A 54,672-nucleotide genomic window follows, 5' to 3' on the forward strand; every position below is an offset into this window, starting at 1 on the left:
ATGGCAAAGACGACCGGGGCCAGCAGGTCCGAAACCCGAAGCCAATCCAGCGACGTGATACATGTGCCCGAGCCGAAGCTGCACCAGCGCGCACATGAACTGCAGCCGTACGGCCATGTCGTAAAGCTGCCAATCGCGTTGTCCCAAACCGCGTGCGAAACGAGCATAGAGTTGTTGAATCAGATCCTGGCCGACACTATGACGCTGCGCGACATGTACAAGAAGCATCATTGGCAGGTCGTTGGGCCTACGTTCCAGTCGTTGCATCTTCTATATGACGAGCATTACGATAAGCAGGTCGAACTCGTCGACACGCTAGCAGAGCGGATTCAACTGCTCGGTGGGGTCAGCATCGCCATGGCTGCCGATGTGGCGGAAATGACCATGGTCCCGCGTCCGCCACGCGGACGCGAAGAGGTGCCGGTACAGCTTTCGCGTCTGTTGGAGGCGCATGAGATCGTCATTGTGGCCGCTCGCAGTGCAGCCAGAAAGGCCAACGAGTTGGGCGACTTTGGCACCAATGACGTGCTGGTCAGTGACGTATTGCGCACTAACGAATTGCAGGTCTGGTTCCTCGCGGAGCACCTGATCGACGCGTCTCTGGCGGTCACAGCATGACGTTGACACTGCGATACGCGATGGCGATCGGCAGATAGCTTGCCGGGCTGTTTGCGGCAACGGCCGAGCGAAACGCAAGATGGGTTCTGGCGCAGGCTCAGGGCGTTGACGGTGGCTTCTGGACGAGCCCGGCCATACTCAAGTGCCGCGGCGAGCCGTCCCGGCAGCTTTCTGGATTTAACGGACATCCCCGCCTCCCCCGTCCGGTAGGCCGTTGAGCATGACATGAATCTGCGGGTGTACTGGCCCAGCGCCTACGTTAGCGTGAGCCCGGCCTGGCGACCTCGATTGATCGGGCTGGCGAGTTCCTTTCAAGCGATAGGAAAACCGTTTCACAGTCCCTCGGCCGACTACCGTCAGACGCGGGACGCGGGTGGCCCCGGATACTCTCCGCTCCAGCTGGCACCGCCTTCAATCAAGGCTTCTCGTCTGCCAGTTATTCCGCCCCTTCGCGCCCGGTATGCCGGGCAGTCCCTTGCTCAGCCAGCGCTCGCGTCGCCAACAGGCCCAAAGTGTGCATCTCCTTTTCAACGTCCGAGGTCCACGGACGGCCATAGTTAAGCCGGATATGACGGCGAAATTCGCGGCTGCATGAAAAGATTGCACCAGGTGCTATCGCGATTTCGTGCGCTTCCGCCATCTCGAACAACTGCACTGTCTCGACTCCTTCTGGAAGCTCCACCCATAGAAAGAATCCGCCCGGCGGCCGGACCACTAATGTCCCCTGGGGGAAGTACCTGACGACGGCGGCCACCATCCGGGTCTGAAGGTACGCCAGTTCGCGACGCAATTTGCGTAGAAGGCGGTCGTAGTCCCCATGCTCATCTGCAGCTTCTGAACCCGAATCGGAGTTGATAGGTTGCCCAATCTCCACGTCCTCACTACGTATTGCGTCTGTCTTGAACTGAGGCCCCTTCCCTCCACCGGCATTACACCAGCTTCATCGGTATTACGGGCCTCTCCGTCACCCCAAGGCGCCCGGCCTGTCCCTCACGGGCGTCCGGTTGCTCATCCCTGAACACGCCAGGGGGCTTCCCGTGTTGCGTGCGCTTTCCTTGTGTACATGCTGTCGCCACTACCCCGGCGCGGCGACTGGCGGCACTGCTTCGCTCATCCGTCCAGTCGTATCAGCCTTCCCCGAAAGGGTCGCCGGGTCGGCCTGGGCATCGGCATTTTCGAGGCTTGCTCAGCGGTCACTCACGTTACGGCCTGCACACTCGCGTTGTCACCAATTCGTGACACGCTTACCCGAAGGCTTCAGCCATTTCGTTACCTCCATGACTGCTCCGGTTGCTTCCGGCTGGAGCGGTTGCCGGACGGGACTTACACCCGCTGGAAAGCGCCGCCTTTTCACGGCGCACACCCACAACTGCCGCTCGGGCTCCTAACGCCGCAAAGACAGCTTTCGGGGTGCAACGGACGCTTGCCTCGCCGAGCCGATTAAGACGTTCTCACGTACACTTTGCTCGAATATCGCGTGTTTCGGGGGAAAACGGACCACGCCGAATTGCATTGCCACTGACAGCGTTTTGGCAGCTTCGTTGGGTCGTCCTTTGCGACGGAACATTGCACGACATCCGGCGACGGCGACCTAACATGGGATAAACATTTGAAGACAGCCCGTCATGAAACGCTACGAGGCTCTCGCCAACTCGATCGCTGATGGCATCCGGTCGGGGCAGATTCCGATCGGCTCCCGGCTGCCGTCGCTCCGGCAGATCATCGCGCAGCGCGGTGTCAGTCAGTCGACGGTTTTCCGCGCGTACTATCTGCTCGAAGAGTGGGGGCTGATCCGCGCAGAAGAGCGCGCGGGCTACTTCGTGACGCCCGGTGCGGCGGTTAAACAGGTGCCGTCGCATCACGACATGCCGCTTGCCGATTCAACGAAGGTCGACATCAGCGATCTGGTGTTTTCCGTGCTCGATGCCGCGAAGCATCCGAACGTCGTGCCGCTCGGTTCGGCTTTCCCGTCACCACTGTTGTTCCCTTCAGCTCGCCTGCTCAAATCGCTGACCCGAGGCACGCGCGCGCTCAGCCCATGGAGCACGGTCGTGGATCTGCCGCCCGGCAACGACCATCTTCGCCGCCAGATCGCGCTGCGCTATGTGGCCACCGGCGTGTCGATCCCCCCCGAGGAGATCGTCGTTACCAACGGCGCGCTGGAGGCGCTGAATCTGTGTCTGATGGCCGTCACGCGTCCGGGCGACGTCGTTGCGGTCGAGTCGCCGGGCTTCTACGCGGCCTTGCAGGCGATTGAGCGGCTCGATCTGCGCGCGGTCGAGATTCCGGTCCATCCGGTCACAGGCCTCGACCTCGACGCGCTCGCCGCTGCGCTCGACAAGCATCCGATTCGCGCATGCTGGTTCATGACCAATTTCCAGAATCCGACCGGCGTCACCCTTTCCGACGAAAAGAAGAAGTCACTCGTTGACATGCTTGCAGCGCGCGACGTACCGCTGATCGAGGACGACGTTTATCAGGAGCTGCACTTCAGCCGTGATCGGCCACTACCTGCGAAAGCCTTCGATGGCAACGGACTGGTCATGCACTGCAGTTCGTTTTCGAAGACGCTTGCACCGGGTTATCGTATCGGATGGACGTCCGCTGGACGCTTCGCAGATCGCGTGCAGCGGCTCAAACTGATGACGACGCTCTCGGCCAGCACTCCTGCGCAGGCGGGCATTGCGGACTACCTGGAGCACGGCGGGTTCGACCGGCATCTGCGCAAGCTGCACGCTGCGATGCAGACGCAACGTGCAGCCATGGAGGCGGCTTTGCGGCGTTACCTGCCGCGTGAGGTCCGATGGGTGACGCCCTCGGGCGGTTACTTCCTATGGCTGCAATTGCCGGACGCGGTCGATGCAATGGCGCTGCACCGGCTCGCGATCGGCCGTGGTATCAGCATCGCGCCTGGTCCGATCTTTTCCGCCAAGCACGCATTTCAGAATTGCGTCCGGATCAACTTTGGGCATCCTTGGAGCGTCAAGATTGATGGAGCCATACGTGCCCTTGCCGAGATTCTCGAGGACCCGGCGGTGCACGCGTCAATCTGATTTAAGTTCAGTGCGACCGTGATGAGCCCGTTGCTGTTAAGCCATACACGCAAATAGCAGCCGGGTTGCGCGGCCAATGCAGCGAACCGTGAATCAGAAGCCCTGCATTGCGCTCGTCGAGTCCGCGACCAGGTGCACAAAGCCGAATATGATTGCGCCGATGGCCACTGCCAAGAACACGGCCACGAACGGCAGCAGCACAAAGTTCACGTTGGCGAAGTCCGCCTCATGCGACGCACGCTTGCGCACGCCGAAGAAGCTGGAAAGAACGATGCGGACGAGTCGGAGGAATTGCATGGCGCTGCTCCTGTTGGTTTGGAATGCATCCATCATCCAGCCACCCAGGAATCGGAAACAGCAGCAGATTCGTTCAATGCGTGGTAAGCACGGGCCGCAATTCGTCGCGGCCCACTGTGGAAGACAAACGTCCGCTATCGAGGGGCGGAGCAGCCGTTTGAGTGTCTGCGCGGGCAAGCGTGCAGAGGGCCGGTGATCGCCGCACGGAGACTTTCGTTAGTGGGCAACGGTCCAACCTGAGTGTGTGCCACCGAGCCTCGGCCTGATGTTGTTCATGACTTGCGCTGCTCAGGCCGCCATCCGATGTTCGTAGTACGGTCTATGGCGGTCGTCCAGAATCGCGTACTGTGCCGCGAGATTGTGTGGCTCGGGATTGAGCCACGCGTCAATATGCTCCGGCTTGATGGGAATGATGCAGCGATCATGGCCCGCGGCAGCAATCTCCGGCGGCGGCTCATCGGTGATAGCTGCGAAGGAGAGCAGATCAGGCTGGCCGGGGCTTTGCCAACGTGACCACAGGCAGGCGACGAGCATGTCCTGAGCGGGCTGCGGCTTGAACTCCAGGACCACGTTTTCCTCCAGTTCGCCGTCAGCGAGCTCACGCCCTTCGAGGCGATGCCGTTTCACGTTTTCATAGAAGGCATTCGCGACGATAAGACCGTGCGAATACCCAAAAAGTCCCTTCCAGAAGCCTTCGAGGTTGTCAAATCTGGCGTTGTAAGTCCCGGGATATTTCTTGTCGTAGAACGCAGGCTTGCCAGCCGGGCGACAGTGATATCGCATTGGCTTGATGACGCGCTTGCCGCCTTCCATGATCATCACCGGAGCATAGTTACCGGGGAAAATTCGCGAATCGCGGTCTTTCGGCTCGGTGCGCCGGAGATCGTCAAGCCCGCGCAGCGTCGACTCGATCTTGCTGGTTGCGATCCGTTTGCTTTCGGTGGCCGCCTTCGTCGTTTTGCCCTGAAGGGTGCGTTCCGCGTCGGCGAGTCGCGCGCGCTGTTTGAACAATTCCTGCTCGAGCCTGGTCGCCTGCTCGCCGTTGAACCGGTCGATCGCTTCCTTGATCCGTCGTTCCTCGTCGGTCTGGGGAACCGAGAACGCGGCGTCCATCGCTTTCGGAATTTTCACGTTGCTGCCCTCGGCGCGCTCCCAGTACAGCTGCGCGAACTCCCGGATGCTCATGTGCGCGCCAAACATTCTGACGTACTTGCGGTAGTCCGCCTGGATCTGGGCTGAATAGCACATGGTTGCTCTCCCTGAAGAAAGTTGCGCCAATATGGTACGCCGGTTCCTAATGGAAGTTTCGCGTCGACGTGACGAGCGTGCCCAGTAGGTGTGACATGTCTACCAGCCGCTGTGCAATCAGGTGTCGTACTTCCCCCTGGCATTGCCACGTACCATAGACGGCTAGCAGTGACGCACCCAGCGCTTCCTGCCGCTGTTTTTCAAGCAAACCCGGCCACACGATCACGTTCACGTTACCGGTCTCGTCTTCGAGCGTCACGAACATCACACCCTTGGCCGTGCCCGGACGCTGACGCACGGTGACGAGCCCGCAGCCACGGGCGAGTCGTCCATCGCGATAGGTGCGCAGCGTCGACGCCGGCATCAGCCTGTTCGCGAGGAGTTGCGGCCTGAGTAGTTCAAGTGGGTGCCGGCCAAGCGTCAGGCCCACTGAGCGGTAGTCAGCAACGATGTCGTTGGCCTCAGTGGGCGCACCGAGGGCTGGAGTCTCATCCTGAACGGCCGCTGTCGCGAGCATGTCCTTGTCTGGTACCGCTGCAACGGATTGCCACAGCGCTTCACGGCGATTGCCGGCGAGGGAGGTGAGCGCGTTGGCATCGGCCAGTACATGAAGATCCTTGCGGTCCAGTTGCGCGCGGCGTGCAAGATCGTTGACGCTTTCGAACGGCCGAACCGCGCGTGCATTCTCGATGCGTTCCGCCGTGCCGTCTTTCATGCCTCGCAGTAGCGACATACCGAGCCGGACGGCAGGTCTTCCGGCGCCTTGCAGATTTACCAGTGCGGAGTCCCAGCCACTGATTGTCACGTCGACGGGCAGGACTTTGACACCGTGACGTTGCGCGTCCTGCACCAATTGTGATGGTGAGTAAAAGCCCATCGGCTGTGAATTCAGCATGGCTGCCAGAAACGCCTCCGGCTCGTGGCACTTCAACCAGCTGCTTGCGTACACGAGCAACGCAAAACTGGCCGCGTGACTCTCCGGAAAACCGTATTCACCGAAGCCTTTGATCTGTTCGAAAATGGATTCGGCGAAGGCGAGGGTATAGCCGCGCTCCTGCATGCCATGAACGATCCGGTCGTAATATTTTTCCAGTCCGCCTTTACGTTTCCAGGCGGCCATCGCGCGGCGCAGCTGGTCGGCTTCGCCGGCGGTAAAACCGGCCGCCAGAATCGCGACCTGCATGACCTGCTCCTGAAAGATCGGAACGCCGAGGGTTCGTCCCAGTGCGGTCTTCAGCGCGTCGCTCGGGTACGAGACCGGCTCGAATCCCTGGCGTCGCTGCAGGTAGGGATGCACGGCGCCGCCCTGAATCGGACCTGGGCGGACGATCGCCACCTCGATCACGAGGTCATAGAAAGTCCGGGGCTGCATCCGCGGCAGCATGCTCATCTGGGCCCGGGATTCGATCTGGAAAACACCAACCGTGTCTGCAGCCGAAATCATCTCGTAGGTCTGCGGATCCTCGGCAGGTATGTCCTGCATTTCGAAACGCTCGCCGCGCTGCTCCGACACAATATCAAGCGCGCGCCGGATGGCCGAGAGCATGCCGAGTGCAAGGACGTCGATTTTCAGCAGACCGAGCGCTTCGAGGTCGTCCTTGTCCCACTCGATGACAGACCGGTCCTCCATTGCAGCATTCTCGACAGGCACGAGACGCGTCAGCTTGCCGCGACTGATGACAAAGCCACCCGAATGCTGGGAGAGATGCCGCGGGAAGCCAAGCAACTGCGATGCGAGTTTCGCCCACGCCTGAATCAGCGGCTTTTCCGGGTCAAGGCCCGATTCCCTGAATCGCGCAAGCAGATCCTGACTCGTATCAAACCAGTGATGCGACTTTGCGACGACGTCAACGATCTGGGGATCAACGCCAAGCGCCTTCCCCGTTTCGCGCAGCGCACCGCGCGGTCGATAGGTTGAGACTGCCGCCGCAATTGCTGCGCGGTCGCGGCCGTACTTGCGATAGATGTACTGGATGACTTCTTCGCGGCGCTGATGTTCAAAGTCGACATCGATATCCGGCGGCTCGCCACGCTCCTTCGAGATGAAGCGCTCAAAAAGCATGTTGCCGCGAGCCGGGTCCACCTCGGTTACGCCGAGGCAATAGCAGACGGCAGAGTTAGCCGCGGAGCCGCGCCCCTGGCAGAGGATGCTCTGGCTACGTGCAAAGCGCACGATGTCGTACACCGTGAGGAAGTAAGGTTCGTACTGGAGGTCCGCTATCAGTTCAAGCTCATGCTCAATCTGTTCCTGCACCTTGTGCGGAATACCCGACGGAAAGCGTCGTTGTGCGCCGATGTACGTTTCCTGCCGCAGATAGGCGGCAGGGGTGAAGCCGGTCGGAACGAGTTCGTCCGGATACTCGTAACGCAGTTCATCCAGCGAAAAAGCGCAGCGGCTTGCAATATCGACGGTTGCGGCAAGTGCGTCGTCGGGGTACAGGTTAGCGAGCCGCAGTCTGGAACGCAGGTGCTGCTCGGCATTCTGTGTCAGGTCATAGCCGCACTCATGCACAGGTCTGCGAACGCGGATCGCGGTCATGGTGTCCTGCAGCGGCTTTCGCGAGCGCACGTGCATGACGACGTTGCCCAGCGCGACAACCGGGACGTCCTGATTCCGCGCGACAAACTCAACCGAACCCCGATGGATGTCATCCATCGCACGCTGGTGCAGCACAAGTCCCACCCAGGCGCGGCCCGTGAACGTATCATCGAGCCATTCGACCTGTGCTGCCAGCACGTCTTCTTTCGCCGGAAAGTCGGGTACCAGAATGGCGAGGCAGTCGGGCAGGCCGCGCAGGTGCCGGTTTTCCCTGTCGGGCCGCGACAGGTCCTGCGGCGTCAGGCGGTATTCGCCCTTCGGAGCGCGTGTACGGGCCAGCGTAATCAGCTCGGACAGGTTGCCGTATCCCTCGCGGTTTCTGGCGAGGAGAATCAGCCCGAACGCGGGTGATCCGTCAGCGTTCACCAGACGGAAGTAGGATCCCACGATAAACGGCAGCTTTGCCTGCTTCGCTGCAACGTGTGCGCGCACGACGCCAGCCAGCGAGCACTCGTCGGTGACGGCCAGCGCTGAATAGCCCAGTTGCTCCGCGCGCTCAACCAGTTCTTCCGCATGGGAGGCACCGTGCAGAAAAGTGAAATTGGAAAAGCAGAACAGCTCGGCATACGCCGGCAGGGTGGAAAACGTGGAGTCCATGACATGTCATCCGAACAGGCCATGCAGGAACCACCGTTGGTCTTCTTCTGCGTCCCGACTGCTGACGCGCTCGCGGTATATCCAGAAGCAGCTCTGGTCTTCGCCCTGGGCGACGAAATAATCGCGCGTCACCAGTTCGCCATCAAACCACCCGGCCTCGATGCGTTCGCCTGGCGACACCATGCGCAGAGGTGAACCGTAAAACGGCCGGTGTTTGCGCATGAGCAGACGCACTGGCTTTTCCAGAAGCCATGTGGGTCGCGGAAATCCTTCGGGCAGCACGGTGCTTTTCGACGCACTTGCGACAGGCACCCATCGATTGGCAATTTCAGGTCGGTAATCCGCGGTTGGCGCAGGCCGGAGTACGTTTTCTTCGCCGAGTCGAGCAACCAGCAATTCGACAAGACGGGTGTGGTCTTCGGCTGTGCCGCCGGGTTCCGGAAATAGCGTGTCCGATGCCGGCACTGCAGATTGCACATTGGACGCATCGAGCCGTAACGCAATGACCGGTGCAGTCAGCTCAATCCGTCCAAGGCGCTCCCTGATGAGCCGAACGAGGTGGTCCTCACGCCACGTTGGCTCGCCGAGCGCGATCCCGATCGGGGTCGGCTCAATTGCCTGCCGTCCGCGCTCGTGCTCCAGCAGGAGGGTCGCGCCTGTCAGGGCCAGCTGTTTTGCGCACAGCCAGCCACATAGCTGGACGACGAGACGATGCGCGCCAAAGAGCGCTGCTTCCGCATGCTCGATGCGGTCGGGCATTTCAATGCGGGCGGAGAACGTCGGGGGCAGTTCCAGCCAGTCAAAGAGTTCGGGCGCCGTGCCAAAGGCCCGGTCCAGCGAATCAAGGAGGTGTTCGCCGCAACGGCGCTGCAGACCAGCACGCGGCAACCGTCGTACATCGGCGATCGTTTCGCAGCCCAGTCCCGCGAACCAGTCAGCGAACGGTCGAACCTCCGGCACCGACAGCAATGGCAATGCGGACAGTTGCCGCTCAAGCGATTCCATCTTGAGTACACGCCGGTTCCGGTGTTTCGCGAGCAGCCATGCACCTTGACCTGTGGGCGCGGCACTTATTCGCGCGGTCAGTCCAATTGCGTCGAGTATCGCTTTGGCCTGACGGCACACTGCAAGCAGACCGCCGAACAGACGCAGGCTCGCACCGATGTCGACAACCACGACCGCCTCGTCGAGCATGGCGACATCTGGCGAGAACCTCATGAGCGCGATCGCCACTTCCCGCTGCACTCCATATTCACGGCCCGGCTCGCGTTCGTACATCTCCACTCCCGGAGTGAGCGTCAGCACACCGCCGCGTTTCATGCCAACCCGCACGCCCGCAGACCTGGCTACCCCGTCTGCGATGAGCACCTTGTCCCTGTCCAGGACCACGCAGCCATGTGCGGGCTCAGGCAGCCACTTTGGTCGGAAGACCTCGAGTTGCAACCGGGGCAAGTGGACGGCGAGAAATACGCGCATGGTGCGAAAACAGGACAGGGGTTGGTTGAAGTGGGATGGACAGAGGTTCCGCGCGTGCTGGACCTCGTCGCTTCGCAATATCGACGGTCAGACCGTCGCGTTCTGGCCTGAGCGCCAGTCGTAAAACGGCAGGGGACGCATCCTGCGCCGCCGCCAGGGGACGAACCATGAAAAAAAGCGTCTCCGAAGACTGCGCGGCCAGATGTAGCCGCCGCAATGAAGCCGTCTGGACGTACTGCGTCCAGAACAGGAGTGCACCGCAGCTTCCGGCACGCAGGATCTGCTCGGCTGACCACAATGCGTCGGCCGTCTTTGCGGCGCGAATCTGCAGCAGCTGTTCCGGAGAAAGACCGATGTACTCGAGACCGAGGCCGTTCGGAACATGCGGCGGCTGAACCATCGCAACGGGCCGTTTGCCCAGTGCGCTGAGCGCAGGGCGAAGCAACCGCATCTCTCCCACGCCGGCCTGCTGGACCAGCAAGTCGATGAGCGCGCCGATCGGCCACCCGCCGCCGGGCAGCTCTGCTGAAAGCGCCGCGTAGCCGGTATCGACTGTCCTGCCACGACCGCGCGCAAGCTGCGACGCCCGCCACAGGGACGGGTGTATTGCTTCCGGAATGGGGGACGGGACAGTCATTGAATTGCGGAAATACCTGTATGAATGTACAGTATCCTACACGGAAATTCGTAGCGTTGAATGGACACTTTTTCGGGAGAAGCTTCATGGACATGCGAGCTCGCAAACCCGTCAGCCATCCGATGCCAGAAATTGCGGCGTTTGTCGCCGACATGAAGTCTGCGTTTGGCGAACAGGAAATCGATGAAGCCATTCGTCGCGGCCGAGCCGGCGAGTTGACGTTCTTTGCATGCGAAAATGGCCGCTCGGTGGGTACCGCTAGTCCGGTGGAAACGGATGTCTGGCGTGTTGACGGTACCGTGCGCGACCGCCACTACTGTGACGGTTGCGACGGGTCGTGCGTCGGAGGGGATGTATCCTGCAGCGACAGATTGAATCGCATCGCCAAGGAGAAACGATAGTGAAACTGGTTGGATGCGGATTGCTTTTCGTGGCGTGTGCTTCGCACGCGTTTGCAGGTGAGCGCTACATAGAAATCTGGAATCCGCCCGAAGCTCGAGGTGGATTGCTTCAGGGGGCGGGCGTGCCGAAGTCGCTTACACACAAGCGGCGTGTACCCCATTTGTTAAAAACACGGGCGCACCGCACGCCGACCACCGCCACCAGGCTCGCCGTGAAGGCGGGCGCTGCCGGTGCAGGTACGCGACGCGTTACGCCTGACGTATCGGAAATCCCCCGTCTGATCACACCCGAGGGAAATGTACTGCGTGTTGATGCTCGCGACTCGTATGTTGAGGTTGTGCGCTGATGGAATCGGGAAGCTACAACGGATATCGCATCTTCGGTCACGCCATACTTCAGCAGGAGGACATCCTTTCACCTGCGCGATATGCGGGTAGCGGAACCATCACCCGCGACACAAAGATGGTTGAAGCCTCCGGGGTACTCGGTGTTTTTGATACGGAAGAAGAGGCTCAGTTCGCCGGACTTGGCTGGGCACGTGCGTGGGTCGATAGCCACGGCTAGTACCTCGCTCGCGTCGGTCCGCGGCAACCTATGCAGGGGCGAAATCAGTTCTCCAACATCGGCGATGTGCGTGAAGCTAGTTCTCTAAAACACAGTGCACCACGCGCGGCTGCTTATGCTCCAGGGCCAGCAGGTCGATGCGCAGTCACAGTTGACCCCGTTTGCACCCGAAGGCAAAGCGTATGTCAGTCGTGCGCGCCTTTTTTGCGGAGATACTCTTTCGGGGCCTGACGTCCCGCAAACCGCGTGGCCAGTTGACTTTAAAACGTCTTCATCATGCAAACGGCACTCGCCGGACAGAGTTGCGCAAACTGCGTACTCGCCTGCAATCGAGTGGATGCGCTGCTCCGATTCACTGTTACATATCCGGCCCGCGGGAAAAAATCCGCAGCCGTCGTTGTAAGCAACCACAACTCCGATATGCCGGACGCGCGCGCCAGGTTTTCCGCGTGGGCCAGCAGGCGACCTCCCAGCCCCGCATTGCGCGAAGTTTGAACAACCGCCAATGACCGCAACAGCGCATCCGTTCCAACCCGCTCAAGACCCACACTGCCAACAATCCTGCCGCTGACGTCTTCCGCCACCAGGAAGTCGACGAGCAAGGCTGCATCCACGTCGTCGACCGGCAGTTCGTTTTCTGCGAGCAATGCTTTGATGACATCGAGGTCATCACTTCGTGCGGCACGTATCTTCATGGCGAATGTATCAGTGCTGGACTATGACAAAGGAAGTATCAGGCTACGCTGGTCGCCGCGTGTCGGCTAACCCGAACAGCCACAAAGAACGCGGCCGCTGAGAGTATCGAGACGATGAACACCGTCCATTCGACGGCCACGTATCCGTGCGTGAAGCTCCAGATGCTGGCGGCGGCAATCGGCGCAATTCCCTTCGCGACATTTGATGGGAAGGAAAGCATACCGCTGACTGCGCCATATCCTTCAGTCCACATCAGGTCCTGGACAATTGTGCCTCGCAGGATTGTCATCATCCCGTTTGCAGCGCCATAGCAAAGCGCAAACAACCAGAGCAGCACGGCCGCGTGCCCAGCGCTTATCAGGACAATGGTCGACAGCGGGAAAAGCGTCACGACGATGATGCCCACGGTGCTGACGTGGACAGTCCGGCCGAACGTGAACCACACCGCACGAGCGGCGACCTGAGCTGGACCGATGAGCGCCATGGTTGTGACCAGCACGGCGTTCGACACACCACGCTCAACCATGAGCGGCACCAGATGGAATGTGAGCGCCGCGAACGTCGCGTAGTAGGCTGTGAAGCACATGGCGAGCGCCCAGAAAACTGGGGAACGGAGCGCGCGACGTGTGGCTGCGTCGTTGGCCAGCTTTACTGAACCACTTGTTTGCCGGGAGCCCGGGTCAGCGCGCGAGGAGCGGATTGCCAGCACATGGACAGGCAGACAGATAATCAGGTTCAATGCCGCAAGCACAACAAGCGATGTGCGCCACCCGACCGAGCCGACAAGTAACTGGGTCAGCGGTATGAAGACCGTGCTGGCAAATCCTGCGACCAGCGTGATGAGTGTGATTTTGGTGCGGAAGCTTCGCGGATAACGATGTGTCACAACGGCGAAGACCGGGTCGTAGAACGTGGCCGCCATTGAGATGCCGAGACCTATCCACGCGACGAAGAGCGCCGTCAGCGACTGCGCGTCGGCCCAGAGCAGCAGCATCGCCGCCGCGATTACCGAGCCGACGGCCATCACCCGGCGCCCGAGTCCGTGGTCAATCCAGCGGCCGATGGGATACGCAGCAAATCCCGAAACCAGGAGCCCAACGGAAAGCGCGGCGTTCGTGGCTGTCCGGCTCCACCCCATGGACTGTTCCATCGGCACTACCAGCAGGGAGAACGAGTAGTAGACGGAGCCCCATGAGACCAGCTGCGCCAGCGCCAGGGCCCATGTAACCAGTCGGTCCTGGCTGTCTGCCGGCGCGTTGTCTCCGCTGGCGTTCTCGGTTCGACTCGACATCGTGCTCAATTTGTTCAGCCTCTCAACTTGCTCAGGTTGGGGACCATGCCGGTGCGAAACGCGTCGCAACAGAAGAAAGTCGCCGAGGCGAGCCTCTGCGCCAAAGCGACGGCAAGGCGCTCGGCCTCAGGACCTATCCGGGGCATGGCGATCAGGCTCGGCGCTTCGTTGACGGTACCTAAAAAGCCGATGCCCTCCCGATTGCAAAAATGCTCAACACGTCGCGAGACAAATTTCACGCGTACCCGTCGGAGCATTGCCGCCATTCCGCTTTTCTGACCCTGCGTTGTCAATGCGACGAAGAATTTCAAACCCTCGTCGGCCAGGCGATTGCGGACTCGCATCAGGGGCGTTTCCCAGTCGCATGGTGGACGCCAACTGCCGAGCGCTTCCGCATTCATCACCAGCACCGCGGCAGAGGAGCCCCCCGCGGCGAGGAAGCGCGCGATCGCAAGGTTCTCGTCGGCGGCGGCCGTGAGCGCAATGGCCGACGCCACGTAACCGGTTTCCCGCTGAAATGCCGACGATAGGCCGGCTGCTAGTGCCGAGCGCCTGGACGCAGACTCAGTACCCCCATCCTTCGGTTCTTGTTGGCAAACATCTGCGCGCTCATGTGCGGCCAACAGAATGAGTCCCTGCGCGGAGCCGCATTGCCACCCTCCCGACGCCGGCAGGAGCCATTCAGACGAAACCCGGTCATCGCCGCTCATGGCATCTCTCCAAAGATTTCACATTTCCAGAATACCGGAAATGTTGTAGAATGCAAGTAACGCGTGAGGGTTGGTGCTCGTTGGGCGGAGCAAAGCCGCTTGAATGCACCCAACGCCTCCATATACTTGGAAGCATCAAATTGCAGGGTAATGAAATGACAGTTCACGCAATCAAGGGCGACCAGACATTCCCGGCCGCCAAACCAGATTTTTTCGACACTGACATCGCCGCGCGTCTTGGAATGGAAAGCCAGCAGCCAGTGCGGATACTGTTGCTCTACGGCTCGCTTCGTGAGCGTTCGTACTCACGTCTGCTCGTTGAAGAAGCCGCTCGCCTGCTGCAGACGTTCGGCGCTGAAACGCGGATTTTTGACCCGCGTGGTCTGCCGCATGCCGATGATGTTGATGTGAAGAACCATCCGAAAGTGAAAGAGCTGCTCGAGCTGTCCCTTTGGTCGGAAGGACACGTCTGGTGTAGCCCGGAGCGCCACGGCACCATCACCGGTCTGATAAAGACGCAGATTGACCATCTGCCGCTGGTCAGCGGCGGTATCCGGCCGACGCAGGGGCGCACGCTTGCCGTCATGCAAGTGAGTGGCGGCTCGCAGTCGTTCAACTCAGTCAATCAACTCCGTCAGCTCGGACGATGGATGCGCATGTTCACCATCCCCAACCAGTCGTCTGTTGCCAAAGCTTTTGAAGAATTCGAAGAGAACGGCCGGATGAAGCCGTCGTCTTACTACGACCGACTGGTTGACGTGATGGAAGAACTCGTGAAGTTCACGCTGCTGCTTCGCGGTCGTGCCGACTATCTCGTCGACCGGTACAGCGAACGTGTGAAGGAAGACCGTCCGCTCGACCCGGCGACCGACCTAGCCTCCCAGGCAATCGCTGACCATTCCCGCAAAGAAGCGCAGGCGACCAACCAATAAGAGGCACTTCATGGCAACCCTGGATTCGAAGCTTGCAGTCAAGGCGCTTGCAGCGCTCGCGCACGAAACACGTCTCGCGGTCTTCCGTCTTCTGGTGACGGCTGGACGCTCGGGTATGAGTCCAGGCGCCATTGCCGAAAAGCTGGGGCTCCCGGCGCCCACGCTGTCATTTCACCTGAAGGAGCTCGCCCACGCAGAGCTCATTGAAGGCAAAAGTCAGGGGCGGTTCATCATCTACTGCGCCAGCTATGACCACATGCAGACGCTCATGGATTTCCTGATGGAAAACTGCTGCGCAGCGGAGCAAGCGGAACAATGCGGCTGCGCGACCAACGAAACGGAGGCGTAAATGAAGCGATTTCACGTGCACGTTATTGTCCCGACACTCGATGAAAGCGTGCGTTTTTACAGCAGTATGTTCGGCGCGCAGCCCACCGTGCTCAAGGACGATTACGCGAAGTGGATGCTTGAAGACCCGCGCATGAACTTCGCCATTTCGGCGCGTGGCGGTGAAGCAGGCGTCAATCACTTGGGATTTCAAGTCGATAGCGATGAGGAGCTGTCAGCTCTTCGCGAGCAGGTCGTCGCCGGCAGCGTCGCGGTACAGGACCAGCCCGGCGCGCAGTGCTGTTACGCAAGTTCGAACAAATACTGGACGCAGGACCCGGCCGGTGTGCCTTGGGAGACGTATCACACGCTCGGCGGCATCCCGATGTTCGGAGCGGACAGCCGACAGGCTGCCGCTTCGGAGGGCGGCGCCTGCTGCGCTCCCGTCACGTCGATTCCGGCGGTGATTGAGAAAAAGGTTGGCTGCTGCTGAGCGGCCACAAAAGCAAACGGCCGCCCAAGGTTACGAGGCGGCCGTTGCAACTGTAATCCTTCTCACGCACCGGCGGCTTTGCACCGAGCGCGACAGCGCGCCGTCTTGGGCGCAACCTAACACTTCACCTTTTTGCGGGGTTTGCAGTCTGCCGTTTCAACACCCTGGCAGCAGTTCTCCGTCAGAAAGTCGACCAGGCCGTTCATATGGTCTATCTCCGCCGCGTAGTAGACGAATCGGCCCTCCTGCCGGGACGACACGAGACCCGCGTGGGTCAGTTCCTTGAGGTGAAAGGACAGCGTGGCGCTCGCAAGGTCCAGTTGCTCCTGAATAACGCCGACGCTCAATCCGTCGGGTCCGGCCGTCACTAGCAGGCGGAATATACCCAAACGCGTCGGCTGGGCCAGCGCTGACAGGGCTTTGATTGCGTCTTTTTCCTTCATGGTGCACAGGTCGTCGAGATTAGCCGACGATTCTAAACCTATTGAGATGACAGCGGCGCGACAACGATGCCCGGCATCGACCGCCATCACAATTTGCGACCGTCAGGTCCGCCGCGGCCACGGTACAGCAGGCGACTGAGCAGCGTTGCAATGCTCGACACCGCAGCACAACCGAGAGCAGTTGGCGAGAGTCCATGGAGCAGGAGTTCCGCGATGGCTATTAGGGCGAACGCCATCTGTACCGTGCCCAGGAGAAATCGAACCGGCCCCCAGAGCAGAGAGTGCTTTTTTTGTGTGCCCGGCACCGCCGCCGCAGACGGTCTGTGATGACCGTGCCGATGGCCACCGACAGTTCTAACGCGATGACCGGAGAATTTCATGAACGTAACGGCGCTTTCGCCTGGATGTGGATCGCATTCGTTGACGAGCAAAATTGGCCGGCGTTACGCAGCCTTTTCCATTCGTCGTGGCTGCGGCTCTCGAGACAGCCTGTAACCACTACCGCGAACGGTTTCGATGATGGCGTCGTAGCCGACCGGTTTCAGTGCCGCCCGTAGTCGCTTGATGTGCACGTCGATAGTTCGTTCCTCGATGAACACATGGTCGCCCCACACCTGATCAAGAACAAGCGTACGGCTGTGTACGCGCTCGGGATGCGTCATGAAAAAGTGAAGCAGCTTGAACTCGGTCGGCCCAAGATGCACAAGAAGTTCCGCATCGTCGTCCTTCACGAACAACCGCCGCGTCGCCGGGTCCAGGGTGAGGCGGCCGATAGTGACCGCGTCGTCCGTCAACTGTGGCGCTCGCCGGCGCAGGACCGCCTTGATACGGGCGACAAGCTCTTTGGGCGAGAACGGCTTGGCAAGATAGTCGTCCGCGCCAGCTTCGAGGCCATCCACGCGGTCCTGCTCTTCATCTCGAGCCGTCAGCATGATGACCGGCACGTCGCGAGTCCTGAAGTCAGCGCGAAGCTGACGCATGAACTGGAGCCCGGACACGCCTGGCAGCATCCAGTCCAGCACAATCAGGTCGGGCAGAACTTCCGCTATCAGCGCGCTCGCGACCGTGACGTCCCGAGCTGGCAGCGGGTGCATGCCGGCATGCTTCAGGTTGGCAGCAAGCAACTCGATGATGGCAGGTTCGTCTTCGACTATCAGCACGCTGATTTGCATATTGGCTCCCCCTTAGTCCTTGGTATCCAGCGCACGGCGCTCGAGTTCATCCTGTGACAGGTGACGCACGTCCGTGCCCTTGACGACATAGACAATGAATTCAGCGATGTTCGTCGCATGGTCGCCAATACGCTCGATGGCCTTGGCGACGAACAGATAGTCGAGCCCGACGGATATGCTCCGGGGGTCTTCCATCATGTAGGTCACGAGCTTGCGGACAAACGCGCGAAACTCTTCGTCGATGGCCTGGTCGTCGCGGACAATCTGCGCTGCGGCGACAGTATCCAGTCTCGCGAATGCATCCAGCGCCCGGCGCAAGATGTGCGTCGCCATTTCCCCCGACAGCTTGATTTCGGCGATGTTGATGGTCCGCGCTGCGCTGTCTGCGGCGATGCGTCGCGTGCGTTTCGCAATCTTGCGGGCCTCGTCCCCGGCGCGCTCGAGATTGGTGATGGTCTTCGAAGCAGCCATCAGCAACCGGAGGTCTTTGGCGGCTGGCTGGCGACGAGCGATGATGTTGCTCAACTCTTCATCTATCTGGATTTCCATCGCGTTCAAGCGATGCTCGTCGGCGATAACCTGCTCAACAATATCGAGGTCGAAGGTGTCCAGCGCCTGCATCGCACGAGCAATCTGTTGTTCCACCAGGCCGCCCATCTCGAGCAGCCTGGTGGATACCAGATTGAGGTCGGCGTCGAACTGGCTGGAGAGGTGCTTGTCGGACATTTTCGCTCCCTAGCCGAAGCGGCCGGTAATGTAATCCTCGCTCGCTTTCTGGGTCGGCTTCGAGAAAATCTGCTCGGTAGTGCCGAACTCAATGAGCTTCCCCAGATGCATGAACGCCGTGTGTTCCGAGACGCGGGCCGCCTGTTGCATGTTGTGAGTGACGATGACGACCGTGTAGTGTTTGCGCAGCGCATGCAGCAGGTCTTCAATCTTGCCGGTTGCTATCGGGTCCAGCGCGGAAGTCGGTTCGTCCAGAAGCAGCACTTCGGGGTCGATGGCAAGCGCCCGGGCAATACACAGGCGCTGCTGTTGGCCCCCGGAGAGCGCTAGCGCACTCTGGTCGAGCTTGTCCTTGACCTCATCCCACAGCGCAGCCTGCCGTAGCGCGAATTCGACGCGTTCCTCGAGTTCGCTGCGTGTCAATGCTTCGTGGTGAGTGATGGCCAACGCGACGTTGTCGTAAATCGACATCGTAAATGGCGTGGGCTTCTGAAAAACCATCCCGACCATCAACCTCAACTCGTTGAGTTTGAAATGCGTGTCGAGGATGTTCTTTCCGTCAATCTCGACACTGCCGGTAGCCGTCTGCTCCGGATAAATCGAGTACATCCGGTTCAGAACCCGCAGCAGTGTCGACTTGCCGCAGCCTGATGAGCCGATGATTGCGGTGACTTCCCTATCCGGGAAATCGACGTTGACGTCGTACAGCGCCTGACGTCGGCCGTAGTGGAAATTCAGTCCGCGCACAGAGATACGCGCTTTGGTCGTCCGGGCGGTTGGCATCTTAACGGGAGGCATGAGCGCGATTGAAGAAGGTGCGGGACAGGATGGCCAGTGCCAGGACAAAGACCGTCATCAGGAATGCGCCGGCCCACGCCAGAGTGTGCCAGGCTTCGTAGGGACTCATCGCGTACTGAAAGATGACGACCGGAATATTGGCGAGCGGGCCGTTCGGCGTCGTTGACCAGTACTGGTTGTTCAGTGCGGTAAAGAGCAGCGGCGCAGTTTCCCCGCTAATTCTGGCGACGGCGAGCAACGCGCCAGTCACGATGCCGGCGCTCGCAGCCTTGAGCAGAATGCGAGAACTGATTTTCCAGCGGGGGATGCCAAGCGACAGTGCGGCCTCACGCATGCTGTCCGGAATCAGTTGGAGCATCTCATCGGTAGTCCGGATGACGACCGGCAACATGATGATGGCAAGTGCTACCGCTCCGGCCCAGCCTGAGAAGTGGCCTATCTGACGCACGATGAGTTCGTAGGTGAACAGGCCGATGACAATCGACGGTGCGCTCAGAAGGATGTCGTTGACGAAGCGCACGACTGCACCAAGGCGCGTACGGCGTGCGTACTCAGCCAGATAGATTCCTGCCATCAATCCGAGCGGCACGCCGATGAGAGACGCGATACCTATCATCAGAAAGCTACCGTACAGCGCGTTCAGAAGCCCCCCTTGTTGACCAGGTGGCGGTGTCATCTGAGTGAAAAGGCTCGGCCCGAGTGCCGCGAAGCCGTTTATCACGGTCGTCGCGAGAATCCAGAACAGCCAGAACAGACCAAAAAGCGTCGACAGGACCGATAGGACGAAAACAACGTTGTTCGTCATACGCCGCCGACGGAATTTCTTCATGTCGAAGGTTGTGTCCATCACTTCGCTCCTTCCATGCTGTTCAGGCGCAGCAGCAAAATCTTTGCCAATGCCAGGACAATGAACGTGACCACAAAGAGGACAAAGCCCAGCGCGATGAGCGACGACAGGTAAATGGGCGAATCGGCTTCGGTGAACTCATTGGCGAGGGTCGCCGCGATGGAGTTGCTGGGGTCCATCAGCGAAACGCTCAGGTCGTGGGCGTTGCCCAGCACGAAGGTCACCGCCATTGTTTCGCCCAACGCTCGACCGAGACCCAGGAAAATGGCCCCGATGACCGCTGAGCGCGTGTATGGAAGAACGACCTTTCGAATCACTTCCCACCGCGTTGCCCCGAGCGCGAAAGCAGATTCTTTGAGCATCTGTGGCGTCGCGGAAAAGACGTCGCGCATCACAGCGGTGATGAAAGGGATAATCATGATGCCGAGAATCAGGCCGGCCGGCAGCAGGCCGAGACCAATGGGCGCGCCCGAGAACAGCGGGCCAATCAGCCACACATTGCCAAACGTGCTGATGAGCCAGGGCTCAACATGGTCGGCAAGTACTGGGGCGAACACGAACAGGCCCCACATGCCGTAGATGATGCTGGGAATTGCAGCGAGCAGCTCGATTGCCGTGCTGACAGGTCCCTTCATCCAGCGCGGTGCGATTTCCGTGAGAAACATCGCAATGCCGAAGCTGATTGGGACCGCTATGAGCAACGCCAGGAACGAACTCACCAGCGTGCCGTAGATTGGAATCAACGCGCCGAATTTGTGGGCCACGGCATCCCAATCGGTGCTGACGAGAAAATGCCAGCCGAACGTCTGGAACGCGAGCCGGCCACCCCACAGCATCGAGAACGCGACGCCAGATAGCAGGACCAGGACGAATATCGCTGCGCTAAAGGCCGCAAACCAGAACATGCGGTCCGCCGCCGCGTCGGGTAGCCAGCGCTTGCGAGCCCGAAACGTCAGCTCGGTTCCGAGGACGGTGCCCTTTCGGCGCTCACCGTCTAACCCTTTGGCCAGTTCTTCAGCAGTAGTAGGCATGAACATTTCCTCTACTGGTGGCGGGTGCCATCGGCCCCGCGCCACCGTGGGTTGCGGGACCGTCAGAACTTGAAGTTGGTCGACCAGTATGTCTCAATTTGCTTGACGAGCGGCTCCGGCAGCGGAACGTAGTCAAGGGACTGGGCCTGCTGCTGCCCCTTCTCGAGCGCCCAGCGGAAGAATTCGATAGTCGCTTTGGATTGGGCGGCGTTCTTCGGCTGCTTGTACATGACGATGAACGTCGTGGCTGTGACCGGATAGGCATCAGCACCCGCTGCGTCAGTCATCACGAGGTCGAAATCCTGCGCCTTGGTCCAGTCTGCTGTCGCCGCCGCTGCCTGGAACGATTTCGCATTCGGCTCGACGAAATTGCCGGCCTTGTTCTGCACGGAACCGTAGGTCATCTTGTTCTGCAGCACGTAGGCATACTCGACGTATCCGATGGAGTTTTTCAGGCGGTTCACGTAGGCTGCGACGCCCTCGTTACCTTTGCCGCCGACGCCCGTGGGCCACGCGACGGACGTACCTTCGCCGACTTTGGTCTTCCATTCCAGGCTGACCTTCGAGAGGTAGTTGACCCAGTTGAAAGTGGTGCCAGAACCATCGGAGCGGTGCACCACGGTGATGGTGGCGTCCGGCAGCTTCAGACCCGGGTTGGCTTTCGCAATGGCCGGGTCACTCCACTTCTTGATTTTGCCCAGGTAGATGTCCGCGAGAACGGGCCCGGTGAAACGAATCTTGCCCGGCGTGACACCTTCGATATTTACGACCGGAACGACGCCACCAATGACGGAAGGAAATTGACCCATCTCCTTCGCTTTCAGGTCCTCGATGGACATCGGCATATCGGTCGCACCGAAGTCGACGGTAGCGGCCTTGATTTGAGCGATGCCGCCGCCTGAGCCAATCGACTGGTAATTGACCTTGATGCCCGAAGACTGGTTGTAGTCTGAAGACCACTTCGAGAGAATGGGGTACACAAAGGTGGAACCGGCGCCGGTGATTTCTACCGCGTGGGCGGCGACCGCGAAGGTTGCCACCACTACAGCACCCGCCAGACGTTGCACGAACCGCGTATTCATCTTGGTCATCCTCAGTAAGTAAGCATCATTTCCATAAAACTAGATACGTTACGACTGTCGGGATGCTAAGTATAGTTCGTGACATTCAGGTGACAAGGGTTCGGCTTTATGAAATTTATGTGACGAGCGGATTGCCCCGTAGCCGCTGAGGCATGATGCGGACGGGGCAACTTGCCGCACATCGACATTTCCATTATATTAGAGATGTCGATATAACAAGCCGCTGCCTGAAACAGGCTGGAGAATCTCGTGACCGAACACCGCAAATACAACGTCCTTTTCCTCTGTACGCATAATTCCGCGCGCTCTATCCTTGCTGAAGCGGCGCTTAATCAGCTCGCGAGTGACCGGTTCGTCGGCTACAGCGCCGGCAGCCATCCCGGGACGGCTCCGAACCCTTATGCACTTGACCTGCTGCGTTCGCAGGGGATTTCGACCGAAGGGCTGCGCAGCAAGAGCTGGGACGAATTCGCTGAAGACGGCGCACCGCAAATCGACTTCATTTTTACGGTTTGCGACAACGCAGCCGGCGAGGTATGCCCGATTTGGCCCGGTCACCCTGCGAAAGCACACTGGGGCGTGCCCGACCCGTCGACGGCCGAAGGCTCGGACGACGACAAGCGCAAGGCATTCCTGCAGGCCTATGTTCAGATGAGGAAGCGCATCGAGCTCTTCACGAATCTGCCATTCGAAAAGCTGGACCGCATCGCAATCCAGCAGGAAATGCAGAGCATCGGTACGTCGCTGCGCGAAAAAGGAGAGTAACGATGGCAGGCAGTCAAACCGCTGCAAAAGCAGCGCGGCCGGCACCCAGCGGAATCGGATTCTTCGAACGCTATCTGTCCGTATGGGTCGCGCTGTGCATTGTGGTTGGCATTGTCCTCGGCAAGTTGTTGCCTGGCACCGTGCACACCGTTTCGACGCTTGAAGTCGCCCACGTCAACATCCCGGTCGGGATTCTGATTTGGGTCATGATTATTCCGATGCTGCTGCGCATCGACTTCGCCTCGCTGGGAAAGGTTCGCAACCAGGTGAAAGGCATCGGCGTGACGCTCGTCATCAACTGGGCGGTCAAGCCATTCACCATGGCATTTCTGGCGTGGGTCTTCGTGCGACACGCGTTCGCGTCGCTGTTGCCTGCAGACCAGTTGGACAGCTACGTCGCCGGCCTCATCCTTCTCGCTGCGGCGCCCTGCACAGCGATGGTCTTCGTCTGGAGCCAACTGACAAAGGGTGACCCGTACTTCACGCTGTCGCAGGTCGCGCTGAATGACCTGATAATGGTGTTCGCGTTTGCCCCTGTTGTCGGACTCCTTCTCGGCATCTCGAACATCACGGTGCCGTGGGATACGCTGCTGACTTCCGTGGTGCTCTACATCGTCATCCCGGTCATCATCGCCCAGATTGTCCGCAAAGCTCTCCTACGCCAGGGCGAGCAGGCTTTCCAGCGAGCGCTGTCGAAGATTGGCCCGTTCTCCATCGCTGCACTGCTGCTGACGCTGGTATTGCTCTTCGCGTTTCAGGGCGAGCAAATCATTGCTCAGCCGGTGGTTATCCTGCTTCTCGCAGTGCCCATCCTGATTCAGGTGATTATCAATTCGTCGCTCGCCTACCTGGCGAACCGACAGCTCGGCGTGCCGCACGACGTCGCTGCTCCGTCCTGCCTGATTGGCGCGTCCAACTTTTTCGAGTTGGCGGTTGCGACAGCAATCAGTCTGTTCGGACTCAAATCTGGCGCCGCATTGGCGACTGTCGTGGGTGTACTTATCGAAGTACCGCTCATGCTCGTCGTCGTCAAGGTGGTCAACTCATCGCGACACTGGTACCAGCGGACGTCGTAACTGACTCAGGCGTTTCCCGGAGAAGGTGTCGGTGCCGCATGAATGCGGATCGACGCCTTCTTTCACCAGAGCGATTTGCTTACCTTCACAGGGTGGGCAAGCGCTCGAAATTGTCAAAGCGGGCAAACGGTGGCGGCATCTCGGTTACCTCAAGCGCTTCGACAAGCGCAGCGGACATGCCTTCGCTGAGCCAGGCGCACAGGGCGGCCACCTGCTCCGGCGAGCCCTGCAGCATTGCTTCTACTGAACCGTCTGTTCGGTTGCGGACCCAGCCTGTGACGCCCAGCTCTCGCGCGCGGCGGACGCAGGCCTCCCGATAGCCCACGCCCTGCACCTGGCCGAGCACCTGCACCAGTCGGGTCTCGAGCGGCTCGTCCTTGTCGTGAGATTCCATGCGCGTGCTCCCGTTGCGTGCCGACGCACCTGCGAGGGCGGTTCAATGAAGCGGCTCGGCCGCAATCGCATGCTTGCGCATCTTCTCCCACAGGCTCTTCCTCGAAATTCCCAAGGCATGCGCAGTCTCGGAAATGCGACCTTGGTGCTGCAGCAGCGCCGCGCGAATGAAGGCGTTTTCGCATGCGGCCATGTAGCCATCGAGCGGCGTGTCCATATCCAGAGCCGATGCGCCGTGAGAGCCGTCTTCCTCGAAAATATCGGATGAAAACAGGATATTGCGGGAGCACACGATGCATGCGCGCTCAAGGCGATTTTGCAGTTCCCGTACGTTGCCGGGCCAGCCGTACGTCGCAAGTCGCGCCTCTGCCGAAGGGTGAAAAACCTTCGTCGGCTCGCTGAGCTGGCCCGCGATATCGCGTACGAAACGGTGCGCAAGCCATAGGACATCGTCGGGCCGGTCGCGAAGTGCCGGTACGCGTAGCTGCAGGATGTTGATGCGGTAAAAAAGGTCTTCCCGAAACTTCCCGACCCGGACCAGTTCCGCGAGGTCCCGATTCGTCGCGCAGACCAGCCAGAAGGTGGTTTCGAACCCTCTCTCGCCCCCAACTCTCGTGACGCGGCGCTCCTGCAATGCACGCAGCAGCTTTACCTGCATCGACAGGGGCAAATCGCCTATCTCATCAAGAAACAGAGTGCCGCCCTCCGCCTGCTCGAAGTACCCCTTCTTCTGACGCTCTGCGCCGGTGAACGCGCCCCTCTCGTGGCCGAAAAATTCGGATTCGAGAAGCGTCTCTGGAACGGCACCACAGTTGACTGCGACGAACGGCAGCGCGTCGCCCGGCGCATGTCGATGAACGAACCGCGCGAGCACTTCCTTGCCGACACCCGATTCGCCGGTAATCAGAATCGATTTGGCTCGACCAGCGACTCTCGGCACCAGTTCGGCGAGGCGCCGCATCGCTTCGGACACACCTAGCTCGCTCTGCGCCGGCATGGCCCGGTCAGGTATGCCCGTCCCTGTGAGAAGTCTTACCTTGTCGACCAGCGCGCCAATGTCGAACGGCTTCGTGATGTAGTCTGCTGCGCCGCTTTTGAGGAGAGCAACTGCCGTATCGACTGACGCGTAGGCCGTGATGAAAACAAATGGCGGCACGGAGCCGTGCGCGGCCACCGACCGCGAAAACAGATCCTCGCCTGAAATGTCGGGCAGCCGGATATCGCTGATGACGGCCTGATAAGGGCGATTCTGCAGAGCACCGAAAGCCGACTCACCATCGGTATGCCAGTCCACATCGAACCCTTCCAGGCGGAAGCGGTCAGCCAGGGACTCGCCCATGATGGGGTCGTCTTCGACAACACAGATAAGCGTGGTCGACATGATGCTCTCCTGTTTCACGGAGAAGTAACGGGCAACAGCACGGCAAAGTACGTCCGTCCCGGTGCGCTATCCACTGAAATTGTGCCACCGAGCTGCGTAACGATTTGATAACTCACCCACAGTCCAAGGCTGTACGAGCGACGGCCCTCGGCCACGGCAACCGCCCCAAACGGTTCGAACAGGTGCTCCATGGCGACGCCCGAGATGTGCTGACCAGTGTTCGATACTGTTATCTGCAGTCCAACCCCGTCGACTGCAACCAGGCAGTCAACACGCCCACCGACCTCCACGGCCTTCACCGCGTTCAGCAGCAGGTTGAGCACGAGCTGGCGCACCAGGTGTGCGGGTAATGCTATCGCTTCGTCCAAGTCAATGTCCCAATGAAACATTGCCTGCTTCGCCTGCATCTGCGGTGCTATCAACAGCTTCAAGTCCTGCCAGTCCGACAAACTCATCGCAGGCGAGTCAAGCCGCGCCTCAAACAGCAACGCGCCGACAGTCGCGCGGATTTGACCGAGACCACGTTCGAGCAGTCCTAGCGTCTTCTTTGTTTGAGCGTCGGGCTCACCATGAGTATTGAGCGTGTCGATAGCGTTCAGCATGCCGCCCAGTGGATTGTTGATTTCGTGCGCGATGCCGGCTGCCACCTGGCCCACGGCCGCGAGTCTCTCGGAGACGACAACTTCGCGTTCCAGGTCCTGTTTTTGCGCCAGTTCCGCAAGCATGGTCTGAAACTGCTGTTCCAGCTGTCCTATTTCGTCGTTGCTTTGCGCGGTGATGCCCGCCCCCACTTTTTCCGGATGCTCCTTTCCAACACGAGCCATGGCCGCTGCGAGGCGAAGGAGCGGCTTCGCCATCCGGTCGCCCCATACCCAGCCCAACGGTATCAGTAGCAACAAAGCTGGCACCGTGGCTACGGCGAGCTTGAGCAGCGTCGAGCGCACGCGGCCGTAGAAGGTATTAGCGTCATAGACCAGCACCACATAGCCGAGGCGGCTCCCGTCGTCGGAATTCACTGGCATGCCGGCGGTGACATCACGGCTCGCGAACAATCCAGGGAAGTCAAAGAAGAACTGGTCACCGGAGCCTCCAAGATGAGAGATAACCGTACCGAACTGGGCGGGAAGGTGGGCGACCGGCCGCTGGACAGGTTCCTCCCGGGGAGAGGTTGACGCGTACACCCGCGCCCTGGCATCAAACAGAACGATTTCCTTCAGCGGATTCGAGGGCTCCCTGACCGCCACCGGCGTTCGAATCGCTTCGAATGCCCGCCACAGGTCGTCCTTGACCATCGGGTCGCGAACCGACAGCGTGAGAACGCGGCACAGATTCTGGGCGCTACTCTCGAGGTCATTTCTGGCATCCGACACCGCGACGCTTACGAGCGCGATGGTCACGAGTATTTCCGTCAACAGAATGACTGCGCTCAGCGCGAGCGGGATCTTGTAGCGGTAGCTGAGATGGGACAGCATCTGCGTGGCCCTACACCGGCCCGGAGTTCAGAATCGCAACCAGGCCGCGGATACCGTCGAACACCCTGTCGTCGTTCGGCACGAAGCCGTCAAGGTTCAATCGCTGCAACACATCCCGACCTTCAGGACGGTCGTTCATCCCGAGCAACGCACGCTGAATTCGAAGAAACGATTCGTCGTCGAGCGAGTGACGCGCCACAATCGGCGGAAAACCATACTGCGGGGAGCGCCACGCAACGCGTACGTCGCGGGTGCGTTCCGGGTACTGCTTCTCGATGGTGTCATAGACATAGCCATCAATCTCACCCGCGTCCGCGAGACCAGTCGTCACGGCATCAACAACTTTCCTGTGCGCATACGTGAAGAATGACTTCCTGAAAAACCGGGTCGGCCGGATACCCGCACGTATCAGTTCGGTAGTCGGGACCAGAAAACCGGAATTTGATTGCGGGTCGCTGTATGCGAACACCCGGTTCCGAAGCTGCGAGATGTGGGTCGTCTGCGTGTCGCTTCTGGGAACAATCAGGTACGAACGATAGAGCGGCTGCCCCTGATAGGCCGGTATCGCCATCAACCGCATCGTCAGTGGGTTCGTGACGTACGGAAACCCACAGACCCACGCTACATCCAGCCTGTTCTCGGCCAGCAGGTCGTCAATCTCGCGATAGCTATTGCGCTGCACAAACTTCACGTCTGCACTGCATACCGCACCAAGCTCGCGGCTCCACCGGTCCAGCAGGTTGATCTCGTTGTCGAGGAATACAGCGGTCGTACCGAACGCAACCGCCGGGCTTTCGCTGGCAAATGGAACTTTGAAGGACGAGAGGAGTGGAACGCCTAACGCGAAGCGCAGAACCCGCCGCCGCCCGATGTTACGAATTGGTGACATAACGGCTCTCCCCCAATCACGAACCGTTACCGGACGGTAATGGCGTCCATCAGGTCTGCTGAATTACTACCCGCAGTGCGCAAGGCTCTCGGCGGACGTTTGACTGCATGGCATACGTCTTGCCATTAAGTCGATGCTAACGACTACCCGAGCAAGATTCAAGCGAGGAGGAGACCATGTCAGACTTAAAAGTCGCACGCCGTACATTTCTAAAAATCAGTGGCGGCTCGATTGCGGCTACTGCCGCGTCAGCGCTTGCTCCGAACGTGGCTTCTGCCGCGAACGCAACGGATACGAGCAGGACGAAACTTCCGTATCCGAGAAAACCCGTAGCCCATGTCGGCGGCATGGCGCTCAACGCGCCAGTCTCGTTTGCCTACCCCGATGCCGCGTCGCCCTGCACAGCGCTCAAGCTAGGCAGCCGGGTACCGGGTGGCGTTGGACCGGATGGCGATATCGTCGCCTACAGCGCCATGTGCACCCACATGGGCTGTCCCGTCATATACGAGCCCACGACGAAGGTCTTCAAGTGTCCCTGCCACTTCAGCATGTTCGATGCGGAGAAAGCCGGACAGATGATTGCCGGGCAGGCCACCGAAAATCTGCCGCGCGTGCGACTTCAATATGACGAGAAGACAGGCACCGTGTCGGCAGTCGGCGTGGAAGGGTTGATATACGGCCGCCAGGCCAACGTTCTTTGAGTTCGAGGAGCTGAAAATGCCTACCGATAAGGACCGCATTGCGCTACCGCCGGTCACGGCCCAGCGAACCAATATGACCTGCCATTTCTGCATCGTTGGATGCGGGTACCACGTGTACAAATGGCCGGAAGACCAGGAAGGTGGCCGCGCGCCGAACCAGAATGCGCTCGGTGTTGATTTTCGCAAACAGGTGCCGCCGCTCTCGCTCATTATGACGCCTGCCATGGAAAACGTGGTCACCGACCGCGACGGCTCGCGCCATACCATCATGATTGTCCCGGACAAGAGCTGCGTCGTGAACAGCGGCTTGAGTTCGACGCGAGGCGGCAAGATGGCGATGTACATGTACGCGGCTGACGGGATAACCCAGGAGCGCCTGAGACAACCGCGCATCTATCTAAGCGACCAGTGGGTGGATACGACCTGGGACCAGGCGATGGCGCTCTATGCCGGGTTAATGAAGAAGGTGCTCGACAAGGATGGCCCGAGCGGTATTGTCTTCTCTGCTTTCGACCATGGTGGTGCGGGCGGCGGATTCGAGAACACGTGGGGTTCCGGCAAGCTGATGTTCACCGCGCTGCAGACGCCGATGGTCCGCATTCACAACCGTCCCGCGTACAACTCGGAGTGCCACGCCACCCGTGAGATGGGCATTGGCGAGTTGAACAATTCGTACGAGGATGCCGAGCTGGCCGATGTCATCTGGTCTATCGGCGCGAATTCGTACGAAACGCAGACTAACTACTTCCTGAATCACTGGGTGCCGAACCTGCAGGGCGGGACGCTCGACAAGAAAAAACAACGCTTCCCAGGCGAGGCGTTCCCGAAGACGAAAGTCGTTTTCGTGGACCCACGACGCACCCCAACCGTTGCCATTGCCGAACAGGTAGCCGGAAAGGACAACGTGCTGCATCTGGACATCCAGCCGGGCACTGACATCGCATTGTTCAACGGGATTTTCACCTACGTGGTCCAGCAGGGATGGATTGACAAGGATTTCATAGCCGCCCATACGAATGGGTTCGACGCGGCAGTCCAGGCCAACAAGCTGTCACTCGACGAGTGCAGCAAAATCACAGGCGTGCCTGTTGAGAAAATTCAGACCGCGGCGGAATGGTCATATAAGCCGAAGGGGTCGGGGCAGCTTCCGAGAACGATGCATACCTACGAAAAGGGCATCATCTGGGGCAACGACAACTATCTGATTCAGTCGTCGCTGCTGGACGTTGCGCTGGCCACCCACAATGTCGGGCGTCGAGGCACGGGCTGCGTGCGCATGGGCGGACATCAGGAGGGATACACGAGGCCGCCGTATCCCGGCGACACGAAGATATACATCGACCAGGAACTCATCCATGGTAAGGGACGGATGATGACGTGGTGGGCGTGCAACAACTTCCAGACGAGCAACAACGCGCAGGGACTGCGCGAGGTGGTCTTGCGTCGCTCGCAAATCGTGAAAGATGCGATGCAGAGCGCACGTGGCGCGAGCACCGAGCAACTGGTCGATGTGATTTACGACGCGACAAGCAAAGGCGGTCTGTTCGTGACGAGTATCAACATCTATCCGACGAAGCTCCAGGAGGCCGCGCACCTCATGCTGCCCGCAACGCACCCGGGTGAGATGAATCTGACATCTATGAACGGTGAGCGCCGCATGCGCCTGTCCGAACGGTTCATGGACCCGCCCGGAAGCGCGATGCCAGACTGTCTCATCGCCGCGCGCGTCGCCAACACGCTGCGCGCCATGTATCAGAAAGATGGCAACACGAAGATGGCCTCGCGGTTTGACGGTTTCGACTGGAAGACCGAGGAGGACGCGTTCAACGATGGATTCCGTCGCGCCGGGCAACCAGGCGTGGAAAAGATAGACAGCCAGGGCGGCAATACCGGTAACCTGGTCACTTACGAACGGCTACGCGCCATGGCCAACAACGGGGTGCAGTTGCCAGCGAAGGCGTGGGAAGGAGGGAAGCTTGTCGGCACCGAAATGATGTACATGGACGGCAAATTCGATACGCCAGACGGCAAGGCGCAGTTCAAGCCGTCTCCCTGGCCAGGGTTGCCAAAACTGGTTGCAGACCAGAAAGGGAAATACCGCTTCTGGATTAACAACGGTCGTACGAACGAAGTGTGGCAAACGGTTTACCACGACCAGTACAACGAATTCGTTCGTGACCGGGACCCGATGGCCTATATCGAAATCAACCCGGACGATGCACAGGGGCTCGGAATTGGCGCGGGCGATATCGTCGAAGTCTTCAACGACTTTGGGTCCACGTACGCAATGGCCTATCCGGCTGCGGAACTGAAGCATGACCAGACCTTCATGGTGTTCGGCCACATCAACGGCATTCAGGACAACGTCACGACCACATGGACGGACCGCAACATCATTCCGTACTACAAGGGCACGTGGGCGAACATCCGTCGCGTCGGGTCGGTGGAGGATTACAAACAAAAAGTCAGCTTCAAGAGTCGCCGTTATACATAGGTGACGATGGCCGGCGCATTGCCGGCCGTATTCTCTTTTTCTCAACCGCCGGCTATCCGCACGTGGGAGTGGAGCTGCGATGAAGGCATTTACGCTGGGGCGAGTCATTCCGCTCGTGGAAGTCAGCGCCGCCGACCCGGCTGAGCGCGATTTGTTTGCGTCCGACTCCGCGGTAATGGAGTTGCCACTTCGGGACACGCGCCATCGCCCGTTGCGAGACCTGCGCATTTCGGTTACGGACCGCTGCAACTTCCGTTGCGTCTACTGCATGCCGAAGGAGGTGTTTGGCAAAGACTATGCGTTTCTGCCCCGGCGCGAACTGCTCAGCTTCGAGGCAATCGAGCGCATTGCGCGCATGTTCGTTGGACTCGGTGTCGAAAAGATTCGACTCACCGGTGGAGAACCGCTGCTGCGAAAAGACCTTGAATATCTTGTCGAGAGGTTGGCCACGTTGCGGACGCCTCGTGGCGAGGACGTCGAGTTGACACTGACGACCAACGGCTCTCTGCTAAGTCGCAAGGCGCAGTCGCTGCGGGATGCGGGATTAAAGCGCATCACAGTCAGTCTCGACTCAATAGACGAGGCTGTGTTTCAGCGGATGAATGGCGTCGGTTTTCCTGCCGCATCGGTGCTGGAGGGAATTGACGCTGCACGGCGTGTCGGCCTCGCTCCGGTCAAGGTCAACATGGTGGTGAAGCGCGGCGTGAACGACACGCAGATTCTGCCGATGGCACGCCATTTCCGGGGAACTGGCGTGGAAGTCCGTTTCATCGAGTTCATGGATGTCGGTGCGAGCAACGGCTGGAACATGGAGTCGGTGGTGCCGTCGTCCGAGGTTGTTCGTACCGTCGATTCGGAATTCCCCCTTGTATCAGCTGGCCGCGAGAAGCCTTCGGACACATCGGTTCGGTTTCGCTACGCCGATGGTCAAGGAAAAATCGGCGTCATCTCAAGCGTCTCAAAGCCTTTCTGCGGCGGCTGTACCAGGCTGCGGTTGTCGGCAGACGGTCAGCTCTTCACGTGTCTGTTCGCCTCTCGCGGCCTGGACATACGCACACCAATGCGAAACGGCCACACAGATAAAGCATTGCGCCAACTGATTGCTGGCCAATGGAAGCGGAGGGCCGACCGCTACTCAGAGCAACGTGGTGAAAGCAGCGCCGCAGACGACTGGTCCAAAGTCGAAATGTCGTTCATCGGCGGTTGATGGCAAACGGCCGCTCTGCTGCCATTCATCACAAAGGTCGAGGGTGATTATTCGGTCGGCCCATCCGATAGCCACTTCGCTGGATGGGTAAACTACTTCACACGATGTCCATGTTCGTCGACGACAACCTCACCGTCCTCTTTCACGAACGGCACCGCGCGGGCTTCGGGCAGGATGTCGAGAATAACTTCAGACGGGCGGCACAGCCGTACACCGTGGTCGGTCACCACAAGCGGCCGGTTGATGAGAATGGGATGCTCCAGCATTGCGTCAACGAGCTGGTCGTCGCTGACCAGTGGGTCATCCAGCCCCAAGTCCGCATACGGGGTGCCCTTCTGGCGCACTGTGTCACGCACGCTAAGTCCCGACCGCTCGATAAGGTCTACAAGCGTTTCGCGAGACGGCGGCGTCTTCAGGTATTCAATAACGGTCGGTTCGATGCCGGCATTGCGAATCATGGCCAGAGTGTTCCGCGAGGTGCCGCATTCGGGGTTGTGATAAATGGTGACGTTCATGGATTCGAGTCCTCAAAAGAAGTTAAATATTGGCCAATCTGTGTTGCAGTCGACCTGGCAGAGCGCATCACGCCGATGAGCGTCGCGGACGCGAAGCCACACCATTCGCCGTATCCGACCAGCCAGAGCCTGGGCTCCAGCACCGCGCGACCTTCGACTACATCGACGCGGCCAGCGTCGTTAAGGACATGCAGAGGCTGTAGATGTTCGAGTGCTGGGCGGAAGCCGGTACACCAGATAACGGCGTCGACACGCGCGTGCGAGCCGTCTTTCCACACGACGCCGTCGACCGTGAAATGTGAGAACGGGCGCACAGAATGCAGAACTCCCCGCTCACGAGCGTCGCGCACCGGCGGCACCATCACAATGTCGCCCAGGCCTCCCGTCGGCGCGGGGTCCGCGCGACCTTCCGCACGGGCTATCCACCGTTCAGTTGCCCGTTCGAAGAGCACGCGTCCGTCAACATCATCCGGCAATAAAGTGGGCTCTTCCAACGTAACCCATGTTGTGTGACAGACCTGCGACAGCTCGGCGAGTATCTGTGCGCCCGAGTTTCCACCACCTACAACCAGTACATTCTTTCCGTGGAATATCTCTGGTTTCCTATAGTGGGCTGAGTGCAATTGCTCACCTTCGAAGCAGGCCTGTCCCGGATAGTCCGGAATATATGGGCGCGCCCATGTTCCTGTGGCACTGACCACGGTCTTTGCAAGCCACTCGCCGTGGTCCGTTGATACAAGCAGCCCGTCTTCGCGACGCGACACCGATGTCACGTCCACAGGACGACGGACCGGAATTTCGTAGCGCTTCTCGTATTCCGTGAGATAGCGGACGACATGCTCTCGCGACGGGTATGTCTCTGCCGTGGCTGGCATCAACCATCCGGGCAGTGAACTCCACTGTGCCGGCGAAAAGAGGTGAAGCGAGTCCCAGGTATGCTGCCATGCTCCGCCAGGAGCCGGCTGGTCATCGAGCACGACGTAGCCGATGCCCGCCCGGCGCAAGAAATAGGCGACTGCCAGCGACGATTGACCACCGCCGACCACGACGACATCGATTGGAATAGCCGCTGAAGCTTTGCTGATAGACATATCGAATCAGGTAAATGATACTTCGATAATACTGGATATGTTGTGTTCGATGTAAGTCTGTGAGGTGTGTAATGACTTCTGACCTGTCGAAGATTACCAGCGGCCTTGGGCCGTCCGCCGCACGCCTGCAACTATTGATAGAACGGGCGTTAGAGCTTTATGCCGGTGTGGCTGCCATGTCATGCGCCGAGCAGCACGTTGCGCTGCAGGAGCTTACGGAGTTGTTGCCAGAGATAGCGCATGCCTCGCGCGAAACAGCGGATGGAATCGAGAGTCATGCGGCGGTCGCTGCCGGTGAGCTCTCCCGGCGCTGCAACGGCACTACGAGCCAGGCTTGAACGTAAGCACTGTCCGAAAGCTGCGCGGTGCCAACCTCGGACACTCCTGGGTTATCGGAAGTCTTCACGCATGACCAAGAGATACTCGCTCTCGGCACCTTGATGCATTACGTGCTGTACACCGGACGTCGAGACCGTCATCCAGGCATTGGGGTGTGTGAATTGACCCATGGCATTCGTGGACCCGGTTTTCGGGAAACCCGGCCTTTTGGAACTGACCATCCTTTGAAAGGAAGGATGTATTTCGATGTATTGATACATCGAAAGGCAAACTAGGTGGACGCCATGCCACACAAAGCTTCCGTGCGTTCAACCCACAAACTATGCATCGTTAGGGTATAGGTCCACAGGGCGGGATGGATTGCTTCGACGTGAATTTGAGCAGCGGCCATGGCAACAACCTGTATGGATATACAGTACTCTACACCAATCTGACGCCCGCATAGTGAAACACTGCGGCAGGCCGCCTCGATGACGGGCAGCGGCGACTCCTATAGGAACGGGGCGGACGACGAACGAGGCGCGCTCTTTCGCATGCGAAAACCGCCTCCAGGCGACAATAGGTCTTTCCGAACCTCTTCCGTTTGTGGAGAAAACCAATGACCGTGCAGCTTCCCGGCGAGCAATTATTGATCAGGCTGTGGACATCGCTAGACAGGGGTGTGAGCGGGTTTCTGAAACCGTGGCAGATGAAGCGGGAGGCTCGCGCGCAACTGCAGAGCCGCGAGCGCGAGACTCTAGTCATCGCTCAGGCGGAAAAGGATGCGGACGAGATCCGCGCCGGTCGGAAAAAGGTTGTCCAGGATGGTGCATCCATCAGGCTCCTGCCGGGCAACGCTGAAGTCGTCGACGGCCGCGCCGAACCCGTGCTGGACCCGCAATCGCTGCTCACGGCCGCGGCCGATAGCAGGGCAATCAATCTACTGCGGGAGGAGATCAACATCGCGAAGACGATCCTGAAGGCCGAAGGGGTTTTGCGGGACGATCCGACCGAACCGCCCGCGACATTCGCCGATTCTGACTGGCTCTACCGGTGGCGGGCGTGTGCTTCCCAGATGTCTTCGGACGAGCTGCAGTCCCTCTTCGGGAACGTGCTGGCCGGGGAGATCAAGGCGCCCGGTACGTTCTCCCTGCGCACGCTGGACTTCCTCAAGAACCTGTCTAGGGAAGAAGCGGAGAAAATTCAGTTCGTCTGCCCGTTCATTACCGACCGTCGCTTCATCCTGATGTACGGCGTGATGCAGACGCCTCAGGTCTATCACGACAACCCGGAGTTCCCCTTCTTCCTGCAGGAACTCGGACTTCTCTCGGGCTTGGGTTACATGGGGAACGTCCTGCAAAGATTCGCCTCCGATTCGACGGCCATCTTTCATCGGGTGCTGACGATCAACGATCGGGCCATTGTCGTGCGCGGGCCTGATTCGACGGCGGTGCTTGAACTTCATGGCTTCAAAACCACTCCGCTGGGGACCGAAGCGCTTTCGCTGTGTCCGATGCCGGCGCCGCCCGAATATGTGCGTGCCGTGGCGGAGCATTGCAAAACCAAGGGATTCGATGTCTCCATTGCTTCCTGTCGCGCGCGCGCGGAAGGCATCGCCGGGGTCGAACTGTTTGACGAGGTCAGCATCTGACGCGGACCGTAGTCAGCTAGATGCAGATCAACAGTCTGGTCGGATGGGACACTGGCGGTCATCGGGACACGATCCTACTGGTGAGTGCCCGGCTCAACCACTGCTCATTGCATTGCCGGAGTCGAGAACTATGGCGAATAACACGAATCACGACTGGGTCCTGCCTGCGGCCATTCCCTTCGCGGATCTTAAAGGGAAAGATCTCGAAGAATGCGTTTATTGGCTACTTGATGCAATGGGCGCCAAGGATCTCGAGTGGCGCATCGGCGGCAGCGGTGGTGGCGCAGCCGATGGCGGTCGCGATCTCGAGGCGCACTTCTTTGAACCGGACGGGGAGGGCGAGATCCGGCAACAGCGCTGGTGGATCGAATGCAAAGGCAGGACCGGCACGGTCGAGTCCCACGAGGTGAAGGCGGCCGTGAATAACGCGCTGGCCTATGACGGGCTCGATCGCCTGATAATCGCCACAAACACGCAGTACTCCAACCCGACTCTTGACTGGGTGAAAGAGTGGCAGAAAAAGCATCCATCGCCCAAGGTCCAGCTTTGGGACCAGGCTCACCTTGAGCGGTATCTGTCGCGGCATCCGGATGTCGTGCTTCGGCTGTTTTCCGAAGCACTGAGCATGCGCGGCCGGGCACAAGCGATGGAAAGCCGCTTCTGGAACAAGCTTGAATTCGTGTCTCCCAGGACGCTCGTCGACATCTGGAACGAGCGCGAGCGCGTCGAGTTGACCGGGATGGGCATCTTCGCATTGGTCGTCAACGAGTTTGCCAACGGAGACATCACACACAGGCCATGGGGAGCGGTGCTCCATCCAGAAACGGCTGTCGAGGTGCTGGGTATCGGGCTAACCAACATAGGTTATCTTTTCATCCGGTCGTCCCGGACGGGAATGGACCAGCGCATTCTGATCCGCACGTTCGCCTATCTGATCCTTGTTGTGCTGGAATTGTTGCCGGGCGATGTGACGGCTCGTCTCGTGATTGGTTACGTCAATCGTCGGGAGTCCGACCCTTTCCCCGACGAGGTGCTAGAGGTGCTGCTGGGCCCAATTTTGAACCAGGTCGCGGCAGAAATGCAGGATCTCTGCAGCAGCAACTGCAAACGGGTGATGCTCTCTGACCGCAAAGCGCTGTCCGATGGCAGGAACGAGCTTGAAGCGTACTGGCTCCGGTTTGACCCGGACGGGCTAAACGAGGAAACTGACGGCCGATTTATCCGAATCGAGAAGGGGGATGAGCCGTGTGTCGTGGGGTTCGCGGTTGACAAAGATAATCACTGTCCTCTCTTCGCAGTCGAGCCAACGGTAAAAAACATCACCGACCTTATGGACATCGTAAAGCGAGTCGCGGCCTTCCGGAAAGCAAAGGCCGCAGCCCAGCGAGCAGAAGATCAGCAACGGGTGGAAGCCGTCCAAAAGACGCTCAAAGCCCAGTGAACATCGTCTCTATCCACCCGGTCGGGGCCTTGTTGCCGTTGACCCTGTCGCTGCTTTACCTGCCCCGCAGTTTCAGCGCGTTGGGATGGTTCCACCGCGTTGTGTTCCTGCTGTCCCTGCTGATCTCGACGTTTTCGTCGTACTGCGATGCCCACGCGGTGCATGTGCTTCCGGGCACCGTGCTGCTGTGCGTTGTCCTTTGGCTACAGCGGGCTCGGGGGCACAACAGGGACGTACCCGCCGCGGCGATCTTCGCCCTCACGTTCATCGCGGGGTTTCCTGTCGACGTCTATCTCGGTTATGTCTGCCACGCAGCTGACGGCACGGCTACCGTTGGCGGAGCAGGATGGACCGACGGCCTGCTGCTCGGCCCGGCGATTCTTGCTCTCGTTCACTGCTTCGTCTATTACTTCTGCGAGCGTGACGAGAAGAAAGGTAAGGTGCCGGTCGGCGTGTTCCTGAAGTGGCAATTTGCTCCTATGCGCCCGCGGAACGCTAGGCCTGACGGCGACGACGCCCGGCCGTCGATCTCCTGACACCCTATTTATTCCCATTGGCGCCTGCGGTATACTCGGTTCGCACCTTAAACAAACGGTGCCGGGTTTGGCGACCCGCTTCATACAAGCGCACGGCCGCGCATGCGGCTTTTTTTGTGCGTATTGCCTCTGCGCGCTGCTTTCAATGGGCGGGCCTGGTGGGGAGACCTTCGGGTCTGCCGGCTGCTTGTGTGACCGGTTCGCCAACCCTGCCATGCGCCCGCTCACCTCATTTGGCGATGAGAAGCCGGGTAACGCTCACACAAGAGGCCGCACCGTGCATCCACGATCGAATTCTTTTCTGCGGGTTCTTTTCGCACCTTCTACCTTGGGTCTCCTTCCGGAGAGTTCCGTCGTGGATCGCGCACATCCAGCAACATCTCACGCCGATGCGCCCAATGGGCCGCCGACCCCGCAGCGCAAGAATCCTTCGTTGCGGTGGTACGCGATGGCACTGGCCATGACTGCGACCGGCACCTCCGCCTGCATCTCGGTTATCGCTGCCTGGGAGCGCGGCGGACAGCTCGCTGAGCGGCTGGTTTGGGTAGGAATCGGAATGGTCCTGCTGCTAAGCGCGCATCTGCTGCCCGCGCTGGCCAGATCCGCTCCGGTCGCGCAGCGCATCCCTGTGCTTGTACTGTGGCTGGGTGCGATGCTCGCGACCGGCTACGGGCATGCGACTTTCTTCATTTCGGCGCAACAGCACGCTGGTGAGATCAGGGCCGCAGTAGTCGACACACCGATGTCGCCCGTCATGGCTATCACGGATTCCGGGCGCGACCTCACCTCGATCGCCGCTGAACGTGCGCAGATCACTGTTGATCTGGCCACCGCAAAGATGCAGAAATGCACAGGACGCTGCACTGCGTTGCTGTTGCGGCGGAACACGCTGTCGACGCGTCTGGAAGCACTAAACGTCGCGTTCGATGAATCGCGGCGCCGCGAGCAATCGGCCGACCGGCTGGCCGCGGCACGGGATCGTCAGGACATGTTGCGCGCTGAAGCGATGCGCGACCCGGTTACCGTTCGCGTTGCCCAGCTGCTCGGCACGTCGACGGGTAACGTGGACCTCGCCGTTGGTTTTGCATTCGGAGCCATGCTGGAGTTTGTCGCATGCCTCGGCTGGCTACTCGCGCTTCAGGAAAATCGGGACGGCGATCGGCGGGTACTGGTGAAAAGTAACGCAGCAGTAGCGCCGGGTAACTCTCAAGTTGGCGAGAGTCGTGCACAGCGGATCGTCTCGGCTGACGCGGGTCTGCCGGGTCACACCGGCGTTACTACCAGTCATGCGACCGTCGCGACCGGTAACGGCGATCCCCTGCCAGCGCTGCCGCGTGACCAGAAGGTAACGATGCTCGTGCCCAAGACTGTAAGCGCGGACCTTGCGCGCCTCGCAGCGGAAGTGGCAGCAGGTCGCTCCCGCGGCACAGTCGCCGAGATTCGGAAGTTTTTTCGCTGCTCGCAGGCGAAGGCCATGACGCTGCGTCGACAGTTGGCCGAAGCAACGCTGGAGCAACCGCACGCGGCATGATCCCTGAGGCCACGTCCGAAGTTCAAGAAAACTGGATTAGTTGCCGTTAAAGCGAGGTTGCACACCTGCGCAGCATTGCGCACGGTTTTCGCAGGCCTAATCGAATTCCGACAAATCGAATCGAGGAAAAGGGATGCAAATAAACAGAACTCTGTTTGCGCTTACAGCTATCGTGATGGCGTCGACTGCGATCGCGCAGACTCCGGCCGGCATACCACAAACCGTCTCGCCGGATCAGTACCAGTCGATGCCGCCCGCAGAGCGACAGATCTATGTCGCTGGTGTACTGGACGCAGATCGCGTGCTCTTCCAGCAAACGCAACCAGTGTTCGCGGCCTGTCTTAACCGAGTCACGCTTGCCCAAGCTACGGACGTCATCGATAAGGGCCTCCCAACGTTGAAACCGGAATTGCGTGCGTCAATGCCACTCGCAGTCCATAACGCGCTGATCGAAGCATGTGATCGCGGCGGCTATAAGATGCCCTGAGCTGGATCGTTTCGCTATTTCGCATGTGTGCAGGGCAGACTGCTGGCATAATTCCGCCTCTCTCAGGTTCTGCTACGGCCCTCGGAATTGGCAGAACTTTTAGCCGACCCTAACCCGGTCGGTTTTTTTTTGCACGCTCAGCCTGCGTTGTTCGCGTCTGAGTGGGCCGCTCAAGGTTAAACGGGGAATGCCGTTATATCGGTGGTGGTCGTGTGCGTTATCATGGTACGCACCGCGTATCACACCCAAAGGCAATGTTGATTTCCAATCAGCAGGATTTCTTGAAGGCGGCAAAGGATCAACTCGGGATGACGTGGGATGAACTCGCGACGGCATCCGGCATCAATCCGCGCGCGCTCAAAACGTACCGAATGCCTGCCACGTCAAAAGACTTTCGGCCGCTTCCTGACTTGGCGCGAGCGGCTGTCGTTCGGCTTCTTAATGTACCAACGAAAAAGCGAAAGAAACTTTGACATGGTACGCAGCGCGTACCATACTAAAACTGTACTGAGCGATCGGGAAAGAACACGTCTATGCGGATCACCCCTCAAATTGTTGAACTGGCGAAAATCATGCTTGCGAACGGACAGGACTGGTCCCCGGAGGCGGACAAGATACTGTCGGCCGACAATTCGCTATGCCTGTGTTCGTATCCAGATGGGGCATGGATCGCAGACACGCACGGAGAAGTGAGCATCGACCGCTGGACGAAATTGGAATGCGTTATTGCGCTGCCCTAGACACAGGAAAACGGGATGGACAAAAAGATTGAAATAGTCGTTGCGGCGTTTGCGCTCATAGGTGGCGTTCTCGTCGCTTCTGGACTGAGCGTCCATTTTACTTTTATCGAGCGGGCTGGCATCCCTCTGGACAAGCAGGCATTTGTCGGTGGTGTGCTCGCGTTGATCGCCGTCACCCTTCATTTTGTCATGGGCGGCCGGCTGCTCCCATGGAAGCAGTAACGGAATCGGAAAAGCGATTCGGGCTGCAACAAGGAAAGCATGGGCTGGGTTCGCTGCCGGGATTGCAGATCTTTGTCAGGGCCTCCTACGGCATTGAATACAGCATGCTCGTAAGAACGGAAGAATCTATGACCACTTCAAAGCCTCGGTACGTTGTGCGCGATGCGCAGGGCCAAGCAGTCCGCGAAACTGAATCTCGCCTTGTTGCGTGGTGGGTGTGGTTTAGTCGGCGCAACTTCGGCTACACGGCACATGATCGACGGTCGTGGGTAGAAGACGAATTGAGCTGGCTGCGTTGTGGCGATTTGCCATCGGCGAAGTGAGTTGGCTGACCATCGGAAAATAATGACGAACCGTGCAGCTGCGATCCGGGCTTGGCTGGTGACAGCCGTCTTGCCCGGGATTCTTATAGTTTTGAGTATCTGCTTGTTTGCGCTCTATTTTTTCCGCGGTGACGGAATCGACGAAGCAATCAGGCACATTTTTCGTTTCCTCCTGATTTTCGTATTGCTCGGCGTGCCGTATAGCATCGTCCACGAGCTTGGGCACGCAATCAGCGGATGGTGGTATGGCGTACCACCTCGGCGAATCAGGATTGGTTCACTTCGCTTATTTCGAGTCGGTCGCGCATGGGGGATCTCCGTGTGGTTCAGCTTTTTCCCGTTCGGCGGCCGAGTTGATTTCCGGGTCCATCCGCTTGAACGTGGCCGCAGGATTTCGATGTACGCCGCAGGGGTTGGCGCCGCGCTGCTCGTGGCAATTTTGGCAGGGTTGATGATCCCCGCTGAATACCAATGGCTACGTATCGAGACGGTGCTTTCGTTTGGTGTCTTTTGCTTGATCGACCTCTTCGGCAAGGCACCCAAGGGGCTTTGGTCAGACGGCGAGGCGATTCGCGGGTTGCTCAGATACTCGCAACGGTCGTGAGAACAACTGACGCCACGCATAGGAAAATAGTGATGATTGAGCAACTAAAAATCGCAGCGAACGAGGTCAGGATTGGCGATGCGATTCGCCTCACTGCATTGCAAAATACCAGTGACCGAGATCGACTGATCGAAGTGGTAGAAGTCAAGGTATCAGGGGTTTTTGTGAAGCTCGACACGGCTTTGGGTGTAAGCGAGTTTTTACCGGTAAATCGCAGCATCGCTGTTTGGCGGTAGCTGACTCACATCCAAAACCTTTGGGCACTGGAAGTCGGGACTAGCCTTGGTAGCTGGGTCAGCCTCGTCAGCATTATTTTCGAACGGCCGGCTACTATCCGCTAGGCAGCTCGCGCACACATTGGAAACCGGGGAAGAGATTTGAATCACGCTTTGAATGCCGACTACCTGCACACACGGGAACGCTTAGGTCTTGACTCCAGCGGAAACGATGCGGCCGCGGCTCGCGCACATGCGAGACAGGCTGGGCGTGAGGCGGCACTTTCAGGGACCGCTCTTGGTGAGGCATCCGGACATATCGCCCGATTCGTGGTGCTTTCGCATGTGTATGCAGAGGGTTTTGCTGAGGCCGAAAACGCACTAATTTCCGGCTCGAACATGAAGCTTCTCTATGAGTGTCTCTCTGCACGGACTGTTGTGGACAAAGCGATTCAGGAGCGGGACGACGGGGAAATACATGACGCGGTACAGGCGATCTTTTCAATTGCAGCCGACAATCCTGGCTTGAACCTACCGTTTTTTTCTGATATTCCTGAAGTCGACAGGGTGATCGAAGCTGCGGCCACGTGGCAACGCGCAAGGAAAGAGCGGGAACAGGCAGCGGCTCGCCGTGCCGAGTGGCAGGCGTCGCTTCCTTCCGCTGTCGAGTTGAAGAGACAGGTCGAGGCAGCGGCGAACGGAGAGGGCAGGTCATTTGATTTTGAGGGTTATACCCTGTGGCATGAGCCCGAGCATGGCGGCTGGTCGCTAACCAATGCATACGGCATCGATAACTGCGCATTCCTTGCGGCGGAAGGCCATTTCCAATGGCTACTCAATGCGGTCAAGAAAGGCGAAGAGATTGGGCCTGTCCCACATGGTTGTGAGTCTCCGGACGACGACGATGATCATCCCGACTGCGATGCGATGAGCGCATTTTTCGATGCTGCTATTGCAATGGGCCATCGGATGCAAATCGCCGCCTGATTCAAATTCAAAGCATGGACACACAAACTGATTGCGATACGGTGCACAGCTCCCTTCCTGAAACTCAGATAAGCGCTATTGAGCTATTGATCGACAAACATGCGCTCAGCTCGGCCGGATTCTGTGTCTTGATCATATTGGCGCTGATGGGCATTTCAACCCCGTTTGATCGGCCGTTGCCCTTCGCGCTTTGGTTCGCATGCGTTGCGATACCCCTGTTTTTGAGCATTTATATCGCGAAGGAAGATATCGTTGCCCTGCGCAAACACCCTTCACGGAAAGCAGATCGAGCGCTTTCGTTGATCGCATACGTTAGCTATTTCGCGCTTCTGTTGCTGGCGGCGGCTATCGCGATGCTGGCTGCGCACCATTCGCCCCCGCTCGGCCTGGTCTTTTTTATCTTGGTAATGGCTTCTTTTTGGCTTTCCTCCCTACTGCGGAAGATCACAACGTAAAACAAAAGTCTGCAGGATCCGAGCCGGTACTCTCCCTTAGACACAGGAAAGGTAAATGCAAGAGCAGCAAACACGAACAACACGCAACCGCACGCTGTATAGGGGCGCTTGGCTTGTTGCGCTTGCACTGTTCTTAGGGGTCTGCCACCTGGGCAAGAAGTCGCCGTCGGTCAGCCAAGACCAGCAAGAGTTAGCGGCAGCCAACGACAACTGCCTAACTGTCTCCCGAGATACGGTAACGCGAATGGTGGGAAGTCTGCCGGGGACACGTGTTTCCGTCGCGTTGACGCAGGACGCCGTTCAGCGCGTGGCAACGGGCGGGTTTTCCTGTCGAACCGTGGCGGATGTGCATGCCCCGAATACTGACCTGGTGGCAAGATACGACCTGACACTGGCAACAAGCAACGGCGTGTTTGTCCTTACGTCATGGCGGCCACACGTTTAATGCAAGTGAAAAGCCGGCGCATCCGGCGCTACCGGGGGAAACGACATGAAGAAACGTGCAATAAGTGCGTCCGTCACGCTGCTGCTCATCTGCTTCCAAGCCGGGGCGCAAACTCTTCCGCAACGCATTCTCCAATGCAGCGGCTCGGACGAGTGGAAGGGAATCAACGCCCCGAAAGACGCAGGAATACCTCAGCCTGACCCAAGTCGCATCGTGGGCGGGACGTACACCTTCCAAGGCAATGTGCTGGTCAAGAGCGGTGAAGGCAAGGTCGCAGATCAACGGTACAAGCTGTGCAGCGTCACGACCACGAATTACGTCTACTCGACGGATTGCTCAATTGACACGGCAGGCTACATTGCAGAATGGCTGAAAGTCTCCACCGCTGCTTCCGATACGGCCTTTCAGGCAAGGCACAAAGAAAGTTGGGTTCAACTCGACACCGTGACTGTTGATCGTGTGAACCTGAGCTTAGATGAGATGTACGTGGCACCGTTGGAACGATCTGACTACGACCCGGAGAAAGCGAACGCGCTTGTCCTTACTCCATACCTGCTATCCACGCACTACGTCGCCACTTGCCACTTGGCACAGCCGCAGTTCTGAACGGCAGAGCCGGCAATAGCAGTTGACAAATCGGAGACGATTCCGAGGCACACCACTGCTTTGAATCCGTCTTACCGACTGTAGATTGATAGGCGTCCCGTCTGCGAACATCTGCGCTATCGTGCGCCGGCTCCAGTTCAGGAGCCAACCCTCGCGCGGGCGCCGCCGGCGGAAGGTCTGTTCGTCCAGTCAAGCACCTCGGTGTGTGGGATGAACCTGGGCGCAGCGAGCCAGCGCGTCAGCTCAGGTCGCCACTCCTCCCATACATAGGCAGTGAGATCGAACTCTTCCTCGATCCTTCCATCGTTGTCGTCACGCAGGAACGCATACACGACTTCCCAGCCGTTCCAGTAGGCGACTGCGAAGTCAGTCAATTCGGCCACCATGCCGCGGGGTAAGTCGCGAAGCAGCATCGCCAACTGTGACTCAAACCTTTCGATCGTCAGTTCTGTCATGGTGATCTCCCGGAGGAAATGGAGGTCGGACGAGCATGTACTGCAGACGTGGTGAGTAGGGTGTTCAGGTTCAGCCCCACGGTCGTCACGGCATTGATGCGGTGCTCGAAATCCGACCTACACGGCGGTTGCGATTGGACTGTCAGGTTGGACGCCAAGGGGCTCGTGGAGTTTTCGATAGGCCTTCACAAGCGCCGGCAGGGCCTCCTGCTCTTCCGGTGTGCCGAAGCGGCCCACAAACCCGTCTAACGCGACCAACAAGGAGCAGGCCGCGAGAGCCAAGGTATCGGCGTACTGCAAGTAGTCTGGACCGATGTGCAGACCGGTTATCTTCCCTTTGGCGCTCACCTCAACGTGGTGCTGAAGAGAGGTGGCGGACGGATGGGCGTCCTGAGAGAGAGATCGGTAGACGACTGTATAAAGGTTGGACAGGCCTAGGTCTTCTGCCAAGCCGTGAAGGTCAATGTCCTGGTGCTTCCCTGGCGTGCCGATCTCGTCGAGCAACGCGTCGAGCGCCGCTTCCGTTTCGGCTGGCACCTCTGGCATGTCCCGCAACTCGGCAGCGACCTGTCCGCGGAATCGCTGGTGCCCGCCATCGAACGCGTCGACGAATCGCGTCGTAGGCGATTCGCCCTTCTTGGGCTTGATTTTGGCGCCCTGCGACAGCACCATGTCGCGCGAGGCGGCCACGCAGTACAGCGCAGTTTCGAAGGTCGATCGCACCATGGCGCGCGACTGCGCGCGCAGTCCTCTAGCGCCCAGGAGCACAGCGCCCTCGAAGTCCTGAACGGCTCTCCCCAAAAGGGTGACGGCGAACAGGTCGGCGTCACGCTGTTGGATGTCGCGCGGCACGATCAGCAGGGCGATGGCGAAGCGGTTGATCTGCTCTACGAGCGCCGCATGGCCGGGGCAGTAGTCCCGCAACGCCTCATCCGCGAGGGCGTTAATGTGCGTGGATAGGAAGCCGTCACGGCTCAGAGTCATGGTCCTCTCCTTCTTCCGCCAACCGTAGGCCATCGTGTCCAAGTCGGACGGAGTATTCTCGTCTACCAGTGGGCTAAGGGATCTTACGCGCACCAAAAAAACCAAATGGGAATACCTTGTGTCCCGTTTGGTAATAGCCTAAACTGTATCCCAGTTGGGCATTAATCGTTGCTCATTTGGGAGAAAATCATGACAGCAGAAGCAGTGGCAGGACGGCCGCATTCGCGGCGGCAAAAGCCCGGCGCTTCGGCGGCAAAGTCTGCAGCGGCCGCCAGGCTCGCACACATCGGGACCAACGGGCTCGGCGCTCAGGAAGACGATTTGACGTTCTTTCTCGGTCTCGCCCCGAGCGAACAGTCACGCCTGATTCGGGACGGCATGGAGGCTGTGATCGTCAGCCGGATTGCCACCGAGTTGCTGGATATCCCTGTGCAAACCTTGCTCGCCAGTCTGCGCCTTCCCAGCAGCACTATCAACCGCAAGATTTCGCAGGGGGAGCGGCTCAGCGCGAGCGAGTCGGACCGCGCCGCTCGTACGATTCTGATTTACGCCCAGGCGAAAGACGTACTTGAAGACGGCAGGCTGGCGGCTGAATGGCTGCTGCGCCAGAACGTCGAACTGGGTGGTGAACGTCCATTGGACACGCTGGATACACAGACGGGGTTTGACCGTGTGCGTGACCTTCTTGTGCGTCTCGAATACGGCGTGACCGTATGAAGGTGTTTCGTCTTGCCAAAGAGAAGCCCGGCAAATACCGGGCCGATGATCTGAGCGGTAACGGTGCTGCATTAGCGGGTGGGCGCTGGAATCCGCGGGGGGTGCCCGTGCTTTATACGTGCTGCCACGCCTCGACAGCCGTCCTTGAGGCACGTGTTCATGCGTCGGGCCTGCTACCGGTGGCCAACTTTTATCTGGTCACACTGGAAGTTCCGGACAGGGCTGTATCGAATGCTTTCGTGCCGGATCTTCCCGACGACTGGAACGTACTTGATCACGACCCGGCGTCGACCGTGGATCTGGCGAGGCAGTGGCTCGAAGCCGGCAAACGGCTTGCAATGCGGGTTCCATCTGTTGTATGCCCAAGTGACGACAACCTGATCCTGAATCCAGCGCATCCCGGCATGAAGCACGTCGTCGTGCTGCACAAGCAGCGCTTCGAGCTGGACCGGCGGCTCTTCAAATAAACCAGTGGCGACCGTGCTTGTGCGGCCGCCGCAAGACAGGACCATGACAGGCGGAGTGGTGGTATGAATCCCGTTGAAGCGAAAACGACCCTTGAGCAACTGGCGCGCGGCATCGACCCCGAGACGGGTGAAATCCTCGCCGAACAGAGCCCGTTCAATAACCCGAAAGTGATCCGGGCCCTGTTTTTTGCTGTTCAGGAACTCGACAAGCTCGGCGGTGAGCCGGCACCGGCCGAGCGACCTGTTCGTGAACGGCCGCAGAACGCCGGGCGCCCATGGCTGGAGGAGGAGGATCAGAGATTGTTGGAGGCGTTCGATGCGGGTGCCTCGCCGAAAGAACTTGCTGCAAAACACGAGCGCACGAAGGGCGCGATCGATTCGCGGCTGATTCGCCTCGGCCGGGTCGAGGCCTGAATGCTTGCAACGTGTCCGTTGGCGAGAGCGCGTCACGTAGGGTGGGCGAGACCGCTGACGGTTAGTTGCGTATTTTCATCCTTCCCAACCCGATTTCCTCTAAGCGGAGCCCGAATGACCAACGTAGTTGCACGACATCCCGTTCATCTGCTTGAAATGGGCAACATCGTCGAAGACTGGATACCGGTGAAGACAACCATGCTGGCCGGACCGCTGCTTGATCTGACGCTGGCCTGCTGGACCGGCGACTTCAGCCTGGTCGTCATCCAGCTGTATGCAGACCTGTATCCAGCGTATGTACTGGTCCAGGCCAACGAGCCCGAGACCGAGACCAGCAGCGAGATCGAGCGACCGCTCGGACCCTGGAACCCCCGGGCAGACTCCGAGCTTTCAGCGGGGTTGCTCCGCCGTTTGAACGCTAAAGGGGCGGCGACCACACGTGCCGAGGGCGAGGACATGCGCGCGGCGCTGTGCCGTGCACTGGCCAACGTCATCGGGCCCGTCGTCGAGGTGCCGGTGTACGGCCGCGTGGGAGACAAAGTGCCGGACATTGATTCCGTCCGGGCGCTTGATGGACGGATCTTCGCGACGCTAAGCCCCGACGAGTGCTCGGTACTGCGCTTCTATCGGATGCGGGGAAGAAAGTTTGGCGTGGCAATCACTTTTGCTGGCGACGTCGATGAGGCTGCGATGGCCGCCGCTACCAGCCTGCTCCACGAAGATGAAATCCTTCGCCGCAGCAACAACCGTGTGACCGTATCTCTGACCAATCAGGTGGAGGCTGGGCATGGAGGGTCTTGAATCGTTCGGTTTGCCGGAAACGTTCCCGGCCGATCTGATGCCGGCGACCGGCGCGCAATTCATCAAGGATTGCATCAAGGGCATGGACCGGACTACGCTGACCCGGATAGCACGCGAGCGTGGCTTCATGCCAACCTGGAAACGGCTGACACACCTCGGTCCCGGCGTCTATGGATTCAGCCTGACGATCGATCGTATGGGCGTGCCGTTGATGGTACGTATGAGCGAAGCGGCCCCGGAGCAACGACTGGATGTCCGTACGCCCGAGCAACAGTCGCTTTTCTAGCCAACCTGCCGTTGCTGGAGGTTTTTCATGTGTGGACGTTATTCGCGCGGCCAGAAGGATCTGTTTTACATCGAGCCGCTGATGACTGATGCCGGCGATAGTCGGCTTGCCGGACATGCGGACATCTTCCGACCGAGCTGGAACATCTCGCCAGGCACCAAGCAGCCCATCATCGGCCCCGCCGGGCCGCGCCTCGAAACGTGGGGATTCAGACCGGCGTGGGCAGTAGCCAGAAAGAGTCAGATGATGATCAACGCTCGGCTCGACAAGGCCGCGTCGAGCACGTGGAAATGGATGTTCACTTCGGGGCGCGTGCTGGTTCCGGCCGACGGCTGGTACGAGTGGGTGGGACCGAAAGGCAAGAAACAGCCCTTTTTCATATCGTCAAATGCCGGACCTCCCGTCTATTTTGCGGGGCTGAGCAGCGTGCGGGCCGACGCAGCTCCCTCCGAGACGCCGGGCGTCGTGTTCGGCTTTGTGATCGTGACCGCGGCGGCCGACAGCGGCATGCTCGACGTGCATGACCGACGGCCGCTTGTGCTAACGCTTGAAGAAGCCAGAATATGGCTGGATCCTGGCACGACGTTCGAGGAAGCCGTGCACCTCGCCAACACTGCGGGCAAGTCCTCGGACGATTTTCATTGGCACAAGGTCACGCCGGAAGTGAACCGAACTGGCACCGACAGTCCGACATTCAACGAGCCGATCGGCGATCGGTGAATCGGAACAAAAACGCATGAAGCACGAATACTGTGTCCAGACGGACATCCTCGAAACTGTTGTCGCGTCAGCGCCGGTGGAGCTGCGACACGCTGCGCTGCTTGCCGCGCTCGCGACGCGCACCGAATTTCGCTCCCCGGCGTACGTAACATCACGCGACAGCTACGGGGCACACCCCGCGCGAGTATTCGACGCGGCGGGAGCGTTGGTCGCGGACAACTATCGCGACTGGATCCGATCCGAGATTGACGCACGCAACGGCGACGTCGCCGCCGTGTGGGAGCACTACAAAGACGAGGGCTACCTGCTTTCCGAGATCCAGCCGGTACTGCATTTCTTCGTCCATGACCGCGGCGGTGCACAGGACAATTTCACCCAGTTTCGCATCTTCACTGAAACCGAGGCTATCAGCCGAAACCTCTTCACGAGTGCCGCCTGGAGGCAGCCGGAGCGCCCGAACGATCTTCTCGTCTATCACAATTATCTAGGCGAGCCGATCGATCCGCGCCCGCTGGGCAGCGCCCGGTACAGGCTCTACGACGCGATCGACATGCCGAGTTTTCTTCGTTTAGCCGACGCCTGTACCGCCGAGGAACGGCGCGTCGCTGCCGCACGTCGCTTCAAATTCACGGACCTGCAGACAGGTGAGTCCGGCTCCGAATCGTACGGCGAGATGTACCCGGCATTCGACAAATACCCCCACAAATCCCGGCGGTTTTTTGACGACTGGTGTGAGTCGAGCGCGGGTGCAAGTGGCGAACGAATCTGCCGGCGCTGGGTGTTCGAGCCGCAGGATTCGGAGGGGCATCAGTCAGACCAGACCCAGCCGCGTCACCTCTACTTCATTCCGCAGTGGGGACACAACCGCAAGGTGGCGGCCGTCGAAAAGACCCGCAACATGGACGACTACGCGCTGTTTGGCCGACTGAACAAGTTCGACGAGCGAATCGGCGTGCCGTTCAGCTGGTACTTCTACGGGCTTCACGGCGACCTGGTGAAGTCGGGTTCAATTGAGCGGATTCTTGCCGCTGCAGAGAACGGCCTTATCGTCCTCCCCGAACACGATTACCGGGTATTGAAACGCTGGCAGGACCAGCCATACGGATTCTGAGAATGACTACCAAAACGCTGCCGCCTGTCCCTGCAGGCGTGTCGATGTACTTCTACATGAAATTCGCCTTGGGCGGAGAAGAGTTCGGCGATGAGTGGTACAGGTTTCCAACGCTCGAAGACTTGCCCCCGTGTCTCAAGCATGACTACCCGACTCGCGAGCTGCAGTTCCGCGTCCCGCCTAATTGCACTGGCTTCGAGAGCGTCACCATTGAGCTTCAAAGCGCTCTGGACACGATGCCACCAGAAGACCGTTTGCATCTGAATCCGGCCCGCTGGAGCAAGGTGAAGCGCGACCTGAGCAACGGATGGTGCTATACGCCCTATATGGGACTCGAAACAGGGGCAGCAAGCCTGACGGACGGCCGCCATCGGATCGTCGCGATGATGAAGCTCCTGCAGCTCGAGTACGCCCCCTTCTCGGTTCCGCGAGAGCACGTCGACGCTGTACGCGCGCAACTGAAAACCCGGTAGCTATAGATAAGACCATGGCGCGCGACGCGCCCCGCCGACCGGCCGGTTGCCGGCCAACACCACACGCAAAAAACAATGACTGAACAGACAAAGATTCGCTTCCGAGCCGTTACCACCTCTACCAACGATACCGTAGCCGCCATCCTGGCCTACGCAAAGAGCCCTCATCTGAAGGAGCTGCGCCTCGCTGTGACCCAGGCGTACCGGTACGAAGTGGAACTAAAGGGTGCCGATAATAACCTGCTGCAAAACAGCCCTATTCTTCAGGCGGTCGCCGTCCTCGCGCTGCCGTACGTTCCGGGCGAAAACGTGACCGTCGTTATTGACTCGTCCGAGATTTCTGCACAACGTTCAGCTCGAGCCAGCGAGTTGAAAGGGCTTCTCGGTGCTCTGCTTGCATTGAACCTTGCACCCGGCAAGCTGACCTACAGCCTGACGCCCGTCGTAGCAACCAACCACCTCGCTGTAGCAGAGGCGGAACAGGCAATTCTCGGGACGGACTACGCGCAGCTGGCAACGGCGGCGGATGAAGACGACCTGCTGCAGCGTATGCAGTACAAGCCTAGCTGATTGGGGCGGCACAGCACGGGGAACGGTCCGAACCGTTCCTCGTGCAAGGGCGGACCCGTGGCTACGGTTCGCCCAACGCCTCACGTGATACCCGCGCGTCGGCCGACGAAAGTCGAGTTACTTTACAGGCCCGTCAAACAAAGCAGAGACCTCATGGTATTTCTCCCCGTTTTCCTGTTTGCCGCCTACGCCAACCTGATACTGGCGGTACGCGGCCTCGTCGCAAAAGGACGGGCCGCGCTCATCGCTCAGGCGCATTTTCTAGTCTGCCTGGTCGGCGCTTTAGGTGTGTTGCTGGGGTTCGAACTGATCCCCGATCCGCGAAAGGGCATTGCCGGCGATGCCACGAACTACTGCGTTCTCGCGTTCTTCGCGTTCGGTCTTTTGACCGTTGCGCTTTTCGGCGGCCGGCTCATTGTTCTCGCGCGAGATCCAGCAACGCACAAGGGCGCTGGCGTGCGGTTCGGCATGGCGATATGGGCAGTCCTAGCCGGGCTCTACCTCTGCGGAGTTGCTGCCGATCACTGGCTGTTTTTCCGGGACGCCGCACATTCAGGTACTGCAGATCCTGGCTACTTCGGATCGAGCGTGCAATGCCGCACTGCGGTGCTCGTTCGTCTCGAAGGCGACAAAGCCGTGTATCGCTGTCCAACCTCGATCGAACTTGGTCAAAATTACCAGCGCCCGTTCGCACCATGGCCGTCATATACGAGTGGGGAAGCTGACGGTAGAGCCCTGCGTCGCTCCGTTGAAGACACAAAGCCCGCGACCACCACACCTGCAGACCGTCCTGTCTTCACAGTGCCTGCGAGCGAGATCCGCGTCCAGCCGAAGTGACGCATCGCGCAGCGGTGGCCGCTGTTCTGTTCTGCGGCGCCGCCTGTCACCCACTTACTGCAGCGGCTCACGTTTCCCTAGTAGCCACGCGTCACTGCTCCTCTTTTAGAGCTAGGCGCCCGATTTGAGAATCTCCGAATGGTTTGCCAGTTCGCGATAGGCGGGGGACAATGCCGCCTATTTCTACGCGAAACGCGAAAGGCACGCTGATATGCGCCTCTACTATCTGACTGGACGGAATTGGGCAGAAAAAATTCTGCGTGAGCAGCGTTTCAAGCTTTCGACCATCGAAGAACTGAATGACCCATTCGAACTACTCGGTGCTGCGGTTGGCGAGCCCAAGGCGCGCCGCGCATATCAAATGCTTCACAGGCACTGGACTAAAACAATTGGAATGCTATGTGCCAGTCGGTCCTGGGAGAGCCCTGTAATGTGGGCGCACTATGGTGATAAGCATCGGGGAGTGTGTCTCGGATTTGATGTGGTCGATGCCGAGGCATCTCAGGTTAGCTATCGAGCCGAGCGACTAAGTGGCTTGCTCGAGCATATCGGTCGCGGTGAACACCTTGTTGAACAGCAAATGCGCGCCATTTTGACCACGAAGTTTAAAGACTGGGAGTATGAACGCGAATTGCGGATGTTCGCCCAACTCGATCAGCGCGAAGCCCAAGATGGGAAATACTATCTGAATTTTCAGCCTCACATCACTCTACGCGAAGTGATACTCGGTGCTAGGTGCGATGCGGACGTGCGTAGCATTGCGGAGACGGTTACGCCATCAAAGGCGCGCGTTGAAGTTTTTAAAGCCAGACCCGCTTTCAACAGCTTCAGGATAGTTCGCCAGCAACAAGAGCCATCTATGTTCGTAGCCCCGATCGTTCGTGGACGGGACTAAATGCAGAGCAGGCCAGTTGCGTTTCGCTTTTGCATCCGTCGCTGTGGCACGTATCCGGACAGCATGTGCCAAGAAAAGTGAAATAATCGTCACGTTCTGCCGCAGTAAGTGAAAAGCCCCCATCGGATTCTCACCGACGCGCCTTTGATGCTCGTCAGAACAAGCGGCGAGCAAGTGTCCACGAATATCGCTCAATAGACGCAAGTAGAAACGTCGAATTCTCGCACCGAGGGGAAACATGCTTAAGTTCCAAATCACGGCTACAGGTGTAGATCTCGAATACGAAGGAGATCAGAGTGGCACTAACCGGTGGGTCGTGGACGAACTCACGAACAACAATGTGGCGCGAGTATCCCGCGTATTCTCGTTTCAACGTGCGGACTTGCTAAATCCTCCCACTCCCACGCAAGATTTCGATGAGTACGTGTGTCGGTTTCGATTCGGCACATTCGTAGATGGCTATGTGAAGATTCCCGCAAGGGTCCTCGGTATCAAGAACGACTTGCTCATAAGTCGAGATGTGACGCTCAAGCGAGTGACCTTTGCTGCCGAGCGCCACGTTTCAATTTTTGGTCGGCTCTCAGCGCTGCTAGAACACTCCGATCCCATCGTGATTGGAGGGGACCGTCCCGGAGCAATCCCTCGCGACGTATTTGAGGAGTTGATCGAGAAATTCCCGAACACCTATGAACTCGATTGCTATGCTAATGCCCGGGTTCACACGATCCTTTCAGAGTACCTGGACGGCATGAAGGATGCGCGGGGTCGCTTTGAGACGTATCTCAACAAAAAAAAGACGGCGCTCACCGGTACCACGAAACTCGACTTGAGCGTCCTGGGGAAACTGGAAATCGAGAAATACGTCTTGATCCGAGACCTGATCAAAGATGCGTTGGCGACCAAGCAGCATCTGTCCGAGCGCGAGTGGCAGCAGCTGATGCTTTCCTTCCTGCTCCTGTTGTTCCCGAAGTACATCAAGGTGCTTGAGAACATCACTATCCACGACCACTACAGCGACCCGACCAAGAAGACCGATCGTCATATCGACATCGGCTTGGTTGATGCGAACGGCAATCTCGACGTCATCGAGGTCAAAAAACCTTTCGATGACAAGATCCTTCGCAAGAGCCCTTACCGCGGCAATAGCATCCCGACCTCCGAGTTGAGCGGCAGCATCATGCAGGCCGAGAAGTATCTCTTCCACTTGTCGAAATGGGGTGTCAAAGGTGAAGAGACACTCACCAAAAAGTATGCCGCTGAGCTGCCAACGGGCATGAATATCCGGATCTCCAACCCTAAGGCGATCATCATCGTTGGGCGCGATCAGATCGGCGGTGCCGAAATGACTGGCAGTCAGC

62 protein-coding genes and 1 pseudogene (1 of these 63 only partly in view) are annotated in these 54,672 nt (G+C 59.2%); 38 read left to right on the forward strand and 25 right to left on the reverse strand.

Annotated elements, in window-relative coordinates; genetic code table 11:
- Positions 1-618 (forward strand): Dps family protein, encoded by a 618-nt coding sequence (locus PDMSB3_RS35805; RefSeq protein WP_165189752.1) that lies wholly within the window; start codon positions 1-3, stop codon positions 616-618.
- 436 nt (positions 619-1,054) lie between these two features.
- Here the strand turns inward: PDMSB3_RS35805 and PDMSB3_RS38095 are convergent, their stop codons facing one another.
- Positions 1,055-1,273 (reverse strand): hypothetical protein, encoded by a 219-nt coding sequence (locus PDMSB3_RS38095; RefSeq protein WP_232064442.1) that lies wholly within the window; start codon positions 1,271-1,273, stop codon positions 1,055-1,057.
- 970 nt (positions 1,274-2,243) lie between these two features.
- Between PDMSB3_RS38095 and PDMSB3_RS35815 the strand changes: the two genes are divergently transcribed.
- The gene (locus PDMSB3_RS35815) at positions 2,244-3,671 is read left to right on the forward strand and encodes an aminotransferase-like domain-containing protein (RefSeq protein ID WP_165189754.1); all 1,428 of its coding nucleotides are present in this window, start codon (positions 2,244-2,246) and stop codon (positions 3,669-3,671) included.
- Positions 3,672-3,764: 93 nt separating this feature from the next.
- Here PDMSB3_RS35815 and PDMSB3_RS35820 read toward each other — a convergent pair whose 3' ends face one another.
- The 5 genes from PDMSB3_RS35820 to imuA form a co-directional block, all read right to left on the reverse strand.
- Complete coding sequence (locus tag PDMSB3_RS35820) at positions 3,765-3,968, reverse strand: DUF2970 domain-containing protein (RefSeq protein ID WP_165190117.1); 204 nt, start codon at positions 3,966-3,968, stop codon at positions 3,765-3,767.
- A gap of 288 nt (positions 3,969-4,256) precedes the next feature.
- Positions 4,257-5,216 (reverse strand): SOS response-associated peptidase family protein, encoded by a 960-nt coding sequence (locus PDMSB3_RS35825; RefSeq protein ID WP_165189756.1) that lies wholly within the window; start codon positions 5,214-5,216, stop codon positions 4,257-4,259.
- 46 nt (positions 5,217-5,262) lie between these two features.
- Complete coding sequence (locus PDMSB3_RS35830) at positions 5,263-8,412, reverse strand: error-prone DNA polymerase (RefSeq protein ID WP_165189758.1); 3,150 nt, start codon at positions 8,410-8,412, stop codon at positions 5,263-5,265.
- 6 nt (positions 8,413-8,418) lie between these two features.
- A complete protein-coding gene (locus tag PDMSB3_RS35835; protein ID WP_197740322.1) occupies positions 8,419-9,888 on the reverse strand; it encodes a Y-family DNA polymerase in 1,470 nt (489 codons plus the stop codon).
- The gene (imuA, locus tag PDMSB3_RS35840) at positions 9,818-10,525 is read right to left on the reverse strand and encodes a translesion DNA synthesis-associated protein ImuA (protein WP_165189760.1); all 708 of its coding nucleotides are present in this window, start codon (positions 10,523-10,525) and stop codon (positions 9,818-9,820) included. The genes PDMSB3_RS35835 and imuA overlap by 71 nt, the downstream gene beginning before the upstream one ends.
- Positions 10,526-10,611: 86 nt before the next feature.
- Between imuA and PDMSB3_RS35845 the strand changes: the two genes are divergently transcribed.
- Positions 10,612-10,926: a hypothetical protein gene (locus tag PDMSB3_RS35845; RefSeq protein ID WP_165189762.1), complete on the forward strand. Its 315-nt coding sequence runs from the start codon at positions 10,612-10,614 to the stop codon at positions 10,924-10,926.
- A 346-nt stretch (positions 10,927-11,272) separates the two neighbouring features.
- Entirely contained in the window at positions 11,273-11,491 is a 219-nt protein-coding gene (locus PDMSB3_RS35850) for a hypothetical protein (RefSeq protein WP_165189764.1), read from the forward strand.
- 260 nt (positions 11,492-11,751) lie between these two features.
- Here the strand turns inward: PDMSB3_RS35850 and arsN2 are convergent, their stop codons facing one another.
- From arsN2 to PDMSB3_RS35865, 3 genes are read right to left on the reverse strand one after another with little or no spacing between them, the layout of a single operon-like run.
- A complete protein-coding gene (gene arsN2, locus PDMSB3_RS35855) occupies positions 11,752-12,186 on the reverse strand; it encodes an arsenic resistance N-acetyltransferase ArsN2 (RefSeq protein ID WP_165189766.1) in 435 nt (144 codons plus the stop codon).
- A 38-nt stretch (positions 12,187-12,224) separates the two neighbouring features.
- On the reverse strand, positions 12,225-13,478 hold the full coding sequence (locus PDMSB3_RS35860; RefSeq protein WP_165189768.1) for an MFS transporter: 1,254 nt from the start codon (positions 13,476-13,478) through the stop codon (positions 12,225-12,227).
- Positions 13,479-13,492: 14 nt separating this feature from the next.
- Positions 13,493-13,975: a hypothetical protein gene (locus tag PDMSB3_RS35865; protein WP_165189770.1), complete on the reverse strand. Its 483-nt coding sequence runs from the start codon at positions 13,973-13,975 to the stop codon at positions 13,493-13,495.
- Positions 13,976-14,343: 368 nt separating this feature from the next.
- Here PDMSB3_RS35865 and arsH point away from each other — a divergent pair, with 368 nt between their 5' ends.
- Genes arsH through PDMSB3_RS35880 form a run of 3 tightly spaced genes read left to right on the forward strand, consistent with a single transcriptional unit; the run spans position 14,344 to position 15,940 of the window.
- Positions 14,344-15,120, forward strand: a complete 777-nt coding sequence (gene arsH, locus PDMSB3_RS35870; RefSeq protein ID WP_165189780.1) for an arsenical resistance protein ArsH — start codon at positions 14,344-14,346, stop codon at positions 15,118-15,120.
- Between the two features lie 10 nt (positions 15,121-15,130).
- Positions 15,131-15,469 (forward strand): ArsR/SmtB family transcription factor, encoded by a 339-nt coding sequence (locus PDMSB3_RS35875; RefSeq protein WP_087645399.1) that lies wholly within the window; start codon positions 15,131-15,133, stop codon positions 15,467-15,469.
- The gene (locus PDMSB3_RS35880; RefSeq protein WP_165189782.1) at positions 15,470-15,940 is read left to right on the forward strand and encodes an ArsI/CadI family heavy metal resistance metalloenzyme; all 471 of its coding nucleotides are present in this window, start codon (positions 15,470-15,472) and stop codon (positions 15,938-15,940) included.
- 116 nt (positions 15,941-16,056) lie between these two features.
- Here PDMSB3_RS35880 and PDMSB3_RS35885 read toward each other — a convergent pair whose 3' ends face one another.
- From PDMSB3_RS35885 to pstS, 7 genes are all read right to left on the reverse strand, one after another.
- Positions 16,057-16,470: an ArsR/SmtB family transcription factor gene (locus tag PDMSB3_RS35885; protein ID WP_407670665.1), complete on the reverse strand. Its 414-nt coding sequence runs from the start codon at positions 16,468-16,470 to the stop codon at positions 16,057-16,059.
- Between the two features lie 356 nt (positions 16,471-16,826).
- The gene (gene phoB, locus PDMSB3_RS35890) at positions 16,827-17,555 is read right to left on the reverse strand and encodes a phosphate regulon transcriptional regulator PhoB (protein ID WP_165189784.1); all 729 of its coding nucleotides are present in this window, start codon (positions 17,553-17,555) and stop codon (positions 16,827-16,829) included.
- Positions 17,556-17,567: 12 nt separating this feature from the next.
- Positions 17,568-18,281: a phosphate signaling complex protein PhoU gene (gene phoU / locus PDMSB3_RS35895; RefSeq protein WP_165189786.1), complete on the reverse strand. Its 714-nt coding sequence runs from the start codon at positions 18,279-18,281 to the stop codon at positions 17,568-17,570.
- A gap of 9 nt (positions 18,282-18,290) precedes the next feature.
- The gene (gene pstB / locus PDMSB3_RS35900; RefSeq protein ID WP_165190123.1) at positions 18,291-19,079 is read right to left on the reverse strand and encodes a phosphate ABC transporter ATP-binding protein PstB; all 789 of its coding nucleotides are present in this window, start codon (positions 19,077-19,079) and stop codon (positions 18,291-18,293) included.
- Entirely contained in the window at positions 19,066-19,926 is an 861-nt protein-coding gene (gene pstA / locus PDMSB3_RS35905; protein WP_201142204.1) for a phosphate ABC transporter permease PstA, read from the reverse strand. Before pstA ends, pstB begins: the two co-directional genes overlap by 14 nt.
- Complete coding sequence (pstC, locus tag PDMSB3_RS35910) at positions 19,926-20,831, reverse strand: phosphate ABC transporter permease subunit PstC (protein ID WP_232064469.1); 906 nt, start codon at positions 20,829-20,831, stop codon at positions 19,926-19,928. Before pstC ends, pstA begins: the two co-directional genes overlap by 1 nt.
- A gap of 188 nt (positions 20,832-21,019) precedes the next feature.
- On the reverse strand, positions 21,020-22,039 hold the full coding sequence (pstS, locus tag PDMSB3_RS35915) for a phosphate ABC transporter substrate-binding protein PstS (protein WP_165189790.1): 1,020 nt from the start codon (positions 22,037-22,039) through the stop codon (positions 21,020-21,022).
- 249 nt (positions 22,040-22,288) lie between these two features.
- On the opposite strand from pstS, the gene PDMSB3_RS35920 reads away from it, so the two are divergent.
- Positions 22,289-22,804: an arsenate reductase ArsC gene (locus tag PDMSB3_RS35920; protein ID WP_165189792.1), complete on the forward strand. Its 516-nt coding sequence runs from the start codon at positions 22,289-22,291 to the stop codon at positions 22,802-22,804.
- 2 nt (positions 22,805-22,806) lie between these two features.
- Entirely contained in the window at positions 22,807-23,880 is a 1,074-nt protein-coding gene (arsB, locus tag PDMSB3_RS35925; protein WP_165189794.1) for an ACR3 family arsenite efflux transporter, read from the forward strand.
- A gap of 85 nt (positions 23,881-23,965) precedes the next feature.
- Here the strand turns inward: arsB and PDMSB3_RS35930 are convergent, their stop codons facing one another.
- The 4 genes from PDMSB3_RS35930 to PDMSB3_RS35945 are packed head-to-tail and all read right to left on the reverse strand — an operon-like array spanning position 23,966 to position 28,015.
- Entirely contained in the window at positions 23,966-24,274 is a 309-nt protein-coding gene (locus PDMSB3_RS35930) for an acylphosphatase (RefSeq protein WP_165189796.1), read from the reverse strand.
- 42 nt (positions 24,275-24,316) lie between these two features.
- Entirely contained in the window at positions 24,317-25,654 is a 1,338-nt protein-coding gene (locus PDMSB3_RS35935; protein WP_165189798.1) for a sigma-54-dependent transcriptional regulator, read from the reverse strand.
- 14 nt (positions 25,655-25,668) lie between these two features.
- Positions 25,669-27,126: a sensor histidine kinase gene (locus PDMSB3_RS35940; protein WP_165189800.1), complete on the reverse strand. Its 1,458-nt coding sequence runs from the start codon at positions 27,124-27,126 to the stop codon at positions 25,669-25,671.
- A 10-nt stretch (positions 27,127-27,136) separates the two neighbouring features.
- Positions 27,137-28,015: a substrate-binding domain-containing protein gene (locus PDMSB3_RS35945; RefSeq protein WP_165189802.1), complete on the reverse strand. Its 879-nt coding sequence runs from the start codon at positions 28,013-28,015 to the stop codon at positions 27,137-27,139.
- A 176-nt stretch (positions 28,016-28,191) separates the two neighbouring features.
- On the opposite strand from PDMSB3_RS35945, the gene PDMSB3_RS35950 reads away from it, so the two are divergent.
- The 3 genes from PDMSB3_RS35950 (at position 28,192) to moaA (ending at position 32,417) form a co-directional block, all read left to right on the forward strand.
- Positions 28,192-28,716, forward strand: a complete 525-nt coding sequence (locus tag PDMSB3_RS35950; protein WP_165189804.1) for an arsenate reductase (azurin) small subunit — start codon at positions 28,192-28,194, stop codon at positions 28,714-28,716.
- Between the two features lie 16 nt (positions 28,717-28,732).
- Positions 28,733-31,210 carry an arsenate reductase (azurin) large subunit gene (locus PDMSB3_RS35955; RefSeq protein WP_165189806.1) on the forward strand — a complete coding sequence of 826 codons (2,478 nt, stop codon included), beginning with the start codon at positions 28,733-28,735 and terminating at the stop codon, positions 31,208-31,210.
- A 79-nt stretch (positions 31,211-31,289) separates the two neighbouring features.
- Positions 31,290-32,417, forward strand: a complete 1,128-nt coding sequence (gene moaA, locus PDMSB3_RS35960) for a GTP 3',8-cyclase MoaA (RefSeq protein WP_165189808.1) — start codon at positions 31,290-31,292, stop codon at positions 32,415-32,417.
- A gap of 92 nt (positions 32,418-32,509) precedes the next feature.
- On the opposite strand, the gene arsC is transcribed toward moaA, so the two are convergent.
- Both arsC and PDMSB3_RS35970 read right to left on the reverse strand, forming a co-directional pair.
- Complete coding sequence (arsC, locus tag PDMSB3_RS35965) at positions 32,510-32,932, reverse strand: arsenate reductase (glutaredoxin) (RefSeq protein WP_165189810.1); 423 nt, start codon at positions 32,930-32,932, stop codon at positions 32,510-32,512.
- Positions 32,929-34,023: an ArsO family NAD(P)H-dependent flavin-containing monooxygenase gene (locus tag PDMSB3_RS35970; RefSeq protein ID WP_197740323.1), complete on the reverse strand. Its 1,095-nt coding sequence runs from the start codon at positions 34,021-34,023 to the stop codon at positions 32,929-32,931. The genes arsC and PDMSB3_RS35970 overlap by 4 nt, the downstream gene beginning before the upstream one ends.
- 71 nt (positions 34,024-34,094) lie before the next feature.
- Here PDMSB3_RS35970 and PDMSB3_RS35975 point away from each other — a divergent pair, with 71 nt between their 5' ends.
- The gene (locus PDMSB3_RS35975; protein ID WP_165189812.1) at positions 34,095-34,361 is read left to right on the forward strand and encodes a hypothetical protein; all 267 of its coding nucleotides are present in this window, start codon (positions 34,095-34,097) and stop codon (positions 34,359-34,361) included.
- A gap of 139 nt (positions 34,362-34,500) precedes the next feature.
- Here the strand turns inward: PDMSB3_RS35975 and PDMSB3_RS38100 are convergent.
- Positions 34,501-34,584: pseudogene (locus tag PDMSB3_RS38100) on the reverse strand (SIR2 family NAD-dependent protein deacylase); the annotation flags it as partial.
- Positions 34,585-34,960: 376 nt separating this feature from the next.
- Here PDMSB3_RS38100 and PDMSB3_RS35980 point away from each other — a divergent pair.
- The 13 genes from PDMSB3_RS35980 (at position 34,961) to PDMSB3_RS36040 (ending at position 44,584) form a co-directional block, all read left to right on the forward strand.
- Complete coding sequence (locus tag PDMSB3_RS35980) at positions 34,961-35,992, forward strand: DUF2806 domain-containing protein (protein WP_165189814.1); 1,032 nt, start codon at positions 34,961-34,963, stop codon at positions 35,990-35,992.
- A gap of 130 nt (positions 35,993-36,122) precedes the next feature.
- Positions 36,123-37,433 carry a restriction endonuclease gene (locus PDMSB3_RS35985; RefSeq protein ID WP_165189816.1) on the forward strand — a complete coding sequence of 437 codons (1,311 nt, stop codon included), beginning with the start codon at positions 36,123-36,125 and terminating at the stop codon, positions 37,431-37,433.
- Positions 37,430-37,969: a hypothetical protein gene (locus PDMSB3_RS35990; RefSeq protein WP_165189818.1), complete on the forward strand. Its 540-nt coding sequence runs from the start codon at positions 37,430-37,432 to the stop codon at positions 37,967-37,969. Before PDMSB3_RS35985 ends, PDMSB3_RS35990 begins: the two co-directional genes overlap by 4 nt.
- A gap of 448 nt (positions 37,970-38,417) precedes the next feature.
- Positions 38,418-39,500: a hypothetical protein gene (locus PDMSB3_RS35995; RefSeq protein ID WP_165189820.1), complete on the forward strand. Its 1,083-nt coding sequence runs from the start codon at positions 38,418-38,420 to the stop codon at positions 39,498-39,500.
- A 133-nt stretch (positions 39,501-39,633) separates the two neighbouring features.
- Positions 39,634-39,987, forward strand: a complete 354-nt coding sequence (locus tag PDMSB3_RS36000) for a hypothetical protein (RefSeq protein WP_165189822.1) — start codon at positions 39,634-39,636, stop codon at positions 39,985-39,987.
- Positions 39,988-40,241: 254 nt separating this feature from the next.
- Positions 40,242-40,460, forward strand: coding sequence for a hypothetical protein (locus tag PDMSB3_RS36005; protein ID WP_197740324.1), 219 nt, complete (start codon positions 40,242-40,244; stop codon positions 40,458-40,460).
- Positions 40,461-40,742: 282 nt separating this feature from the next.
- Complete coding sequence (locus tag PDMSB3_RS36010; protein WP_165189824.1) at positions 40,743-40,949, forward strand: hypothetical protein; 207 nt, start codon at positions 40,743-40,745, stop codon at positions 40,947-40,949.
- Positions 40,937-41,272 (forward strand): hypothetical protein, encoded by a 336-nt coding sequence (locus tag PDMSB3_RS36015; RefSeq protein ID WP_165189826.1) that lies wholly within the window; start codon positions 40,937-40,939, stop codon positions 41,270-41,272. Before PDMSB3_RS36010 ends, PDMSB3_RS36015 begins: the two co-directional genes overlap by 13 nt.
- A gap of 22 nt (positions 41,273-41,294) precedes the next feature.
- Positions 41,295-41,876 carry a site-2 protease family protein gene (locus PDMSB3_RS36020; RefSeq protein WP_165189828.1) on the forward strand — a complete coding sequence of 194 codons (582 nt, stop codon included), beginning with the start codon at positions 41,295-41,297 and terminating at the stop codon, positions 41,874-41,876.
- A gap of 32 nt (positions 41,877-41,908) precedes the next feature.
- The gene (locus PDMSB3_RS36025) at positions 41,909-42,112 is read left to right on the forward strand and encodes a hypothetical protein (RefSeq protein WP_165189830.1); all 204 of its coding nucleotides are present in this window, start codon (positions 41,909-41,911) and stop codon (positions 42,110-42,112) included.
- Positions 42,113-42,253: 141 nt separating this feature from the next.
- Positions 42,254-43,078 carry a hypothetical protein gene (locus PDMSB3_RS36030; protein ID WP_165189832.1) on the forward strand — a complete coding sequence of 275 codons (825 nt, stop codon included), beginning with the start codon at positions 42,254-42,256 and terminating at the stop codon, positions 43,076-43,078.
- A gap of 14 nt (positions 43,079-43,092) precedes the next feature.
- Positions 43,093-43,533 (forward strand): hypothetical protein, encoded by a 441-nt coding sequence (locus tag PDMSB3_RS36035; RefSeq protein WP_232064443.1) that lies wholly within the window; start codon positions 43,093-43,095, stop codon positions 43,531-43,533.
- A gap of 490 nt (positions 43,534-44,023) precedes the next feature.
- Complete coding sequence (locus PDMSB3_RS36040; protein WP_165189834.1) at positions 44,024-44,584, forward strand: hypothetical protein; 561 nt, start codon at positions 44,024-44,026, stop codon at positions 44,582-44,584.
- 137 nt (positions 44,585-44,721) lie between these two features.
- Here PDMSB3_RS36040 and PDMSB3_RS36045 read toward each other — a convergent pair whose 3' ends face one another.
- Both PDMSB3_RS36045 and PDMSB3_RS36050 read right to left on the reverse strand, forming a co-directional pair.
- Positions 44,722-45,039: a hypothetical protein gene (locus PDMSB3_RS36045; protein ID WP_165189836.1), complete on the reverse strand. Its 318-nt coding sequence runs from the start codon at positions 45,037-45,039 to the stop codon at positions 44,722-44,724.
- 117 nt (positions 45,040-45,156) lie between these two features.
- The gene (locus PDMSB3_RS36050) at positions 45,157-46,023 is read right to left on the reverse strand and encodes a DUF5677 domain-containing protein (RefSeq protein WP_165189838.1); all 867 of its coding nucleotides are present in this window, start codon (positions 46,021-46,023) and stop codon (positions 45,157-45,159) included.
- Between the two features lie 189 nt (positions 46,024-46,212).
- Between PDMSB3_RS36050 and parS the strand changes: the two genes are divergently transcribed.
- The 12 genes from parS to PDMSB3_RS36110 all read left to right on the forward strand — a co-directional run.
- Positions 46,213-46,740: a type II RES/Xre toxin-antitoxin system antitoxin gene (parS, locus tag PDMSB3_RS36055; protein WP_165189840.1), complete on the forward strand. Its 528-nt coding sequence runs from the start codon at positions 46,213-46,215 to the stop codon at positions 46,738-46,740.
- Positions 46,737-47,207: an RES family NAD+ phosphorylase gene (locus PDMSB3_RS36060; protein ID WP_165189842.1), complete on the forward strand. Its 471-nt coding sequence runs from the start codon at positions 46,737-46,739 to the stop codon at positions 47,205-47,207. The genes parS and PDMSB3_RS36060 overlap by 4 nt, the downstream gene beginning before the upstream one ends.
- 63 nt (positions 47,208-47,270) lie before the next feature.
- Entirely contained in the window at positions 47,271-47,621 is a 351-nt protein-coding gene (locus PDMSB3_RS36065) for a hypothetical protein (RefSeq protein ID WP_165189844.1), read from the forward strand.
- 114 nt (positions 47,622-47,735) lie between these two features.
- A complete protein-coding gene (locus tag PDMSB3_RS36070) occupies positions 47,736-48,422 on the forward strand; it encodes a hypothetical protein (RefSeq protein ID WP_165189846.1) in 687 nt (228 codons plus the stop codon).
- Positions 48,409-48,708: a hypothetical protein gene (locus PDMSB3_RS36075; RefSeq protein WP_165189848.1), complete on the forward strand. Its 300-nt coding sequence runs from the start codon at positions 48,409-48,411 to the stop codon at positions 48,706-48,708. Before PDMSB3_RS36070 ends, PDMSB3_RS36075 begins: the two co-directional genes overlap by 14 nt.
- A gap of 27 nt (positions 48,709-48,735) precedes the next feature.
- Positions 48,736-49,428, forward strand: a complete 693-nt coding sequence (locus PDMSB3_RS36080; protein ID WP_165189850.1) for an SOS response-associated peptidase — start codon at positions 48,736-48,738, stop codon at positions 49,426-49,428.
- 16 nt (positions 49,429-49,444) lie between these two features.
- Positions 49,445-50,539, forward strand: coding sequence for a hypothetical protein (locus tag PDMSB3_RS36085; RefSeq protein WP_165189852.1), 1,095 nt, complete (start codon positions 49,445-49,447; stop codon positions 50,537-50,539).
- A 2-nt stretch (positions 50,540-50,541) separates the two neighbouring features.
- Entirely contained in the window at positions 50,542-51,012 is a 471-nt protein-coding gene (locus PDMSB3_RS36090) for a hypothetical protein (RefSeq protein ID WP_232064445.1), read from the forward strand.
- Positions 51,013-51,087: 75 nt separating this feature from the next.
- The gene (locus tag PDMSB3_RS36095; protein WP_165189854.1) at positions 51,088-51,582 is read left to right on the forward strand and encodes a hypothetical protein; all 495 of its coding nucleotides are present in this window, start codon (positions 51,088-51,090) and stop codon (positions 51,580-51,582) included.
- Between the two features lie 153 nt (positions 51,583-51,735).
- On the forward strand, positions 51,736-52,419 hold the full coding sequence (locus PDMSB3_RS36100; protein ID WP_165189856.1) for a hypothetical protein: 684 nt from the start codon (positions 51,736-51,738) through the stop codon (positions 52,417-52,419).
- 211 nt (positions 52,420-52,630) lie between these two features.
- Positions 52,631-53,314 carry a DUF2971 domain-containing protein gene (locus tag PDMSB3_RS36105; protein WP_165189858.1) on the forward strand — a complete coding sequence of 228 codons (684 nt, stop codon included), beginning with the start codon at positions 52,631-52,633 and terminating at the stop codon, positions 53,312-53,314.
- Positions 53,315-53,552: 238 nt separating this feature from the next.
- On the forward strand, positions 53,553-54,672 hold the 5' portion of the coding sequence (locus PDMSB3_RS36110) for a Shedu immune nuclease family protein (protein WP_165189860.1). 110 nt of this gene lie beyond the right edge of the window; 1,120 of the gene's 1,230 nt are visible here — the first part of the coding sequence; the start codon lies at positions 53,553-53,555; the stop codon falls past the right edge of the window.

Origin of the sequence: Paraburkholderia dioscoreae, assembly GCF_902459535.1 — a bacterium.
Lineage (GTDB): Bacteria > Pseudomonadota > Gammaproteobacteria > Burkholderiales > Burkholderiaceae > Paraburkholderia > Paraburkholderia dioscoreae.

Bases quoted from the DNA above. Each gene is read 5' to 3' on its own strand.
- PDMSB3_RS36080 (WP_165189850.1), top strand. From the start codon at position 48,736: ATGTGTGGACGTTATTCGCGCGGCCAGAAGGATCTGTTTTACATCGAG.
- PDMSB3_RS36085 (WP_165189852.1), top strand. From the start codon at position 49,445: ATGAAGCACGAATACTGTGTCCAGACGGACATCCTCGAAACTGTTGTC.
- PDMSB3_RS35945 (WP_165189802.1), bottom strand. From the start codon at position 28,015: ATGTCACCAATTCGTAACATCGGGCGGCGGCGGGTTCTGCGCTTCGCG.
- PDMSB3_RS35815 (WP_165189754.1), top strand. From the start codon at position 2,244: ATGAAACGCTACGAGGCTCTCGCCAACTCGATCGCTGATGGCATCCGG.
- PDMSB3_RS35885 (WP_407670665.1), bottom strand. From the start codon at position 16,470: ATGGCGGTCGATGCCGGGCATCGTTGTCGCGCCGCTGTCATCTCAATA.
- pstS (WP_165189790.1), bottom strand. From the start codon at position 22,039: ATGAATACGCGGTTCGTGCAACGTCTGGCGGGTGCTGTAGTGGTGGCA.
- parS (WP_165189840.1), top strand. From the start codon at position 46,213: ATGACAGCAGAAGCAGTGGCAGGACGGCCGCATTCGCGGCGGCAAAAG.
- pstC (WP_232064469.1), bottom strand. From the start codon at position 20,831: ATGTTCTGGTTTGCGGCCTTTAGCGCAGCGATATTCGTCCTGGTCCTG.
- PDMSB3_RS35975 (WP_165189812.1), top strand. From the start codon at position 34,095: ATGACTTCTGACCTGTCGAAGATTACCAGCGGCCTTGGGCCGTCCGCC.
- PDMSB3_RS36040 (WP_165189834.1), top strand. From the start codon at position 44,024: ATGAAGAAACGTGCAATAAGTGCGTCCGTCACGCTGCTGCTCATCTGC.
- arsC (WP_165189810.1), bottom strand. From the start codon at position 32,932: ATGAACGTCACCATTTATCACAACCCCGAATGCGGCACCTCGCGGAAC.
- PDMSB3_RS35830 (WP_165189758.1), bottom strand. From the start codon at position 8,412: ATGGACTCCACGTTTTCCACCCTGCCGGCGTATGCCGAGCTGTTCTGC.
- PDMSB3_RS35875 (WP_087645399.1), top strand. From the start codon at position 15,131: ATGGCAACCCTGGATTCGAAGCTTGCAGTCAAGGCGCTTGCAGCGCTC.
- arsH (WP_165189780.1), top strand. From the start codon at position 14,344: ATGACAGTTCACGCAATCAAGGGCGACCAGACATTCCCGGCCGCCAAA.
- PDMSB3_RS35935 (WP_165189798.1), bottom strand. From the start codon at position 25,654: ATGTCGACCACGCTTATCTGTGTTGTCGAAGACGACCCCATCATGGGC.
- PDMSB3_RS35930 (WP_165189796.1), bottom strand. From the start codon at position 24,274: ATGGAATCTCACGACAAGGACGAGCCGCTCGAGACCCGACTGGTGCAG.
- PDMSB3_RS36000 (WP_165189822.1), top strand. From the start codon at position 39,634: ATGCAAATAAACAGAACTCTGTTTGCGCTTACAGCTATCGTGATGGCG.
- PDMSB3_RS35950 (WP_165189804.1), top strand. From the start codon at position 28,192: ATGTCAGACTTAAAAGTCGCACGCCGTACATTTCTAAAAATCAGTGGC.
- PDMSB3_RS36005 (WP_197740324.1), top strand. From the start codon at position 40,242: ATGTTGATTTCCAATCAGCAGGATTTCTTGAAGGCGGCAAAGGATCAA.
- PDMSB3_RS35940 (WP_165189800.1), bottom strand. From the start codon at position 27,126: ATGCTGTCCCATCTCAGCTACCGCTACAAGATCCCGCTCGCGCTGAGC.
- PDMSB3_RS36015 (WP_165189826.1), top strand. From the start codon at position 40,937: ATGGAAGCAGTAACGGAATCGGAAAAGCGATTCGGGCTGCAACAAGGA.
- PDMSB3_RS36010 (WP_165189824.1), top strand. From the start codon at position 40,743: ATGGACAAAAAGATTGAAATAGTCGTTGCGGCGTTTGCGCTCATAGGT.
- PDMSB3_RS36020 (WP_165189828.1), top strand. From the start codon at position 41,295: ATGACGAACCGTGCAGCTGCGATCCGGGCTTGGCTGGTGACAGCCGTC.
- PDMSB3_RS36095 (WP_165189854.1), top strand. From the start codon at position 51,088: ATGACTGAACAGACAAAGATTCGCTTCCGAGCCGTTACCACCTCTACC.
- phoB (WP_165189784.1), bottom strand. From the start codon at position 17,555: ATGCAAATCAGCGTGCTGATAGTCGAAGACGAACCTGCCATCATCGAG.
- imuA (WP_165189760.1), bottom strand. From the start codon at position 10,525: ATGACTGTCCCGTCCCCCATTCCGGAAGCAATACACCCGTCCCTGTGG.
- PDMSB3_RS35985 (WP_165189816.1), top strand. From the start codon at position 36,123: ATGGCGAATAACACGAATCACGACTGGGTCCTGCCTGCGGCCATTCCC.
- arsN2 (WP_165189766.1), bottom strand. From the start codon at position 12,186: ATGAAGATACGTGCCGCACGAAGTGATGACCTCGATGTCATCAAAGCA.
- PDMSB3_RS35825 (WP_165189756.1), bottom strand. From the start codon at position 5,216: ATGTGCTATTCAGCCCAGATCCAGGCGGACTACCGCAAGTACGTCAGA.
- PDMSB3_RS36060 (WP_165189842.1), top strand. From the start codon at position 46,737: ATGAAGGTGTTTCGTCTTGCCAAAGAGAAGCCCGGCAAATACCGGGCC.
- PDMSB3_RS36065 (WP_165189844.1), top strand. From the start codon at position 47,271: ATGAATCCCGTTGAAGCGAAAACGACCCTTGAGCAACTGGCGCGCGGC.
- pstA (WP_201142204.1), bottom strand. From the start codon at position 19,926: ATGGACACAACCTTCGACATGAAGAAATTCCGTCGGCGGCGTATGACG.
- arsB (WP_165189794.1), top strand. From the start codon at position 22,807: ATGGCAGGCAGTCAAACCGCTGCAAAAGCAGCGCGGCCGGCACCCAGC.
- PDMSB3_RS35835 (WP_197740322.1), bottom strand. From the start codon at position 9,888: ATGCGCGTATTTCTCGCCGTCCACTTGCCCCGGTTGCAACTCGAGGTC.
- PDMSB3_RS35820 (WP_165190117.1), bottom strand. From the start codon at position 3,968: ATGCAATTCCTCCGACTCGTCCGCATCGTTCTTTCCAGCTTCTTCGGC.
- PDMSB3_RS36025 (WP_165189830.1), top strand. From the start codon at position 41,909: ATGATTGAGCAACTAAAAATCGCAGCGAACGAGGTCAGGATTGGCGAT.
- PDMSB3_RS35995 (WP_165189820.1), top strand. From the start codon at position 38,418: ATGGCACTGGCCATGACTGCGACCGGCACCTCCGCCTGCATCTCGGTT.
- PDMSB3_RS35850 (WP_165189764.1), top strand. From the start codon at position 11,273: ATGGAATCGGGAAGCTACAACGGATATCGCATCTTCGGTCACGCCATA.
- PDMSB3_RS35805 (WP_165189752.1), top strand. From the start codon at position 1: ATGGCAAAGACGACCGGGGCCAGCAGGTCCGAAACCCGAAGCCAATCC.
- PDMSB3_RS35860 (WP_165189768.1), bottom strand. From the start codon at position 13,478: ATGTCGAGTCGAACCGAGAACGCCAGCGGAGACAACGCGCCGGCAGAC.
- PDMSB3_RS35845 (WP_165189762.1), top strand. From the start codon at position 10,612: ATGGACATGCGAGCTCGCAAACCCGTCAGCCATCCGATGCCAGAAATT.
- PDMSB3_RS36045 (WP_165189836.1), bottom strand. From the start codon at position 45,039: ATGACAGAACTGACGATCGAAAGGTTTGAGTCACAGTTGGCGATGCTG.
- moaA (WP_165189808.1), top strand. From the start codon at position 31,290: ATGAAGGCATTTACGCTGGGGCGAGTCATTCCGCTCGTGGAAGTCAGC.
- PDMSB3_RS36075 (WP_165189848.1), top strand. From the start codon at position 48,409: ATGGAGGGTCTTGAATCGTTCGGTTTGCCGGAAACGTTCCCGGCCGAT.
- PDMSB3_RS35970 (WP_197740323.1), bottom strand. From the start codon at position 34,023: ATGTCTATCAGCAAAGCTTCAGCGGCTATTCCAATCGATGTCGTCGTG.
- PDMSB3_RS36100 (WP_165189856.1), top strand. From the start codon at position 51,736: ATGGTATTTCTCCCCGTTTTCCTGTTTGCCGCCTACGCCAACCTGATA.
- PDMSB3_RS36050 (WP_165189838.1), bottom strand. From the start codon at position 46,023: ATGACTCTGAGCCGTGACGGCTTCCTATCCACGCACATTAACGCCCTC.
- phoU (WP_165189786.1), bottom strand. From the start codon at position 18,281: ATGTCCGACAAGCACCTCTCCAGCCAGTTCGACGCCGACCTCAATCTG.
- PDMSB3_RS35955 (WP_165189806.1), top strand. From the start codon at position 28,733: ATGCCTACCGATAAGGACCGCATTGCGCTACCGCCGGTCACGGCCCAG.
- PDMSB3_RS36070 (WP_165189846.1), top strand. From the start codon at position 47,736: ATGACCAACGTAGTTGCACGACATCCCGTTCATCTGCTTGAAATGGGC.
- PDMSB3_RS36035 (WP_232064443.1), top strand. From the start codon at position 43,093: ATGGACACACAAACTGATTGCGATACGGTGCACAGCTCCCTTCCTGAA.
- pstB (WP_165190123.1), bottom strand. From the start codon at position 19,079: ATGCCTCCCGTTAAGATGCCAACCGCCCGGACGACCAAAGCGCGTATC.
- PDMSB3_RS36105 (WP_165189858.1), top strand. From the start codon at position 52,631: ATGCGCCTCTACTATCTGACTGGACGGAATTGGGCAGAAAAAATTCTG.
- PDMSB3_RS35880 (WP_165189782.1), top strand. From the start codon at position 15,470: ATGAAGCGATTTCACGTGCACGTTATTGTCCCGACACTCGATGAAAGC.
- PDMSB3_RS35980 (WP_165189814.1), top strand. From the start codon at position 34,961: ATGACCGTGCAGCTTCCCGGCGAGCAATTATTGATCAGGCTGTGGACA.
- PDMSB3_RS36090 (WP_232064445.1), top strand. From the start codon at position 50,542: ATGACTACCAAAACGCTGCCGCCTGTCCCTGCAGGCGTGTCGATGTAC.